This is a genomic window from Azohydromonas australica DSM 1124 (genome assembly GCF_000430725.1).
Taxonomy (GTDB): Bacteria; Pseudomonadota; Gammaproteobacteria; order Burkholderiales; family Burkholderiaceae_C; genus Azohydromonas; species Azohydromonas australica.
Window position 1 is genome coordinate 208,200 of the sequence record NZ_KE387208.1, and the last position, 54,414, is coordinate 262,613.

Genomic DNA, 54,414 nt, shown 5'->3' on the forward strand with positions numbered 1-54,414 from the left:
GCATCGACTGCGTGTCGCTGGGCGTGGTGGTCAACCGCCACGGCGAGCGCTTCTATGACGAGGGCGAGGACTTCTGGCCCAAGCGCTACGCCATCTGGGGCCGCCTGGTGGCGCAGCAGCCGGAGCAGATTGCCTACTCGATCATCGACGCCAAGGCCATCGGCCGCTTCATGCCGCCGGTGTTCCCCGGCGTCACGGCTGCCAGCCTGCCCGAGCTGGCGGGCAAGCTCGGCCTGGACGTGGGCGCCTTCGTACGCACGCTGCAGGACTACAACGCCGCGTGCCGCCCCGGCAGCTTCGACCACACGAAGCTGGACGACTGCCGCACCGAGGGCGTGGCACCTGCCAAGACCCACTGGGCCCGGCCCATCGACACCGCCCCCTTCTATGCCTACGCCGTGCGCCCGGGCGTGACCTTCACGTACCTGGGCCTGCGCACCGACGACACGGCCGCCGTGCGCTTCGGCGGCACGCCCAGCGCCAACCTGTTCGTCGCAGGGGAAATGATGGCCGGCAACGTCCTGGGCAAGGGCTACACGGCCGGCGTGGGCATGTCCATCGGCACGGCCTTCGGCCGCATCGCCGGCACCAACGCGGCGCGCGCCGCCCTGCAGCAAGGAGTGAAAGAACATGCAGTCGCTTGAGGCCCTGACCCGCGACGCCCGGGCGTTGGCCGAGGGTGAGATCGTCATCACCGCTGCCGAGTCCGAGGTGGCGCGGCAGATGACCGTGTGCAACGCCTGCCGCTATTGCGAGGGCTTTTGTGCCGTGTTCCCCGCCATGACGCGGCGGCTGGAGTTCGGCAAGGCTGACATCCACTTCCTGGCCAACCTCTGCCACAACTGCGGCGCCTGCCTGCATGCCTGCCAGTACGCGCCGCCGCACGAGTTCGCCATCAACGTGCCGCAGGCCATGGCCAAGGTGCGCGGCCAGACCTACGCCGACTACGCCTGGCCGCCCGTGCTGGGCGCGCTCTACAAGCGCAACGGGCTGACGCTCTCGGTGGCGCTGGTGCTGGCCTTCTCGCTGTTCCTGGCGCTGATGCTGTCGCTGCGCGGCACGCTGTGGAATGCCGGCGGCAGCTTCCACGAGCTGTTCCAGCACAACCTGCTGGTGAGCTTGTTCGGGCCGGTGTTCAGCTTCGTGGTGCTGGCGCTGGGCATGGGCGCGTGGCGCTTCTGGCGCGACGTGAAGCCCGCCACCAGCGGCCAGCCGGCCAGCGCGCCGGCCATCGCCGAGGCCACGCACGACGTGCTGCGCCTGAAATACCTGGACGGCGGGCACGGGCAGGGCTGCAACAACGAGGACGACGCCTACACGCTGTCGCGCCGCCGCTTCCACCACTTCACCTTCTACGGCTTCATGCTGTGCTTCGCCGCCACCAGCGTGGCGACGGTCTACCACTACTTCTTCGGCTGGGCGGCGCCTTACGACCTGCCCTCGCTGCCCAAGCTGCTGGGCGTGGTCGGCGGGGTGAGCCTGTGCATCGGCACGGCCGGGCTGTGGAGCCTGCGCCAGCGCCGCCATCCGCAGCAGGGCGACGTGGCGCAGAAGCCGATGGACCTCGGCTTCATCGCGCTGCTGTTCCTCACCAGCGCCAGCGGCCTGGGCCTGTGGCTGGGCCGCGGCACCCCCGCGCTGGCGCTGCTGCTGTGCCTGCACCTGGGCGCGGTGATGGCGCTTTTCGTCACGCTGCCCTACGGCAAGTTCGCCCACGCCGTCTACCGCAGCGCCTCGCTGCTGCGCCACGCGGTCGAGAAGCGGCAGCCGAACCCGATCGGCCTCGGCGCCGACTGAAGGCAGGGTGCCGGCGGCGCTCCAGGCTTTCCCAATACCTGGAGCGTCTCATTGATGTGATTCATGCATTTATTGATCAGAACAATGCAATTCACAGATCAATGGCAGCTTCCTAGCATCGCCTCCGTACCCCATCGAACAAGCAACTCACTGCACAGGAGACTCACCATGAACAAGCACGACCTGCTGCGCGTCACCGGCCTTTGCGCCGCTGCCGCCCTTCTGATGCCGGGCTGGGCGCAGGCGCAGGAACTCCCGCCCAAGAAGAACGTCACCATCGTGGTGGGCTTCGCCGCCGGCGGGGCGGCCGACACGGCGGCCCGCATCATCGGCAAGAAGCTGGGCGAGAACCTGGGCGTGCCGGTGGTCATCGACAACAGGCCCGGCGCGGGCGGCAACATCGCGCACCAGTACGCGGCCCAGGGCCCCGGCGACGGCAGCGTGATCCTGTTCGGCTCGGTCGGCCCGCTGACCATCGCGCCGCACCTGATGAAGGTGAGCTACGACCCGGTCAAGGACCTCGCGCCCATCACCATGGGCGTGAACTTCCCCAACGTGCTGGTGGTGCACGCCGGCACGGGCATAAAGACCTTCGCCGACTTCGTGGCCTACGCCAAGAAGAACCCGGGCAAGCTGGACTACGCCTCCACCGGGCCGGGCTCGGCCTCGCACCTGGCCGGCGAGCTGCTGGACGACATGGCCAAGATCGAGACGACGCACATTCCCTACAAGGGCGGTGCGCCGGCGCTGCAGGACCTGCTCGGCGGGCGCGTGGCTTCGTATTACTCCACGCTGTCCACGGCACTGCCGCACATCGAGTCCGGCAAGCTGATCCCGCTGGCCAGCACCGGTCCGAAGCGCCTGCCGGCGCTGCCCAAGGTGCCGACCATCGCCGAGTCCGGCTACCCCGGCTACAGCGCCACCAACTGGTATGCCTTCGTGGCCTCGTCCAAGGTGCCCAAGCCGGTCCTGGACCGCTGGAACACCGAGCTGGTGAAGGTGCTCAAGACGCCGGAGGTGGTGAAGGAGCTGGATAACCATGGGTTGACGCCGCAACCCGGCACGCGTGAAGAGCTGGCCCAGGAGATCGCGCGCGAGTCCGCCACCTGGGGCCGCGTGATCCGCGAGCGCAAGATCACCATCCAATGACCCACCAGCGCGCCGCCTCCAGCCCGCGCACGGTCCTGGAGCTGTTCTGGGCCTTCTCCTGGCTGTCGCTGCAGGGCTTCGGTGGCGTGCTGGCCGTGGTACAGCGGGAGCTGGTCGAAAAGCGCGGCTGGCTCAGCAACGAGGAGTTCGTGGAGGACTGGGCCGTGGCGCAGGTGATGCCCGGCCCGAACGTGTGCAACCTGGCGCTGATGTTCGGTGACCGCCACTTCGGCTGGCGCGGCGCCGCCGCGGCGCTGGCCGGGCTGCTGGCGCTACCGCTGGTGCTGCTGCTGACGGCTGCCACCGTCTACGGCCAGCTCGCCGGCCATGCCGCCGCGGCCGGTGCACTGCGCGGCATGGGCGCGGTGGCGGCGGGGCTGATCGCCGGCACCAGCCTGAAACTGCTGGCGCAATTGCGCCAGCATCCGCTGGGGCTGGCGCTGGTGGTGGCCGTGGCCCTCGGCGCGTTCGGCGGCCTGGTGCTGCTGCACCTGCCCCTGGCGGTCGTCGTGTTCGGACTGGGCGGCGCGGCCTGCGTGCTGACCGGGTGGCGGCTGCGCCGTGGAGCGAGCTCATGAGCCTGCTCGACTGGCTGCACCTGCTGCTCTACCAACTCTCGCTGTCGCTGCTGGCGGTGGGCGGCGCGGTGACACTGGCGCCGGACCTGCACCGCTACCTGGTGAACGGGCAGGGCTGGCTGAGCGAGGCGCAGTTCAACGCCTCCATCACCCTGGCGCAGGCCGCGCCGGGGCCCAACATGCTCTTCGTGGCGCTGCTGGGCTGGAACCTGGGGCTCAACGCCGCCGGCCCGGGCGCCGGCACGGGCTGGAGCCTCACGCTGGCGACGCTGGGCATGGCGGTGTGCACGGTGGGCATCCTGGCGCCCAGCTCGATGCTGACGCTGCTGGCCACGCGCTGGGGCCACCGCAACCGCGAGCGCCTGTCCGTACGCGCCTTTCGCCAGGGCATGGCGCCCATCGTGGTCGGCGTGCTGCTGTCCACCGCCTGGCTGCTCGCCCGGGCCTCGGGCGACTGGACGCGCGACGGCCGGCTCTGGCTGCTGACGGCCGTGGTGATGCTGCTGGTGTGGCGCACGCGCATGCACCTGCTGTGGCTGCTGGCCGGCGGGGCGCTGCTGGGCGGGCTGGGACTGGTGTAGTGCGGCGCGGGCCGTTACCCACCGGCTGCTGCCTGCTGTTCCGTGAAACTCTGACGCACCAGCTGGCACAGCTGGCAGGCGGTGTGCGAGAGCGTGCGTCCGCGGCGCGTGATGAGCCCGACCACGCGGCTCACCACCGGATCGACCAGCGGTATGGCGCGCAACAGCTCATGCCTGGGCGGCACCGACAGCCGCGGCAGCGCGGCCAGGCCCAGCCCGGCCGCCACCAGCCCCAGCGCGCCGGCCACGTGCTCGGTCTCGTAGAACCACAGCGGGCGCCGGGACAGGGCGGCCAGCGCGTGGTCCACCAGCAGCCGGTTGGCGCTCTGGCGCGACACGGCCACCATCTTCTGGTCCGCGAGGTCCGCCCACGCCACGCTGGCACGCCCGGCCAGTGGGTGCCCGTGGGGCAGCACCAGCGCGTAGTCGTCCTGGCCCAGCATCTCGAAGTCCACGTCCGGGTCCTGCGCGCCGGTGAAGTTGAGTCCGAAATCGGCTTCTCCCGACACGACGCTGGCCAGCACGCGGTGCGCGCTGTCGTCGATGACACGCAGCCGCACGTGCGGCTGCTGCTGCGCGAAGGCCTTGGCGATGCCCGGCAGCACGTGCTGCGCGACCGAGGGCACGCAAGCCACGGTCACCTGCCCGCGCCGCGCCTGCGCGTCGTCCGACAGGCGCGTCACCGCGTCTTCCAGGTCCTCCAGCGTCTGGCGCGCCCGCTCCAGGAACTGCCGCCCGCCCGGCGTGAGGTCCACCTGCCGCGTGGTGCGCTCCAGCAAGCGCAGGCCCAGGGCCGACTCCAGCTTGTCGATGCGGCGGCTCAGCGCCGGCTGCGAGATGCACAGGTGCTCGGCCGCCATGCGGAAGCTGCTGCGGTCCGCCACGGCCACGAAGGCCTGCAACTCCTCAAACGCGAAATTGATGCGTGTCATGCATGAAATCTTAAAAACAATGCAATTCACAAATCAATGGGCGATTTCTACGATGACTCCATCGAATCCCAAGTTCACAGGAGACATCTCATGGCTCTGAATTCCCTGACTCGCCGCACTGCGCTGCTCGCCTTCGCCGGCTGTGCCCTCGTTGGCCAGGCCGCGCAGGCCCAGGCCCCGGCCTGGCCCGTGAAGCCCATCAAGTTCGTGGTGCCCTTCGGCCCCGGCGGTGCCAACGACCTCGTCGCCCGCGCCGTGGCCGAGCACGCGGCCAAGCAGCTGGGCCAGCCCATCATCATCGAGAACAAGCCGGGTGCCGGCTCGATGCTGGGCGCCGACCTCGTGGCCAAGTCGGCCCCGGACGGCTACACCTTCCTGGCGCCGGCGGCCGGCGTGATCACCAACGCGATGATCAAGTCGCGCATGCCGTACAAGGAAGAGGACCTGGTGCCCGTCGTGATGATGGCCGTCAGCCCCTCGGTGATCGTGGTGCCGGCGGACTCGCCCATCAAGGACCTCAAGGGCTTGATCGCCGCGTCCAAGAGCGGCCCCGGCCTGAACTTCTCCACCGCGGGCACGGGCAGCACGCCGCACTTCGTGGCCGAGATGCTCAACCTCAAGGCCGGCGCGAAGATGCAGATCGTGCCCTACAAGAGCGGCTCCGAAGGCATGGCCGCCGTGGTCGGCAAGCAGGTGGACGTCACCTCCGAAGCCAGCCCCGTGGTGATGCCGCAGATCAAGGGCAACAAGCTCAAGCCCATCGCCTCGACCTGGAACCGCCGCATCGCCGCGCTGCCGGACCTGCCCACCGCGGAGGAGCAGGGCTTCAAGGACATCGTCATCGGCCACTGGTCGGGCGTGTTCGCGCCCAAGGGCACGCCCGAGGCGATCCTGGACAAGGTGAACGCGGCCGTGAACGTGGCGCTGAAGTCGCCGGAGCTGCGCGCCAAGCTGATTCCCATGGCGATCGACCCCATGGGCGGCAGCCGCGAGGACTTCAAGAAGTTCCTGGCCTCCGAAAAGGCGCGCCTGGCGCCTGTCGCCAAGGCAGCGCACATGCAGGAAGACTGATTCGATTCGAAGTCGGAAGGAGGCCACCGGCCTCCACACAACACCAGATCCCTACGGAGACAAGTTCCATGAGCAACTTCTTCAACTCGACCCGCCGCGCCTTCCTGGTCGCCGGCCTGGCCCTGGGCGCCGTGGCTTCCGCCATGGCTGGCGAGATCCGCGTCGTCAGCTCCGGCGGCTTCACGGCCGCCTACAACGAGCTGGTGCCGCTGTTCGAGGCCGCCACCGGGCACAAGGTCGTCACGTCCTACGGTGCCTCGATGGGTACGGCCAACGACTCCATTCCCAGCCGCCTGGCCCGTGGCGAGCAGTTCGACATCGTGATCCTGGCCGACTCGGCGCTGGAGTCGCTGGTGAAGCAGGGCAAGGTGGTGCCCAACACGCGGGTGGACCTCGGCCGCTCGCTCATCGGCGTGTCGGTGCGCAAGGGCCTGCCCAAGCCCGACATCTCGACGGTCGAAGCCGTGAAGAAGACGGTGCTGGACGCCAAGTCCATCGCCTACTCGGCCAGCGCCAGCGGCACCTACCTGAGCAACGAGCTGTTCCCGAAGCTGGGCGTGTGGGACCAGATCAAGGACAAGTCGCGAAAGATCATGAGCGAGCGCGTGGGCACGGTGCTCACGCGCGGTGATGCCGACCTCGGCTTCCAGCAAGTCAGCGAGCTGCTGCCGTTCAAGGACATCGAGTTCGTCGGCCCGCTGCCCGAGGAGCTGCAGCAGAAGGTGTTCTTCTCGGCCGGCCTGGCCATGGGCAGCAAGGAGCCGGAACTGGCGGCGCAGCTCGTGAAGTTCCTGGCCTCGCCGGCGGCCGCACCCATCGTGCGCGCCTCGGGCCTGGAGCCGGTGGCCAAGGCCGCGAAGGCCGAGGCGAAGTGAGCCAGCGGCACCACGGGGTGCCGCCGACAAGAAAACATCGAGGAGACAAGCCATGAACCAGCCCATGAAGGCGATGCTGGGCATCGCGCTGGCGGCGATCCCCGCCGCCGCTGCCTTGGCGCAGGGCGTCACGCTCGGCGGCGTCGCCGATTCCGCCGTCCGTCACGTCCGCAACGAGGGCCTGGGCGGCTTGAGCTCGCTGGTCAGCGGCTCGAATGCGACCAGCCGCTTCATCCTGCGCGGCACCGAGAACCTGGGCGGGGACCTGTCTGCCGGCTTCCACTTGGAGAGCGGCGTCGCGCTGGACACCGGGGCCAGCACCTCCAGCACCAACTTCTGGGACCGGCGCGCCACGCTGAGCCTGGCGAGCAAGCGCTGGGGCGAGCTGCGCCTCGGCCGGGACTACGTGCCCAGCTACGTCAACTGGGTCCGCTACGACCCCTTCAGCCACGTCGGCGTGGCCGGCTCCAACAACTTCGTCTCGGCCACGCCGGTGGGGCCGATCCGCTCGGCCTTCGGCACGGCGCCGAACACCACCACGCGCTCCAGCAACTCGGTGCAGTGGCTGATGCCCAGCGGCTGGGGCGGACTGGAAGGCGGCGTGATGGTGGCTGCCGGCGAAGGCGGCACGGCGGCCAACGGCCAGCACAAGGTGCTTGGCGCGCGGCTGGGCTATGCCGCCGGGCCGCTGGTGGTTTCCGCCGCCTTCACGCGCACGGAGAACAACCTCACCACCGCCACCGGCCGCTTCGACGACCGCGTGGTGGCCGGCCTCTACGACTTCGGCCCGGTGCGCGTGTCGCTGGCGCTGCGCCGCTTCGACCAGGCCGATGCCACGCAGGACAACCTGATCGTGGGCGCCTGGGTGCCGGTGGGCAACGGCGAGGTCAAGGCTTCGTGGCTGCGGGCGAAGTTCTCCGGCCGGGTCGGCGCCGCGTCGCTGGAAGGCAATCGCGCGGACCAGTACGGGCTGGGCTACGTGCACAACCTGTCCAAGCGCACGGCGCTGTACGGCACCCTGTCGTACATCGACAACCGCAACGTGGCCTACGTGGTGCCCGGCGGCCCCGGCGGCCTTGCGGCGGGCGGCTCGTCTCGCGGTATTGAAATGGGCATGCGCCACAATTTCTGAGTGGTGCCGGACCGGCGAATAAATAACGGGCTCACGCCATGCTCGCCGGTCCGAGAATCGACAGCGCCGCCTGGCGTTCCGTCCTGAATTTTGAATTGCCTGATTATTCCGGTGGCCGGCGTACCCGGCTGCCGGCGCAGCGCTTGGTGATTTACAGCGCCAAGGCTGAAGACTGAGATTTCAAGGATTGGCAGTGCTCCAATCCGGTTTTCGTCTGCGCCGGGTATTCCGGTGAGCTCAAAGATGGTTTAGGGGTTTCCCTAGGCAAGCTGACAGCAGACTGACAGCGCTGCGCCGAATACTGTGCGTTATTGCACTGTCCAGGGCGTCCAAGCGGACCAAGCCAAGAAATTCTGCCTGTTGCGACGACAGGCGGCCGGGCCGGTTTTGTCCCGTCATTTCACTGGCGTCCGCCGGCAGCGACCGTATAGCAAGTTTCGTGTTCTCGGAAATCGGCGAAGCGAATTCAGCTTCACCCCCTGGTTCAACCTGAAGGAGATTCCATGCAACTCACCGGCATGCTTTACGGCGCGCAATTGCTGCGGCACGTCGATTTTCCGACCGCGGAGGTGCTCGGCCCCGACGCGTCGGAAGACGACATCCAGGCGCTGATCCGCCGCCACGGACAGGTGTTCATCAAGCCGCTGTTCAAGGGCGGCGTGGGCAAGAAGGGCAAGTCCGGCCTGATCGGCCGCGCCAAGGACTTGGCGCAAGCGCTGGCGGAGAAGGAGCGGCTGTACTTCGCCGAGCACCGCCACGGCAACGCCACGGCCAAGGCCAACGGCGTGACCTTCGAGGGCGGCGTGCCGGCCGAGCACGAGGTCTACTTCGCCATCACCGACGACACGCGCTACCGCGCCCCGACGATGACGCTCACGCACCGCGGCGGCGTGGACATCGAGGAGTTGGACAAGTCGGAGATCGCCACCGTGCCCTTCGACGCGCTCACGGGCCTCAAGGCCTTCGTGGTGGCCAACGCGCTGACCGACATCGGCGCGCCCAAGGAGATCATCTCGCCGCTGGTGCAGCACCTGCCCAAGCTGTGGGAGCTGATGCACCACTACGGCATGACGACGCTGGAGCTGAATCCGATCCGCATGCGCGTGGACGGCAACGGCAAGCTCACGCCGGTGGCCTGCGACTTCAAGTGCGGCTTCGACCGCGATGACCCGCGCGTGGCGCGGCTGAGCCTGCCGCGGCACCTCTTCGCTGCCGACATCGGCGCCTTCGAGCAGGAGGTCAACGAGCTGCGCACGCACCAGGGGCAGTCGGACGTGTTCGTCATCAACGAGCGCGGCACCATCCTGGCGCCCACCTTTGGCGGCGGCGCCAACTCGCTGGTGACGGAGGTGCTGGGCGAGGCCGCGAGCATCTCCTCGGACTTCGGCGGCAACCCGCCCTACGAAAAGATGAAGCAGGTGGCCAAGATCTGCTACCGGCACTTCCTGGCGCAGTCCAACGTGCTGTTCATCATCGGCGGCAAGTCCAACAACACCGACATCCACGAGACGCTGCGCGCCATGGGCGACGCGCTGCGCGAGCACTTCGCCACGCACGGCCCCACGCCGCTGTACGTGGTGGTGGGCCGCGGCGGCCCGAACCTCGTGCGCGGCTTCGGCGCCTTGGCCGACACCTGCGAGGCGCTGGGGCTGCCTTACCGCTTCTTCGGCTTCGACAGCGCGATCTCCGAGGTCGTCAACTACGCCAAGCGCATCGACGAGTGGATGAAGGCCGGCGGGCGCGCGGCCATCGCTGCGCAGCTCGGCATCAAGAACGCCGCCTGACGACCTGGCTTAGGAGACACGACCATGCATGCACGAGGCATTTCCAGCTTCCCGTACTACCTGGGCATCAACTCGCTGGCCGACGTGGCCACGCGCGGTGACCGGGTGTGCGTCCTCAACATCCTGGGCGGCGAGTCGCGCCAGGTCACGCCCACGAGCCACGCGTTTTCCGGCGGCAACGTGGTGTTCGGCACCTCGCCCGGGCGCGGCGGCCAGGTGCTCAAGACGCCCGCGGGCGACATCCCCGTCTTCAACAACGTGCGCGAGGGCCTCAACGCGGGCCTGGAGTTCAACACCGGCGTGGTGTACCTGCCGCCCTCGGGCGTGCGCGACGGCGTGGCCGAGCTCATCCGCGTGAACCCGGGGCTGCGCAAGATCGTCATCATCACCGAGAAGATCGCGGTGCATGACGCGCGCGAGATCCGCGCCATGGCGCAGAGCGCGGGCATCGACATCATCGGCGGCAACTGCCTGGGCGTGGCCGACTCGTGGAACCGCGTGCGCATCGGCGGCGCGCTGGGCGGGGACCTGCCCGAGGACTCGCTGCTGCAGGGCTCGGTGGCGATCTTCTCCAACTCCGGGGGCTTCACCACCACCATCGCGCAGTACCTCGCCAGCGAGGGCTGGGGCACGACCACGCTGGTGTCCTCGGGCAAGGACGTCTACATCCACTACGCCGCGCGCGACTTCGCGCATGCGTTCCGCAACGACGGCCGCTCGCGCGCCGCGGTGCTGTACGCCGAGCCCGGCGGCTACTACGAGCACGCGCTGGACTTCGGCAAGCCGGTGGTGGCGTGCGTGGTGGGGCGCTGGAAGTCCAAGCTCACGCGCGCGGTGGGCCACGCCGGCGCCATGGCCGGCTCCGGCGACAGCGCGCAGGACAAGGAACGGTGGTTCATGGAGAGCCTGGGCGTGGACGCGCTGTTCACACCCGAGAACCCGGTGGTGTCGAAGAAGGGCGCGGTGGTGACCAACATCGCCCACATCCCGGCGGCGCTCACCGCCGTGATGGCGCTGAGCGGCGCCAAGCCCGACTTCCCGCGACGCGGCAGCCTGAGCCTGAAGCCCTGGCTGGCCAACGACCAGGGGCTGGAGCTGCCGGCCGAGCTGGTGCTGGCGCCGGTGCCCGCGCCCGAGCCCTATGGCGCGCAGATCGCCGCGCTGTCCAAGCAGGTGGGTGCCGTGGTCGCGCGCCAGAACATGAAGGACAAGTCCGGCGCCTCGCAGATGGACCCGGCCACGCAGGTGACCTCGGTGCACGGGCACCCGGTGCTGGACCTGGCGCTGCAGCCGCTGCAGGCGGTGTTCGCGCTGCCGCTGGTGCACGAGGTGGCCGGCCCCAACGACCGCGCGCTGCTGGACATCGCGGTGGCGGCGGAGGTGAACCTCGTGGGCGACCCGGTGCTGGTGGCCGCGCAGGCGGCACGCGACGCGGGCAACGCGCCCAACGCCGTCATGGCCGCGGCGGCGTCCATCGTCGGCCCCAGGCGCGTGGAGCGCGCGCTGGCGTGCACGCGCACGCTGATCGAGCTGTTCCTGGGCTCGGGGCTGAGAGACGGTAGCCAGGAAGGCTTTGACTTCTCTGGCATCACTCTGGACGAGGCCACGCGCGCGCTGTTCACGCAGCGCGAGGACGAGGCCAAGGACTCGCACCCCAAGGCTATGCTGCAGGCCGTGCGCCAGCGCAAGGTGAAGTCGGTGTTCCTGGACTTCCTGCTGGCGCAGGACATCACGCTGTCGCGCGACGCCATCCTGGCGGCCATCGCGACGACCATCGCCTGGGGCCCGCTGCTGCGCAAGCGCATCACGCGGCTGACCGCCGAGACACTGCCCTGGTACCTGCGCCTTTACGGCGTGATGGTGGGCGCCTCCATCCCGGCAGAGAAGCACCAATGGGGATCGCTGGCCGGCATCTCGCAGGCCGAGCGCTACGGCAGCTGGACCATGGCCGACCTGTGTGCCCTGGCCGTCACAGGGCGCAAGCCCACGGCCGAGGAGTCGTTGCCGCTGCAGATGCTCATCGGGCTGCTCGTGTCCAACGGCCCGGGCTCGATCTCCGCGCAGGGCGCCAAGGGTGCGGTGTCGGCCGACGGCCCGCAGACGCCGGGCAGGGTGCAGATCAACAAGGGCATGGTGGGCTTCCTCACGCACACCGGCTACAGCCACGGCGGCAACGGCTTCGAGGGCATGGCCTTCCTGCTGGAGCAGTTCAAGGGCGTGGACCTGCAGGACCCGAGCGACCCCCATCACGGCCTGGACCTCAAGGCCATGGCGACGGCCTTCGCCAAGGCCTACAAGGCCGAGAAGCGCGCGGCCAAGGAGGCGGGGCAGGAGCTGCGCGCGCTGCCCGGCGTGCACCACCCGGTGTTCAAGGGCAAGCCGGTCAACGTCGATCCGCGCGAGCGCTTCATCGCTGAGTTCATGGCGCAACACGGGAAGTACAACGTCTTCCACGCCTTCTACCGGGAGCTGGCGCAGGCGCTGTACGACGTGGGTGCGACGCCTTACGTGTTCTGCGTCAACGTGGACGCCGTAATTGCCGCACTGCTGTTGGGGTTGCTCTGGAAAGACTACAAGGCCGGCCTGCTCGACGTGCGCGACCTGGAGAATGCGGCCTTCACCGTGTTCCTGTATGGCCGGATGATCGGCGCCGCCGCGGAAATCGATGACCACCTCAACCGTGGCCGGAACATGGACACGCGCACGCCGGAAGCCGCCTGCTCGCACGTTCTCTGAAACCCCCTCACGAAGGAACCCAGGCGATGGACCTGCCCGCGCACCAGCTCACCATGACGGTGCTGATGACCCCCGACACCGCCAACTTCTCCGGCAACGTGCATGGCGGCACGATCCTGAAGCTGCTGGACCAGGTGGCCTACGCCTGTGCCAGCCGCTATGCGGGGCGCTACGTGGTGACGCTGTCGGTGGACCAGGTGATGTTCCGGCAGCCGATCCACGTCGGCGAGCTGGTGACCTTCCTGGCCAGCATCAACCACACCGGCACCTCGTCGATGGAGGTGGGCATCAAGGTCATCGCGGAGGACATCCGCAGCCAGGTGGTGCGCCACGTCAACAGCTGCTTCTTCACGATGGTGGCGGTGGACGACGACCGCAAGCCCGCGCCGGTGGCACCGCTGCGGCCCTTCACGCCCGACGAGCGCCGCCGCTACGAGCAGGCCAAGGTGCGGCGGCAACTGCGGCAGGAGCTGGAGGCGCGGTACAAGGGGATGCGGGCGCCTGAAGCGGAGTGAAGGGGCAAGTGCTGGCGCGAAGCCTTCAACCGGCGCGGGCTTGGCGCACGGCCGACGCTGCCGCCCGCAGCGCCAGCAGGTAGCTCTCCACGCCGAAGCCGCAGATCTGGCCGCGCACGATCTCGGCGAACACCGACTGGTGGCGGAAGGCCTCGCGGGCGTGGATGTTGGACATGTGCAGCTCCACGATCGGGCAGCCCAGGATGGCCAGCGCATCCCGGATGCCGTAGCTGTAGTGCGTCCAGGCGCCGGCGTTGATGAGCACCGCGTCCACGCCATCGGCATGGCCCCGGTGGATGCGCTGCACCATCTCGCCCTCGCTGTTGCTCTGGAAGCTCTCGACCTCGGCGCCAAGCTCCTGGCCCAGCGCCTGCAGCCGCTCGTCGATTTGCGCGAGCGTGATGGTCCCGTACTGCTGCGGGTCGCGCTTGCCGAACATGTCGTGGTTGATGCCGTGAAGCATGAGGATCTTCATCGAGGGGTTCCTGCGGAAAATGAAAGGCCGCCTTCGACAGGCGGCCGCTGGTGTCAAAAGGCGCTTACTTGCGCAGCTTGGCCAGCTCGGCTTGCAGCGCGGCAACGGTGTCGGCACCCACGATGGCGGTCTGCTTGTCGATGACAGGCTTGACCTTCTCGCGCAGCTTGGCGATCTCGCCCGGCGGCAGTTCGGTGACTTGCATGCCGGCCTTCTTCAGATCTTCCACCGCGACTTCGGCCTCCTTGCGCGAAACGCCGCGCTGGTAGGTGGTGGCCTGCGCCGCGGCGTCGGTGATCAGCGCCTTTTCGTCAGCGTTGAGCTTGTCCCAGAACTTCTTGCCCACGATCAGCGCCTGCGGGTTGTAGATGTGGCGCGTGAGGGCGAGGTACTTCTGCACCTCGTAGATCTTGTTGGCCTTGATGACGGTGGCCGGGTTTTCATGGCCGTCGATCGCCTTTTGCTCCATCGCCGGGTACACCTCGGGGAAAGGCATCGGCGTGGCATTGGCACCCAGCGCGTTGAAGACGTCCACGTAGATCGGCGACTGGATGACGCGGATCTTCAGTCCAGCGATGTCCTCTGCCTTGTTGATGGGACGCTTGCTGTTGGTCAGGTTGCGAAAGCCCAGGTCCCAGTAGTTCAGGCCCACCAGGCCCTTGGGGTCCAGCTTGGCAAACAGGTTCTTGCCGAAGGCGCCGTCGGCCACGGCGTCGGCTTCCTGCGCGTTGTTGAACAGGAAGGGAAAGTCGTAGACCGCAAATTCCTTGACCTGGGCCTGCAGGATGCCGGCGTTGAGCACCGTCATCTCGATCGTGCCGCCCTGCAGCGCCGACACGGTCTGCACGTCGCCGCCGAGTTGCCCGGACGGGTAGAGCTTCACGGTGATCTTGCCGCCGGACTTCTGCGCCACGAGGTCGGCGAACTTCTGCGCGCCCTGGCCCTGCGGGTGTTCCTTGGGGTTCTGGAACGCGAACTTGATGGTGTGCTCGCGGATGTCGGCGGCGTGCACGGCGAGGGGCAGCACGGCCGCGACGGCGGCGGCCACGAAGGTGCGGCGGACGAGTTTCATGCGCTTGTCTCCTGAGTTGGGCGCTGGCTGGGAATCGTTTTGTCTTGAGATACAGCTGCCCGGGCCCTTGAGAGCCCGGGCGTCAAGCGGCAGTGCGGTCGCTGGCGCGCTGGGTGGGACTTGGCGTCAGGCCAGCGGTACCGTGAGCTGCCGGATCAGCGGCGCCGTGTCCGGGCGCACGCCGCGCCACCACTGGAAGGCCTCGGCGGCCTGCTCCACCAGCATGCCCACGCCGTCGGCCAGGCGCTGCACGCCGGCCCCCTGCGCCAGGCGCAGGAACGGCGTCAGGCCCTTGGCATAGGCCAGCTCATAGGCCAGCTGCGCGCTGCCGAACACGCTGGCGGGCACCGCGGGCAGCTCGCCGGTGAGGCTGGCCGAGGTGGCGTTGAGCACGATGTCGAAGCGCAGGCCTTCAAGGTCTTGCAGGCCGCAGCCGCGGATGGAGCCGGCCCCCTCGCACTGCCGTGCCAGCGCCTGGGCCTTGGCTGCGGTGCGGTTGGCCAGGACAAACTCCGCCGGCTGCTGGGCCAGGAAAGGCAGCAGCGCGCCACGCGCCGCGCCGCCGGCGCCCAGCATCAGCACCCGCTTGCCCTGGAGGCTGAAGCCCAGGTTGCGCTGGATGTCGTTTACCAGCCCGATGCCGTCGAAGTTCTCGGCACGGACCCGGTCGCCCTCGAAGGACAGCGCGTTGGCCGCGCCGGCCAGCCGTGCTGCCTCGGACACGTCGCTGGCGTAGGCGAACGCGTCGAGCTTGAAGGGCGCGGTGATGTTCACGCCCTTGGCGCCGGCGGCACGGAAGGCATCCACCGTCTCCTTGAACCGGCCCAGCGGCGCTTCGAGCCGGGTGTACTCGATGTCCTGCCCGGTCTGGCGGGCGAACTCTGTGTGGATCAGCGGCGACTTGGAAAAGCCTACCGGGTTGCCGACGATGGCGTAGCGATCGGTCATGACGGTTCTCCTTGCAACTGGGCAACGGCTTCCTCGGCGTGGAGCACGCCCTCGGCCACCAGGCGGTCGATGTCTTCGGCGCCATAGCCCAGGCTCTGCGCAATGGCACGGTTGTGCTGGCCCATCAGCGGGGCAGGCACGGTCTGCTTCGTGTCGCAGTCCGAGAAGCGGAACGGCGTGTTGGGCAGCTTCACGGTGCCCAGCACCGGGTGCTCGTGCTCGGTGACGACCTCGCGGGCGATGATCTGCGGGTCCTGCAGCACCTCGTCGATGCGCTGCACCTTGGCGCAGGGCACGTCGATGGCGTCCAGCGCAGCCAGGCACTCGGCCACGCTGCGCGCCTCGGTCCAGGCCCGCACCACGGGCAGGATCTCCAGCCGGTGCTCGTTGCGCCCTGCGGCGGTGTGGAAGCGCGCGTCGGCCGCGAAGGCCTCGCCGCCCACCAGCCGGGCCAGCCGCTTCCACGCGTCGTCCACCTGCGCCGCGATCACCAGGTAGCCGTCGGTGGCGGTGAAGACGCCGTAGAGCGTGCTGGTGGGCAGGTCGTGACCGGTCTGCACCGGCACGTCCTTCCCGCCGGAGAGCGTGTAGCACTGGATGGCGTACTCGTGCATCGACACCAGCGTGTCGTAGAGCGCCATGTCGATGTGCCGACCCTTGCCGCTCTTGACGCGGCCCAGCAGCGCGGCGCAGACCGCGGCCACGCCGTGCGCGCCGGTGTAGAGGTCGCCCAGCGCGATGCGCAGCAGCGGCGGCGCCTCGCCCGGCTGGCCCACCATGGCCATGATCCCGCTCTTGGCCTCGGCGATCAGCCCGAAGCCGGCACGGTGCGAGTCCGGCCCCGTGTGGCCGTAGGCCGAGACCGAGCAATAGACCAGGCCCGGGTTGCGCGCGGAAAGCGCCTCGTAGCCCAGGCCCAGCTTGTCCAGCGCGCCAGGGCGGTAGTTCTCGACGAACACGTCGGCCGTGTCCACCAGCTTGTGCATCAGCTCCAGCCCGCGCGGGTCCTTGAGGTTGATGCACAGGCCCTGCTTGCCCATGTTCTGCTGCAGGTAGTAGCCGCTTTGCCCGTTGATGAAGTAGGCGTGCTGGCGCCCGGCGTCGCCGGTGGTCGGGCGCTCGACCTTGATGACCTCGGCGCCCATGGCGGCCAGGCAGCGGGAGAGGTAGGGGCCGGCCAGGAAGTGGCTGTAGTCGATGACGCGGATGCCGGCCAGCGGCAGCGCTTGCAAGTTGCTCATGGAGTGCTCGTGCTTCGTTGCGGACGTACTCAGGCGCCAGCCGGGCGCAGCGGGATCATCAGCCGGTGCTCGCCCTTCTGGACGACCTCGCCGCGCTGGTTGATCAGCTCCGATGGCAGGATGACGATGCCCCAGCCCGCGCGGCTCTTGCTGCGGCGCGCGGTGCCGACGCGGAACTTCACGCGCACCGTGTCGCCGAGCTTGATGGGCGCCACGAAGTCCCAGCTCCAGCCCATGGACATGCCCGGCTGGAAGCGCAGCGCGCTGCGGGTCTTCAGGCCGTCGGCGATGGACAGGCCGAACAGGCCGTGCGCGACACGGGTGCCGAACGGCGTGGTGCGGGCGTAGTCCTCGTCGGTGTGCACCGGCGTGAAGTCGCCGGTGAGTTCGGCGTAGGCCATCACGCGGGCTTCGGTCACCTCGTACTCGGGACTGGTGCACTCGGCACCTTCCTGGACTTCGTCCCAGTACAGCTCGGGGGTGCCGGGATCGGGGCTGTGGCTCATGTCGCGTTCGTTCCTTCGGGTTGTGTCTGGGGCTCAGGCGCGCGGGTCCACCGCCAGCGCCTCGTCCACCGCGTTGCCGGTGGCCTGCAGGATTTCCACCGCCAGCCCGTCGGGCAGGCGCAGCCAGTTGCGGCCCTGAGGCATCTCTTCCACACCGAAGGGCTTGGCGGCTTCCAGCGCGGCTTCCAGGTCGCTGGTCATCACGCCCAGGTGGGCCAGGCGGCCTTCGGGGCCTTCGAAGCCCGGGTCCTGGATGAACTGCATGCCGCCGATGGTCCAGACCTGGCGCGGCGCCTCGGGGTCGCCGTCGACCATGCGCGTGCTCATGCCCAGCACCTCGCGGAAGAAGCGCAGGTGCCACTGCAGGTCCTTCACGCGCACGGCCACGTGCTCGACGTAGGAACGGGTGTTCGCCGTCATCGGGTGTCTCCTTCGGAGTGGTTCAAGCGGGGTTCAGGCGGCTTGCAGCCGGCGCTCGATGCCCTTGATGCAGGCCACCAGCGTGCGGTTGACGGGCGTGGGCACGCCCAGGCGCTCGCCCTGGCGCACGACGGCGCCGTTGATGAAATCGACCTCGGTGATCGAGCCCTTCTCCAGGCTCTGCAGCATCGAGGTCTTGAACTGCGGCGGCAGTCCGGCGCTGGCCTTGAGCCAGGGCTGGCGCGCATCGGTCATGGAGAGACGGACGCCCTTGGCCTGTGCCACGGCGATGGCCTCGGCCACGGCCGCCAGCGCGGCCTCCTCGATCTCCGGCACGGCGTACAGGTCGCCGTAGCTGAGGCCCGTGATGCCGGCCAGCGCGCCGGTGGCCACGTTGACCAGCAGCTTGTCCCACATCGTCCCGAGGATGTTGTCGCTGACGATGCAGCGCAGGCCGGCCTTCTCGAAGGCCTTGGCCACCGCCTGGGCGCGGAAGCTCACCGTGCCGTCAAGCTCGCCGATGAGCGTTTCCTTGTCCTGGACGCCGATGCGCACCCGGCCCGGCGCCAGCAGCACGCCGCCGACGTAGGTCTTGCCCGCCATCACGCGCTGGCGGCCCGCGACGGCGATGAGCTCGTCCTCGTGGCCCAGGCCGTTCTGCAGCGACATCACCACCGTGTCGGGACCGACGACCGGGCCGGCCGCCTCGATGGCGCGCCGGGTGTCGAAGGACTTCACCAGCACGATGACGAGGTCCACCGGCTCCAGCGCGGCGCAACTGGTGGCGGCGCGGACCTTCACGCCGCGCTCCACGCCGTCCTCGACCAGGCGCAGGCCGTCGCGGTTCATGGCGTCCACGTGCGCGGCGTTGCGCGTCACCAGCGTCACCTCGCAGCCGCCCTCGGCCAGCACGCCGCCGATCGCGCATCCTAGGGCGCCCGCGCCCAGCACACAGATCTTCAAGCTCATTCCTTCGTCATTGGCTGCTGCCGGCCTTGGCAGCGAATGGCCGCGACGATAGGCAGCGACGAAGATGCTGGCAATTCAATGGCGGCAATACACTCCATTGCGATTCGCAATGAAGAAAGCTGCTTTCCCATGAGCACCGACGACACCCTGCTGCCGGACCTGAAGCTGCTGCGCCTGTTCGAGCTGCTCTACGGCACGCGCAGCGTCACGCGCGCGGCCGAGCAGCTGGGGCAGAGCCAGCCCACGGTGAGCATCTGGCTGGGCCGGTTGCGGGAGCTGCTGCACGACCCGCTGTTCGTGCGCACGCCCGCGGGCATGCAGCCCACGCCGCGGGCGGAGGCGCTCATCGGCACCGTGCGGGACGCCCTGGCCTGCATGCGGCGGCTGGCGGAGACGGCGCCGGAGTTCGATCCCGCCCAGGCGCAGCGGCGCTTTCGCATCTGCATGACCGACGCCAGCCACGTCACGCTGCTGCCGCAGATGCTCGCGCACGTGCGCGCGGTGGCGCCAGGCGTGCGGCTGGAGGCCGCGCGCATCGACGCGGACACGGCGCGTGCCCTGGAGGCCGGCGACGCCGACCTGGCCATCGGCCTGGTGCCGGGGCTGGAAGCGGGCTTCTACCAGCAGACCCTTTTCGCGCAGGACTGGGTCTGCCTCGTCAATCGGCGCCATCCGCGCCTGGCCGACGGTCGGCTCACGCTGCGCCGCTACGAGGCCGAGCCGCACGTGGCCATCGCCTCGGGCACCGGCTACCAGCTGCTCGCCGCGACGCTGAAGGAGCGCGGCATCACGCGCGACGTCCACCTGGAGCTGCCGGGCTTCCTGGGCCTGCCCGCCATCGTCTCCACCACCGACCTCGTGGCCACGCTGCCGCGCCACATCGGCGAAACGCTGGCCCGCACGGCGGATCTGCTGGTGCTCAAGTGCCCGCTGCCCATCCCGGGCTTCGAGGTCAAGCAGCACTGGCATGCTCGCTTCCACCACGACGCCGCCAACCGCTGGCTGCGCGGCGTTTGCGCGGCGCTGTTCATGCAGGAGGGTGCGCCGCGCAAGGCCGCGGCACAGCCCGCCGGATGATGATGGCCGCGCCCGCTCTTCAGGACCGGTCCGCGGTCAGCGTCGAAGCCCGTTGAGCGTGGCGGGCCAGGTTGGCGGGGTGCCTGGCTCGACCACGGACCGCAGCGCAGCCGCCGTCACTCACGCAACCTCGGCTGCACCCAGCACCGCCCCCGCCGGCTCCAGCGCCGCCTCCACCGCCTCATCCACCCGTTCCAGCCACACGAAGCGCAGCTTCTCCCGGGCCTCCTGCGGGATGTCCTCCAGGTCGCGCTGGTTGCGCGCGGGCAGCATCACGGTGGTGATGCCTGCGCGCAGCGCGGCGAGCACCTTTTCCTTGATGCCGCCCACGGGCAGCACCAGCCCGCGCAGGCTGATCTCGCCCGTCATCGCCACGTCCGCCCGTACCGGCCGGCCACTGAGCAGCGAGCTGAGCGCGACGTACATCGCCACGCCCGCGCTGGGCCCGTCCTTGGGCGTGGCGCCCGCGGGCACGTGCACGTGGATGTCCGCCTTGTCCAGGCTGTCCGCGGCGATGCCCAGCTCGGCCGTGCGGCCCTTCACCAGCGACAGCGCGGCCTGCACGCTTTCCTTCATCACGTCGCCCAGCTGCCCGGTGAGGATCAGCCGGCCGCTGCCCGGCGTGCGCGCCGCCTCGATGAACAGGATCTCCCCGCCCACCGGCGTCCAGGCCAGCCCGGTGGCCACGCCCGGCACGCCGGTGCGCATCGCCACCTCGGCCTCGAAGCGCTTGGCGCCCAGGATGGCGTGCAGGTCGCCCGCGTCCACGTCCATGCGCTGCACGCTGCCCTCGGCAATGCGCACCGCCACGTGGCGCACCACGCTGCCGATCTCGCGCTCCAGGTTGCGCACGCCGGCCTCGCGCGTGTAGTCCGCGATGACGGCCGCCAGCGCCGCGTCGCTCACCGTGCACTGCTCCGGCGTCAGCCCCGTGGCCGCGAGCTGGCGCGGCAGCAGGTAGCGGCGCGCGATCTGCAGCTTCTCCTGGTTGGTGTAGCCCGGCAGCTGGATCACCTCCATGCGGTCGCGCAGCGGGCCCGGGATGGTGTCCAGCATGTTGGCCGTGCACACGAACATCACCTTGGACAGGTCGTAGGGCACCGCCAGGTAGGTGTCGCGGAACGTGCTGTTCTGCTCCGGGTCCAGCACCTCCAGCAGCGCCGCGTTTGGGTCGCCATGCATGCCGCCCGATCCGAGCTTGTCGATCTCGTCGAGCATCATCACGCAGCGGTTGGTACCGGCCTTGCGAAGCGCCTGGATGATGTTGCCGGGCAGGGCGCCGATGTAGGTGCGCCGGTGGCCGCGGATCTCCGACTCGTCATGCACGCCGCCCAGGCTCACGCGCGAGAAGACGCGCCCCGTGGCCTTGGCGATGCTCTGTCCGAGCGAGGTCTTGCCCACCCCTGGCGGCCCGACGAAGCACAGGATCGGGCTGCGCCCGGACGGGTTCAGCTTGTGCACCGCCAGGTACTCCAGGATGCGGCGCTTGATCTTCTCCAGCCCGAAGTGGTCCTGGTCCAGGATGCGCCGGGCCTCGGCGATGTCGATGGGCGCGGCGTCCTCGGTGCGCCAGGGCAGCTCGGTCAGCCACTCCAGGTACGTTCTCACCATCGAGCTCTCGCCCGCGCCTTCGGGCATGCGCTCCAGCCGCTTGAGCTCCTTGCGCGCGGCCTTCTCCACCTCTTCCGGCATGCCGGCCTGGGTGATGGCCTCTTCCAGCTCGGCGACTTCGGCGGCGTTCTCGTCGTCCTCGCCCAGCTCCTTCTGGATCACGCGCATCTGCTCGCGCAGCAGGTGCTTGCGGTTGACGTCGCCGATGTTCTCGCGGGTGCGGTCCGCCACCTCGCGCGAGACCTTGAGCACTTCCAGCCGGTGCGTGACGGCGCTGATCAGCCGGTCCAGCCGCGACTTCAGGTCGAAGCTCTCCAGCAGCGACTGCTTCTCTGCCACCGGGAGGTCGAGCACGCTGGAGACGGCATCGGCCAGCTGCGAGGGCTGGTTCAGCGCTTCCAGCGCCGTCGTCATCTCCGCCGGCACCTGCGGCAGCAGCTGCAAGGTCTCCATGGCGCGGGCCTTGAGCGTGCGGGCGCGGCCTTCGATCTCCGGATCGTCGCGGTCCGGGTCGTCGATGTACTGCACCTGCGCCACCAGGAAGGGCCAGCCTTCCAGGAACTGCAGCACGCGGAAGCGCCGCAGGCCGCGGCCGACCACGCGGTGCGAGTCGTCCGGACCCGCGAGGTAGCGCAGCACGGACACGCTGGTGCCGACCCAGTGCAGGTCGTCCGGGCGCGGATGCTCGGCCTCGCGGCGGCTTTGCAGCAGCACGCCCACGGGCTTCTCCTGGCGCACGGCTTCCTGCACCGCGGCCTGCGAGTCGGGGCGGGCGATGAGCAGCGGCACCACGGTGTTGGGGAACACCACGGTGTCGTACAGCGGCAGCACGATGAGCGCGTCCTCGGGCAGCGGACGCAGGGGCGGGCGCGGCTCGCGCGGCGCCGTGGCGGGCGCGGCGCCGGCAGCAGCGGCGGGGCTGGTGCCCTCCAGCGCGGAGGACGGGACCAGCGGTGACGAGGCTGAAAAGTTCACGTGGTCTTCCTAGAGTTTGATCAGGTGCAGCACCAGGCAGCCGTCGCGCAGCGTGGGCGGGTTGAGCTCGAAACGGCCCGGCGGCAGCGCGATGCGCCGCTCGAACATGCCGTGCGGAATCTCCAGGCTGCGCACGCGGTGCCCGTGGCCCGGCAGCAGCAGCGGGCGGGAGCCGCGCACCAGCAGCGCGCCGTTCTCGCGGCTCACCTGCACCCGCTCGGCCGGCACGCCCGGCATGGCGACGACGATCACGATCTCGTACTCGTCCTCCACCATGTCCATCGGCGGCTGCCAGATCGCGGCGCCCGCGCCGGGGCCGCCGCTGGGAAAGAACTGCTGGTGCAGCCGGTCGGCCTGGCTCAACGCCTTGCAGGCCTCCATCCACATCCAGGCTTCGAGATCGTTTCTGCTGGGCATCGGGGCTCACCTCGGGACGCAGCGTGGTAGCTGCCGTCCGGTCTTGAAGCAATCAACGCACCCTTCGGCGCCAGGCGCCGGGGGCCAAGTTCTCGGTAGATAGGGGCGAATTCCGGGAGGCCAAGACCCCGCTCGGTCATGGCCCGCCGCGCACTCAGGACTTTCCCGTGCGGGAATGCCCTGATGGGTAGCGCTATCACAGCCGCCTAGGATGCAACCCAACTGGTCAGACCACTTTGCCAGCTAACCAATATGCCCATCCAGGCCATCGAACCCCGCCGCCTCTACCGCCAGATCGCCGATCAGCTGCGGGCGCTGATCGACGGGGGCGAATTCGCTCCCGGCTCGCGGTTGCCGGCCGAGCGGGATCTGGCGCAGCAGCTCGGCGTGTCGCGGCCCTCGGTGCGCGAGGCGCTGATCGCGCTGGAGGTCGAGGGCGTGGTCGAGGTACGCATGGGCTCGGGCGTCTACGTGCGCTCCCGCGCGGCCCGTGCGGTGGCGGTGGCGGTGGCGCCGGCGGTGGAAGGCGAAGGCCCGCTGGAGACGATCCGCGCGCGCCAGGTGCTCGAAGGCGAGCTGGCCGCGATGGCTGCACTGGCGAGCAGCCCGGCGCTGGTGGCCGCGCTCACCGAGGCCGTGGACCAGATGGAGCAGGACATCGACGCCGGGCTGATGCCGCTGCGCGGCGACCGGCTCTTCCACCTGCGCATGGCCGAGGCGGCGGAGAACGCGCCGCTGCTGCGCGTGGTGACGCAGCTCTTCGACGAGCGCAACAACCCGCTGTTCGAGCGCCTTGGGCGGCATTTCGAGAACGCCGACAACTGGCGCGCCGCCGTGGCCGAGCACCGGCGCGTGGTGCAGGCCGTCGCCGTCGGCGACGCTGCGGCCGCGCGCGCGGCGATGCGCGAGCACCTGCAGCGCTCGCACGACCGTTTCACCGTCAACTGGCCCGCCACCGACGCGGCGCCGCTGCTGGCGCCCGAGCGCATCACGCCGTGAGCGTGGTGCCTTGAACCGTTGCGGCCACGGGGGTGGCCGCAGCCCGACCGATTCAACCAAAGGCCTGCCACAAGGGCCGACCACAGGAGACGACATGGACCGACGCCTTGCCTTCAAGACCGCCCTGGCCGCCGTGGCGCTGGCCGCCGCCGGCACCGCCGGCGCGCAGACCAAGCTCAAGTGGGCCCACGTCTACGAGACCTCCGAGCCCTTCCACAAGTGGTCGGTGTGGGCCGCCGACGAGATCAAGAAGCGCAGCGGCGGCAAGTACCAGATCGACGTCTACCCGGCCTCGCAGCTCGGCAAGGAGAACGACATCAACCAGGGCCTGGCGCTGGGCACGGTGGACATGATCATTTCCGGCTCCAGCTTCGCGGCCAAGAGCTTCCCGCGCATCGGCGTCACGTACTACCCCTACACCTTCCGCGACGTCAACCACCTGCTGGCCTACACCAAGAGCGACATCTACAAGGAGCTCACCGCGGGCTACGAGCAGAAGTCGGGCAACCACATCGTGGCCACGACCTACTACGGCGTGCGCCACACGACCAGCAACAAGCCCATCGCCAAGTGCGCGGACATGAAGGGCCTGAAGATCCGCGTGCCCGACGTGCCGGCCTACCTGGCCATGCCGCGTGCCTGCGGCGCCAACACCACGCCCATCGCCTTCGCCGAGGTGTACCTGGCGCTGCAGAACGGCACCGTGGAGGCGCAGGAGAACCCGCTGCCCACCATCGAGGCCAAGAAGTTCTTCGAGGTGCAGAAGCACATCGTGCTCACCGGCCACATCGTGGACCACCTCAACACCGTCGTCTCCGGCGCGCTGTGGAAGAAGCTGCCCGACGCCGACAAGGCCATGTTCACCGCGGTGGCGCAGGAGGCGGCGGAGAAGGCCTCGCAGGAAGTCGCCGCCAAGGAGAAGGAGCTCGTGGCCACCTTCAAGGCCAAGGGCCTGACGGTGACGGAGGTGGACAAGAACGAGTTCCGCGACACCGTGCTCAAGAACGTGCCCTTCGAGCAGTTCGGCTACCAGAAGGCCGACTGGGAGCGCATCCAGGCGCTGGTGAAGTAAGCGCGAGGCAAGCACAGCCATGGCCGTGACGCACGACCACTTGCACCGGCACGCCGCGCCGGGCGAGGACACCGCTGCTCCCAACAGCGCGGAGGCCGAGGCCGAAGCCCAGGCGATTGCCGCGAGCTTCGCCGAGGCCGACGAGCACCACGTGGACCTGTCGTCCTACGCGCTGGAGGACTGGATCTGCCTGGGCTTCTTCTGGCTCATGACGGGGCTGGTGGTGACGCAGTTCTTCACCCGCTACGTGCTCAACGACAGCTTCGCCTGGACGGAGGAGCTGGCGGTGTACTGCCTGATCCCGGTGGTGTTCATCGGCGCGGCAGCCTGCGTGCGGCGCAGCCGCCACATCCAGGTCAACCTGGTGTACCGCTGGCTGCCCGGCGCGCCCGGGCGCGCGCTGGCGACGCTGGTGGACCTGCTGCGCACGGCCTTCTTCGCCTACGCGGCGTGGCTGATCGCGCGCTACGCGCTGGCCGTGGACAACGAGCCCATGACCACCATCGACTGGAACAAGAGCCACGTCTACTGGCTGGCCTTCGCCGGCATGGCGCTGATGGCGCTGCGCTCGGTGCAGGTGAGCGTGGAGCACTGGCGCCAGGGGTTCAGCTCGCTGGAGCGGCCTGAGGCCTACGAGTAAGGGCAGAGCAGCATGCTGATCCTCATTGGTTCCTTCCTCGCGCTGATGCTCATCGGCGTGCCGGTAGCCGTCGCGATGGCCGGCGCCTCGCTGCTGTTCATCGCGGTGTCGGGCTCGGTGCCCGACATCGTGGTGGCGCAGCGCATGATTGCCGGCATCGAGTCCTTCCCGCTGCTGGCGGTGCCCTTCTTCATCCTGGCCGGCAACCTGATGAACATCGCCGGCATCACGGGGCGCATCTACAACTTTGCCGTGGCGCTGGTGGGCTGGATGCGCGGCGGCCTGGGCCAGGTCAACATCATCGGCTCGGTGATCTTCTCGGGCATGTCGGGCACGGCCATCGCCGATGCCGCGGGCCTGGGCTCGATCGAGATCAAGGCCATGAAGGACCATGGCTACGACACCGAGTTCGCCGTGGGCGTCACCGCCGCCTCGGCCACGCTGGGCCCGATCATCCCGCCCTCGCTGCCCTTCGTCATCTACGGGATGATGGCCAACGTCTCCATCGGCGCGCTGTTCCTGGCCGGCGTGCTGCCGGGCATCTTCATGACGCTGCTGATGATGTTCACGGTGGCCTACTTCGCCCGCAAGAACAACTGGGGCGGCGACGTCGCTTTCCACTGGGGACGGCTGGGCGGCGCGGCGCTGGAGATCGCCATCGTGCTGGCCTTCCCGATGGCGGTGTGGCTCATGACCAAGGCCGGCGTCTCGCCCAACCTCGCCGCGGGCATCGGCTTCGCCGTGCTGCTGGCGCTGGACTGGAAGTTCAACTTCTCGGCCGTGATGGCGCTGATGGCGCCGGTGATCCTCATCGGCGGCATGACCATGGGCTGGTTCACGCCCACGGAGGCGGCGGTCGCGGCCGTCATCTGGGCGCTGTTCCTGGGACTGGTGCGCTACCGCAGCATGACGCTGCGCACGCTGGCCAAGGCGAGCTTCGACACGGTGGAGACCACCGCCTCGGTGCTGTTCATCGTCACGGCCGCATCCGTCTTCGCCTGGCTGCTGACCACCACGCAGGCGGCGCAGATGCTCACCGACGCGATCTTGTCCATCACGGACAACAAGTGGGTGTTCCTGCTGCTGGCGAACCTGCTGATCCTGTTCGTGGGCTGCTTCATCGACACCATCGCCGCCATCACGATCCTGGTGCCTATCCTGCTGCCCATCGTGCTCAAGCTCGGCATCGACCCGATCCACTTCGGGCTGATCATCACGCTCAACCTGATGATCGGGCTGCTGCACCCGCCGCTGGGCATGGTGCTGTTCGTGCTCGCGCGCATCTCCCGGCTCTCGGTGGAGCGCACCACCATGGCGATCCTGCCCTGGCTGGTGCCGCTGATCGGCGCGCTGATCGCCATCACCTACATCCCCCAGATCACGCTGTGGCTGCCGCAGCAGCTCGGGATGCTCAAGTGATTTGTGAGCTTTCCTCCCGTTCGCCCTGAGCCTGTCGAAGGGTCAGGGCCCAGCCGGGCAGCAGGGGGCAGCGACAAGCTCAGCCCGAACGGGGTTTATCGGTTGTTTCTCAGTAAGGACTGCTTGATGAGACTGCAGGGCAAGACCGCCTTCGTCACCGCGGCGGGGCAGGGCATCGGCCGCGCCACGGCGCTGGCCTTCGCACGCCAGGGCGCCCAGGTGATCGCCACCGACATCGACGCCGCGCTGCTCGATGCGCTGGCCGGCACCGCCAACTGCCGCGTGATGCGCCTGGACGTGCGCGACGCCGCCGCCATCCAGGCCGCCGCGGCGCAGGCCGGGCCGGTGGACGTGCTGTTCAACGGCGCGGGCTTCGTGCACGCGGGCGACGTGCTGGACAGCACCGACGCGGAGCTGGACTTCGCCTTCGACCTCAACGTGAAGTCGATGGCCCGCACCATCCGCGCGTTCCTGCCAGGCATGCTGGCCCGGGGCGGCGGCTCCATCATCAACATGGCGTCCGTCGCGGGCAGCATCAAGGCGCCCGTCAACCGCTTCGTCTATGCCACGAGCAAGGCGGCGGTGGTGGGGCTGACCAAGTCGGTGGCGGTGGATTTCGTCAGCCGCGGCATTCGCTGCAACGCCATCTGCCCCGGCACGGTGGAGTCGCCCTCGCTGCGCGAGCGCATCGCCGCGCAGGCCTCGGCCAGCGGCAAGACCGAGCAGGAGATCGAGGCACTGTTCGTGGCGCGCCAGCCCATGGGGCGCCTGGGCAGCGCGGAGGAGATCGCCGCGCTGGCGCTGTACCTGGCCAGCGACGAGTCCGGCTTCACCACCGGCACCACGCAGGTCATCGACGGCGGCTGGTCCAACTGAACCCTTTCCACTCCCTGAACAACACCCCATGAAGCTTCTTCGCCATGGCGCCCGCGGCGCCGAACGTCCCGCCCTGATCGACGCCCAGGGCCAGGTCCGCGACCTCTCGGGCGTGATCCCCGACATCACCGCCGACACGCTGCGCCCGGAGAACCTGCGCCGGCTGCAGGAGGTCGATCCGTCCACGCTGCCCGTGCTGTCCGAGCCCGCGCGCATCGGCACGCCCTGGAAGGGGCTCGGAAAATTCATCTGCGTGGGCCTGAACTACGCCGACCACGCGGCCGAGTCGAACCTGCCCGTGCCCAAGGAGCCGGTGCTGTTCATGAAGGCCAACACCGCGCTGACCGGCCCCAACGACCCGGTCGTGCTGCCCCAGGGTTCGGTCAAGACCGACTGGGAGGTGGAGCTGGGCGTGGTGATCGGCCGCCGCGCCCGCTACGTCAGCGAGGACGACGCGCTGGACTACGTCGCCGGCTACTGCGTGGTCAATGACGTGTCCGAGCGCGAGTACCAGCTGGAGCGCGGCGGCACCTGGGACAAGGGCAAGGGCTGCGACACCTTCGGCCCCGTCGGCCCCTGGCTGGTGACGCGCGACGAGGTGGCCGATCCGCAGGACCTCTCGATGTGGCTGGAGGTCAACGGCCGGCGCTGGCAGGACGGCAGCACGCGCACCATGGTGTTCGGCGTGAAGGAGCTCGTGAGCTACATCAGCCGCTTCATGACGCTGGAGCCGGGCGACCTCATCAGCACCGGTACGCCGCCCGGCGTGGGCCTGGGCGCCAAGCCCAACCCGGTCTACCTGAAGGCCGGCGACGTGATGCGGCTGAGCATCCAGGGCCTGGGCGAGCAGCGGCAGGCGGTGCACGCCTGGAGCGCGGCCCTGCTCGAAGACTGAACTGACGAGGAGACCGGCCATGGAGCCCGTGATCCGCATCCATCCCGCCGACGACGTGGTCATCGCGCGGCAGCAGCTCGTCTCCGGCACGCGCATCGCGGGCCTGGGCTTCACCGTGCAGGGCCTGGTGCCGCCGGGGCACAAGGTGGCGGTGCGCGACATCGCCGCCGGGCAACCGGTGCGCCGCTACAACCAGGTCATCGGCAACGCCACGCGCGACATCGCGGCCGGCCAGCACGTGCACGTGCACAACCTGGCTTTCAGCGACTTCGAGCGGGCGCTGGAGGTGGGCGTGGACGCGCGGCCCACGGCCTACGTCACGCCGCCCGCCACCTTCGAGGGCATCGTGCGCGCCGACGGTCGGGTGGCCACGCGCAACTACATCGGCATCCTCAGCTCGGTGAACTGCTCGGCCACGGTGGCGCGCGCGATCGCGGACCACTTCAAGGGCCATCCGCGCCTGCCGGCGGACGCGCAGCCGCTGGCGGCCTTCCCGAACGTGGACGGCGTGGTCGCGCTCACGCACGGCCTGGGCTGCGCCACCGACAGCGAGGGCGAGGCGCTGAAGCTGCTGCGCCGCACGCTGGGCGGCTATGCGCGGCACCCCAACTTCGCAGCGCTGCTGGTGATCGGTCTGGGCTGCGAGACGAACCAGATTGCCGGGCTGATGGCGCAGGAGGGGCTGGAGGCGTCCACGAAGCTTCACGTCTTCAACATCCAGGACAGCGGCGGTACGGCGCAGAGCGTGGCGCACGGCGTGGCGCTGGTGGAAAGCCTGCTGCCGGAGGCCAACCGCGCGCGGCGCCAGCCGGTGCCGGCGAGCCACCTGACGGTGGGGCTGCAGTGCGGCGGATCGGACGGCTACTCGGGCATCAGCGCCAACCCGGCGCTGGGCGCGGCAGTGGACCGGCTGGTGACGCATGGCGGCAGCGCGATCCTGTCGGAGACGCCCGAGATCTACGGCGGCGAGCACCTGCTCACGCGCCGGGCGGTGAGCCCGGAGGTGGCGGGGCGGCTGATCGAGCGCGTGCGCTGGTGGGAGCGCTACACCGCGCGCAACGACATGCAGATGGACAACAACCCCAGCGCCGGCAACAAGGCGGGCGGGCTGACGACCATCCTGGAGAAGTCGCTGGGCGCCATCGCCAAGAGCGGCACCACGGCACTGGTGGACGTGCTGGAGTACGCGCAGCCCGCCACCGCGCGCGGCCTGCTCTACATGGACACGCCGGGCTACGACCCGGTGTCCGCCACGGGCCAGGTGGCCGGCGGGGCGAACCTGATCTGCTTCACCACCGGCCGCGGCTCGGCCTACGGCTGCGCGCCGGCGCCGAGCCTGAAGTTCTCTACCAACACTGCGCTGTGGAACCGCCAGCGCGACGACATCGACCTGAACTGCGGCGGCATCGTGGACGGCGAGGCCACGGTGGACGAGGTGGGCGAGGCCATCTTCAGGCAGATGCTGGCGACCGCCTCGGGGCAGAAGACCAAGAGCGAAGGGCACGGCTACGGGCAGCACGAGTTCGTGCCCTGGTCGCTGGGGGCGGTGATGTAGGGCGGGCGCGCCCGTTCCCGACCTGAGCCATCGTCAACCCGAAAGGACTTCATGAGCGACGACGCACCTGATCTCATCCACTGCCCCGCCGAAACGCTGCGCACGTGGGGCCGCGCCTGCCTGCAGGCCATGGACGTGCCCGAAGCCGACGCCCGCTGCGTGGCCGACGCGCTGGTGCAGACCAGCCTGTGGGGCGTGGACTCGCACGGCATCGCGCGGCTGCCGCATTACCTGAACCGGCTGCAGGCCGGCTCGGTGAAGGCGCGGCCCGCCATCCGCGACGACCTCACCGGGCCGTGCACGGCGCAGGTCCATGGCGACCGGGGGCTGGGCATCGTGGTGGCGGAACACGCCAACCGGCTGGCGATGCGGCTGGCGCGCGAGGCGGGCGTGGGCGCCGTGGGCGTGAGCGACAGCTCGCACTGCGGCGCCATCGGCCTGTACGTGCGCGCGGCGGCGAAGGAAGGGCTGATCGGCATCGCCTTCACGCATGCGGACAGCATTGCCGCGCCGCACGGCGGGCACCGGCCGTTCCTGGGCACCAACCCGATCGCCATGGCCTTCCCGCGCGCCGACGGCGAGCCGGTGTGCCTGGACATGGCGACGACCTCCATTCCCTGGAACCGCGTCATGAACGCGCGCCGCGAGGGCCGCGGCCTGCCCGAAGGGGTGGCGGTGGACGCGCAAGGCCACCCCACCACTGACGCCGACGCCGCGGGCGCGCTGCTGCCGCTGGGCGGCAGCGACTACGGGCACAAGGGCTACGCGCTGGCGCTGGTGATCGAGCTGCTGTGCGGCCCGCTCAACGGCAACCCGTGGGGGCCGCACATCCCGCCGATGTACGCGGACCTGCACCGCCCGCGCGAGCTGGGTGCCTTCTTCCTGGTGCTGGACCCGGCGCGCTTCGCCGGCGGCGCCACGCTGGCGGCCACGGTGGCGCTGATGGCGCAGACGCTGGCCGCCGAGCCGGGCGCGCCGCGCATGCCGGGCGACCCGGAGCTGCAGCGGCAGGCCGAGCGCGAGCTGTCCGGCATCCCGCTGGAGCCGGGGCTGGTGGGGCAGATGCGGGAGTGGAGCGAGCGGCTGGGCGTGCGGGCGCCGGGGTGACGGCGCCGTGACAGGGCGGGGAGGGGCGGCCGGCTCGCCCTCCGCTTCCCGCGCGACCCTTAAGCCACTTCCACCGGCGCGATCAGGATGCGCTTGTAGCGGTCCATCATGGCCGGGTCGCTCAGGCCCAGCCAGCGCGCGACTTCCGCCACCGGCTTGCCCTTGCGCAGCTGGCGCAGCGCGAAGGTGTGGCGTAGCCGGTAGCTGCCGCCTTCCACGTCCTCGATGCCCGCGGCCAGCAGCACGCCGCGCGCGGCCGTGTACTGCGCGACCTTGCCCCAGGGCTTGCCGCTGGATTTCGTCGAGGGAAAGCACATCGGCCCCGGGATGCGCTGCTGCTGCCGCACCTGCAGCCACGAGGCCAGCAGTCGCGCCGCCCACGAGGCCATGGGCGTCTCGCGCGCGGGCGAGTTGCCGTTGCCGGGCAGGCGCAGCTTCCAGGGCAGGCCGGGCACGCGGGCGCCCTCGCTCACCACGCCCTCCAGCGTGAGCGCGCGCACGTCGCCGGGCGTGAGGCCCGCGCCCAGCATCAGCGCCACCGAGGCGCGGTTGCGCAGGTCCTGCCAGTCGCCGGCCGCGCCCGGGCGCGGGCGGCTGTCGGCCAGGAAGCTCACCAGCTGGCGCGCCTCCGCGGCCGTGAGCACATCGGGCAGCGGGTCGCGCCCGTGCGAGCCGGCGAAGCGCACGTCGGCGCGCGAGGCTATCAGCTCCGTGGCGGCGTGGTTCGCGGGCTTGCCGTGCGCCAGGCGCCGGTGCTCCATCACCCGCTCCACCAGCCGCAGCAGCCGCAGCGCGTAGCGCGAGCTGAGCTCGTCGAAGCCGCCGCGCGAGGCGATGTAGGCCTCCAGGTCGGCAGCCGTGATGTCGTCCAGCGCGATGCCGCGCGCCACGCACCACTGCGCCAGCGCGGACCACATGGCCTCGTACACCGAGGCCGAGGAGCGGCGCCGCACGCGGCCGGCTTCGTGGCTGGCCAGCAGCCAGTCGTCGAGTGCGCGCTGGTACGCCAGCGGGCTCGCGCTGTCGGGCGTGTCGGTCTCGAACAGGTCCAGGTTCATTCGGAACTAACCAAAGGCAATTCGGGCGGATTCTAGGCAGCGCCGAAGAGCCTCCCGGCGCTGGCCCTTGGCCGCCCTACCGATGGCAGACTGCGCGACCCCAGCACTTGCGCCCGACGCCATGGACCTGCACTACCTGACTTTCGACTTCAGCGAGGCCGACGACGCCAGCGGCGGCTTCGACGCGATGGCCGCGGTGCCGCCGCGCTTGCTGCCGGCGCTGGAGGCAGAGATCGCGCAGGTGCTGGACTGGGCCTACGCCAGCTTCCCCGACGGCCCGGGCCCGATCGACGAGGGCTTCACGTGGGACGTGGACCTGCAGGCCACCAGCGAGAGCAGCATGCAGCAGCGCGTGCGCTACCTGCCCGGCGCGCGCCGCTTCGAGCGCGAGAGCCTGGGCAGCGAGACGCTGCGCCACACGCTGACGCTCACGCTGGCCGGCAATGCCGACTTCTGCGAGGCCTTCAGGGCCGAGTTCCTGCGGGAAGAAGAGTGACGGCGCCCGGCGGGCGCCGGCTCAAGCGGTTCCGCCGGCCGGCGACTTGAATTGCTGCAGCGCCTGCCGGATCGGCTCCACCCCCTGCGGGCGCACCAGCCGGGCGATCTCCTGCCCGTCCTGCAGCAGCACCAGCGTGGGCCACAGCTTCACCTTGTAGGAGCGCCCCAATGGCTTGCCTGGGCCGTCCTCCACGCGCAGGTGCCGCAGCTCGGGCTGGGCATCCAGCGCCTGCGCGATGTCGGGCGTGGCGGCCTTGCAGATGCCACACCACGTCGCGCCAAACTCCAGCACCGTGGCGCCGGGCAACGCATCGACCTCGGCGCGGGTGGGTTCGACGGCTGCGTAACGGGGATTGAAAGTCATGGTCAAGCGCGTGCAAGCGATGTTCCTGTGGACCCCAAGCGTAGCCGCCCGCGCCGACGGGGCCGGCTGCACCTTGGCGTCGGCTCCCGCTCCTCCTTGCCGTCCCGAGGCATCCGTCCATGAAGACATTGCTGGTCGTCTACGTTTCCTTCACCGGCGGTGCGCGGCAAATGGCTGAAGCCGCGGCCGAAGGCGCTGGCGGCGAGGAAGGCGTGCAGGTGCGGCTGCTGCAGGCGCCGCAGGCCGGCCCGGACGACCTGCTGGGCGCCGACGGCTATGTCTTCGCCGGCCCGGAGATGCTCGGCGCCATGGCCGGGCTGCTGAAGGACCTGTTCGACCGCTGCTACTACCCGCTGCTGGAGCGGCTGCAGGGCCGGCCCTACGCCACGCTGGTGTGCGCCGGCAGCGACGGGCAGGGCGCGGCGCGGCAGATCGAGCGCATCGCCACCGGCTGGCGGCTCAAGGCGGTGGCGCCGCCGCTGGTCGTCTGCACCCATGCCCAGACGCCGCAGGCCATCCAGGCGCCGAAGCAACTGATGCCGGCCGAGCTGGAGGCCTGCCGCGAGCTGGGCGCGGCGATGGGCGCCGGGCTGGCGCTGGGTGTGTTCTAGACAACACCGCCGTCCTGCCCACCGCTATGGCCCTCTCTACCCGGTACGGCTGAAAACTGCAGGCGTTTGTCCTGGACGTCGCGGCGAATGTTCGAATTTATTGCCGATCGCAAGCGCGCCTTTCTGCAAGACAAACCGGCAGCGGGAGCAGGCCATCCATAGGGCTGCCGTGCTGTTCCCGGCCGGTCAGGCTGCCCGGTTCTCCCCTGAACCGGCGGGCGGGCATTGACGCCGAATTGAATCAATGTTTCGAGATCGGGCACGTTCGCTGCACCAGGGCACTCATCGTCACCCTCTCTTGCAGGAGCTTTCTCATGGCCATTACGCATGGAGATCTGCCGTCTTCGGACGTCGCGCACCGGGGCAGCCGGACGCTGGACGTAATCGCCCTCGTGCTGATGATCGTCGGCGGCCTGAACTGGGGCCTGGTGGGCCTGTTCAACTTTGACCTCGTGGCCACGCTGTTCGGCGAGATGACGACGCTGTCACGCATCGTCTACACCCTGGTGGGCCTGGCCGCGCTGTACGGCATCGCGACCGTCTCGCGCATCGCCCGGCACCACACCTAGGCAGGCTCGGCGCAGCGTTTCACCACGCTCGCCAGAATCTGCAACCACAGGGGCCGCATCCGCGGCCCCTTTGTCGTTGGGCCGGCCGACGCCTCAACCGGCCAGCGACTGCAGCGCCGCCATCACCTGTGCCGTGTCGGACTGCGGCGCGTTGGCCTTCAAAGCGTCCAGTGCCAGCAGCGTGAGCTCGTAGAGGTCGCCGGCAGCCACGGGGATGGCGCAGCCGCGGCGGCCTTGTCCGACGCGCACCAGCACCGAGCCGGCCTGGCGCCGGCACTCGAACCACTTGTCGTTGAGCACGCCGTGGCCTTGCGCCTGAATCTGAGGCAGCAGGTTGAGCATCACGGCCGCGAAGCTGGGCAGCTCGCGCGCCGTGAGCTGCAGCGCGATCTTGTGCTCCCAGTCGTAGCGGCGCTCGCCCAGCACGGGCGCCACTTCCAGGCGCAAGGTGTGGCAGCGCACCGGGTCGTCGGTGCGCCAGCGGTCCTCTTCCACCCGCAGCGCGGCCTTGGCGCCGTACACATGGTGGCCGCGCGGCAGCACGCGCGCGGCGGCCGGCGCAGCGGCGGCCGTCGAGTGCGCCGACGCCGTGCGTGCGGGCGTGGCCTCGGCATAGGGCGGCGACGAGAAACCATCCTCGTCGGCCGGTGTCCACGGCGGCGGCGTTCCGTCATCGTCGAAGTCGAGGTCGGACTCGGGCCAGCCGTCGCCCGGGCCGCGAGCAGGGTCGGGCGCCGCCGCCGCCGCCCGCTCGGCGACCGGCTGCAGGTGCGTCCGCAGCGTCTCGACGGCCATCGCTTCGGGCAGGGCACGCAGCGCATCGAACAGCGCCTGGGCGCCCAGCACCTCCAGCGCCGCGAGCAGGTCGCCCACGTCGTCCGACAGCCCGGCCGTCCGCAGCGCGTCGCCGTGCTCGGGACGGCTGAGGCGCACGAAGTCGGCCAGCTGGCTCATCTGCGCCATGCTGTCCGTGCCCGCCTGCAGCGCCATGCAGGCCTGCCGCAGCGCGGTGGCCTGCTCCGGGCGCAGCTGCGCGACGGCCTCGCGCAGCCGCTCCACCGGCAGCAGTGGCAGGCCCCGCGCGCGCAGCACGCTGTGCAGCCAGCCGGGGTTCAGCAGGTTGGCGTTCATGTGGCCCTCCCGCGCGGCAGCCGCCGCCCGCCACGGAACGCCCGCATCAGGCGCCGCCGCCCGCCGGTACCACCGGTGCGTGCGGCACGCCGGCGGCCTCCTGGGCGCGATGGCTGGTGAAGAGGGCGTCGCGGGTGCGGTCGTCGAGCATGGGCGCCAGGCGGTCCAGCGCGTCCAGCCGCTGCAGCCCGGCGCGGCGCAGCACCTCGGCGTGCGGCACGCCCTCGCTGAGCCAGGCCACGATGGCGCTGTTGCGCAGCGCCGCCGGGCCGGTGTCGCCCGGCAGGCGGCGCAGCACGCCGTCCTGCAGCGCATGGTTCAGGAAGGCTTGCACAGCGCGGAAGGAGGGCTGGCGGCTCAGCGGCACGCGCATCTGCGGCAGGGCCGGGATCAGCGGTGTCTCGGGCTTGGGCAGGCGCGGCAGCCACGCCGCCAGCGCGTCGGCCGTGGTCTCGCCGAGCTGCAGCGTGCGCCACTGGCTGCGCCGGGGGCCGCCGATTTCCAGCGACCAGACGCCGTCATCGCCGCGGCTCAGGTGCTCGACGCGGGCCGCCGCCGTCTCGGACAACGTAAAACCTTCGTCCAGGAGCAGCGAGATCAGCAGCCGGTCGCGCTGCGGCTGCACGTCCAGCGGGTGCCAGCTCGCCAGCCGCTGCAGCAGCAGCCGCCGCTCCGGCGGCGTGAAGGCCACCGAGCGCGGCTGCTCGCGCCGCGGCACCTCGTTGCCCAGCTCCTCGAAGGGATTGCCGGGCGGCAGGGCGCCGCAGATCACGCCGCCAGCGTGCACCTGGCCCAGCACGCGGCGGTAGCGCGCCTGCGTGGTCGGGTTCAGGCGCTCGCCGGCGAGGAAGGCCACCGCCTCGATCGGCGAGGCCCGCTCCACCGGCACCTCGCGCCCTGCCAGAAAGCGGCGCCAGGCCAGCCAGTAGGTGGTGTAGAGCTGCCGCGAGCGCGGCGACAGCTTGGGAAGGCTCGTGCCCACCGGGTCGGCTTGCCAGCGCTCGGCATCGGTGGGACGCAGGGAATCGGAAGAGGTGTCGGCGTTCACCCCTGCAACATACAACAAGGCTGGACGGAATTACAGCCCTGCAGCGGATTTCGTAGCGGGAAATTAGGCGCTCGGGCCCTTGGGAGCCTGTGGCCGGCGGCCGGCCACAGGCCGTCGGTGCTCAGGGAATCAGCACGTCCCGCATCGCATGCCCGGCCGCCATGCGGTCCAGGGCGACGTGGATGTCCTGCAGCGGCAGCTGCTCGCCCATGAGCCGGTTCACCGGCAGCTTGCCCTGCTGGTAGAGCGCGATGTAGCGCGGGATGTCGCGCACCGGCACCGCGGAGCCGATGTAGCTGCCGCGCAGGCTGCGCTCCTCGGCCACCAGCTGCACCGGCGGCAGCGACAGGCGGCGGTCCGGGTGCGGCAGCCCGGCGCTGATGGTGCTGCCGCCGCGGCGCGTGATGCGCCAGGCCAGCTCCAGCGCCGGCACCGCGCCGGCCATCTCGAAAGCCACCTCCACGCCGCCCTGCGTGTGCGCGCGCACCTTCTCGGCCGCGTCGGGATCGGCCGCGTTGACGGTGAAGGTGGCGCCCAGCTCGCGGGCCAGCGCGAGCTTGTCCTCGTGCAGGTCGACGGCCACCACCTCGCGTGCGCCCGCGGCCACCGCCGCCAGCAGCGCGCTGAAACCCACGCCGCCCAGCCCCAGCACCGCCGTGCTGCTGCCGGCGGCCAGCCGCGCGGTGTTGAACACCGCTCCCACGCCGGTGAGCACCGCGCAGCCGAACAGCGCCGCTTCCGCGAAGCTGATGTCGGCCTCGACCTTGATGCACGAGCGCCGCGACACCACCGCGTGGTCCGCGAAGCAGGACACGCCCAGGTGGTGGTGCACCGGCTCGCCGTCCATGCGCAGCCGCCGTGCGCCCGACAGCAGCGCGCCCGCGCCGTTGGCTGCCGCGCCGGGCTCGCACAGGGCCGGGCGCCCTTCGGCGCAGGGCAGGCAGCACCCGCAGCTGGGCATGAACACCATCACCACGCGGTCGCCCGGGCGCAGGTCCGTCACGCCGGGACCGCACTCCACCACCTCGCCGGCCGACTCGTGGCCCAGCACCATCGGCACCGGGCGCGGGCGGTCGCCATTGACCACCGACAGGTCCGAATGGCACAGCCCCGCCGCGCGCACCCGCACCAGCAGCTCGCCCGGGCCGGGCGGTTCCAGCTCCACCTCGCGCAGCGCCAGCGGCTGCGATTGCACGTAGGGCGCGGGCGCTCCGATCCGGGTCAGCACGGCGGCGCGAATCTTCATGGGCAGGAACTCCGGGACGGGTTGAAGGATCGGTCCAGTCTAGGCCCCCGTGTCCGCGGGACCATCGGCCCCAGCCCGCTTGACAAATTTGCGCGAACCCAAGCCAAGGCACGCAAGCGGACGGAGGCAGCAAAAGATCTGACATCATCCGGACGCGTCCCTCGACGACCATCCGGCACCCGGGCCCGGCAGAGGAAGCGTGCGGGACTTCTTATAAGAAACTGGTTCTCATCATGGCCAATAACGACGCCGTCGCTCTTTACTGGGATTTCGAAAATGTTCATGCCAGCTTGCTGGACCAGCAGCAGGGCCACGGTACTTACCGCGCCACCTGCTTCCGGCCGCAGGAAGAATTGATCGACGTTTCCGCCATCGTCGAATTTGCGTTGTCGCTGGGACCGGTGGCGATCAACCGCGCCTTTGCCAACTGGGTTTCGTTCACGCGTTACCGCTTCGCGCTGCTGCGCAACGCGGTGGAGCTGATCCAGGTCTTTTCTCCTGGCGCCAATGCCAAGAACGGCGCGGACATCAAGCTGTGCCTGGACGTGATGGACGACATGGCGCGCTTCCCGCACGTGCGCACCGTCATCGTCGTGGGCGGCGACAGCGACTACATGCCGCTGGCCTACAAGGTGAAGGCCGCCGGCCGCACGCTGGTGGGCATCGGCAGCCGCGTCAGCACCAACCAGCACTGGGCGCGCAGCTGCCACGAATTCAAGTATTACGAGTCGCTGCTGTCGGTGAAGGCGCCCGAATCCCAGGTGCCGCTGGCGCCCGGCTACATGGCCACGACCGGGACACCCCAAATTGCCGAACCCGCGGGCGGCGTCGAAAACCCGGGCACCGGAGAAACGGCGCAAGGCGAGGAATTGCGCTTGCTGCTGGACCGTGCTGCCGAGGCCGAAAGGCGCCGCCAGGAAATGGCCGGCCTGGTGTGCCGCGCCATCATGCTGATGTCGGAACGCCGAGGCGACGCCTGGGTCCAAAAGGCCGGACTCCGGCCTTTCATCCAGCGCATGGACCCGACCTTCCACGAATCGAATTTCGGTTTCGACAATTTTTCGGACTTGCTTGAATCGATGGGCGACGTTATCGACACCCGGCGCGGCGAGCACGACCACGAGGTGCGCATCGCGCACCCGCAGCCGACCTCCAGTGAGGCCTGATTGCATACCGGCCTGCGCGCCCGTGCCGCGGCCCTCGCCGCCGCGGTGGCGCTGCTGGCCGGCGCCGCGCCGGCGTGGGCCGCGCCGGCGGAGGAGGTGGTCGACCGGATCAATGCGCTGCGTGCCGGGCCGCAACGCTGCGGCGGGCGCACGCTGCCGGCGGCGCCGCCGCTGGTGCCGCGTCCGGAGCTGGCCCGTGCCGAAGGCGACAGCGCGGCGGCGCTGCAGCGCTCGGTGGCGGCCCTGAGCTTCGTGAGCGCGCGGGTGCAGCTGTTCAACGTGAGCGGCGCGCGCGACGCTGACGAAGCCCTGGAACTGCTGCGGCGCGACCCGGCCGCGTGCGAGGCGCTGGCGCAGCCGGCGTTCAGCGCGGTGGGCGTGCGCGAGGAGGGCCGGCGCTGGCGCATCGTGCTGGCGCAGCCGCTGCTGGCGCCCGACCTGGGTGACTGGCGCGAGGCCGGACTGCAGGTGCTGAAGCTGGCCAACGAGGCGCGCTCGCGTCCGCAGCGCTGCGGCCCGCAGGCCTTCGGCGCCGCCCCGCCGCTGCGCTGGAGCGACACCCTGGGCGCCGCGGCGCAGGCGCACAGCGCGGACATGGCGCGGCGCAATTACTTCGCGCACCGCAGTCCTGAGGGCGCACAGGTGAACGAGCGGGCGCAGCGCGCGGGCTACGACTGGCAAAGCATCGGCGAGAACATCACCTTCGGTGCCGGGTCGGCGCGGCAGGTGGTGCAGGGCTGGCTGGACAGCCCCGGCCACTGCCGCAACCTGATGGACCGCGGCTTCGCCGACATGGGCGCTGCCTACGCGCTCAATCCGGGCAGCGACGGCGCCATCTACTGGACGCAGGTACTGGGCCGGCGGCGCTGAGCCTGCTGCGGGCCCCGCGGCCCCGCGCTCACACCGGCACGGCGGTGGTGGACTTCACCTTGTTGAGCACGAAGGTGGTGCGGCAGTCCTGCACGCTGGGGTGGCGCAGCAGCGTCTCCATCACGAAGCGCGAGTAGTCCGCCATGTCGGCCACGACCACGCGCAGCAGGTAATCCATCTCGCCGGTGAGCGACGCGCACTCCGCCACCTCCGGCCAGGTCTGCACCGCGGCGGCGAACACGTCCATGGGACTGCGCTTGTCGCTGCCGCTCTGCTTTTCCATGCGCACGTTGATGTAGGCCGTGAGCCCCAGGCCGATGCGCTCCGGGCGCACCAGCGCGACGTAGCCGCTGATCACGCCCGATTCCTCCAGCCGCTTGACCCGCCGCAGCACGGCCGACGGCGACAGGCCGACCTGCTCGGCCAGGTCGTCGTAGGTCATGCGGCCGTTGCCCTGCAGCGCCTTCAGGATGCGCCGGTCCAGCGTATCGAGCTTCGTTGGTTCGTCCATGAGGCTAGTTTTGCAGGAATCATGCGTACTGCACTGCGTCGAGGCTGAAATTCGCAGAAATCGTGCGCACCGTCGTCCCTACAGTCCTGCCTTGACCCAACGCAAACCGAAGCCGCCACCCGGTCAGCCGGACCCGGTCCGGACCGCGGCTTCATCAAGGAGACAAGCGCATGAGAAAGCTCGACGACAAGGAGACCCGCGCCCTGGGCGATGAACTGCCCGGCTGGCGCTTCAGCGCGGAGCGCGGCGGCACGATTACCCGCGAATTCCGCTTTGCCGGCTTCGCGCAGGCCTTCGGCTTCATGACCCAGGTGGCGCTGCAAGCCGAGAAGCGCAACCACCATCCGGAGTGGTTCAACGTCTACGATCGCGTGGCCATCACGCTCACGACGCACGACGCACCCGGGCTGTCGACCAACGACGTCGAGCTGGCACGCGTCATCGACCTGGCTTTCACGGCCTTCCAGGCACGGTCTTGAGCATGGGAGGCATGGACATGCAAGCCCAACTGCAGGCGCTGAACACCAAGCACGGCCTGGCGGCCGGCGAGTCCGGCAAGCCCGAGCGCCCGGACTGGACCATCGACCAGGGCTGGGAGCGCTACACCGCGCAGGAACACGGCGTGTGGAAGACGCTGTTCGAGCGCCAGTCGAAGCTGCTGCCCGGGCGGGCCTGCGACGAGTTCGTGCAGGGCATGCGCGAGCTGCCGATCGGGCCGGACGAGATTCCCGACTTCCGCCGCCTGTCGGAGGTGCTGATGAAGCGCACCGGCTGGCAGGTGGTGGCGGTGCCGGGCCTGGTGCCGGACGACGTCTTCTTCGAGCACCTGGCCCACCGGCGTTTCCCCTCGGGCCACTTCATCCGCAAGCCGCACGAGCTGGACTACCTGGAGGAGCCTGACGTCTTCCACGACGTCTTCGGCCACGTGCCGATGCTGATGAACCCGGTCATCGCCGACTACATCCAGGCCTACGGCGAGGGCGGCCTGCGCGCGCAGCGCCTGGGTCGCCTGACGCAGCTGGCGCGGGTGTACTGGTACACGGTGGAGTTCGGCCTGCTGCGGCAAAAGGAAGGGCTGCGCATCTACGGCGCGGGCATCGCCTCCTCCAGCACCGAGAGCGTGTTCTCGCTGGAGAGCCCATCGCCCAACCGGATCCGCTTCGACCTGGAGCGCGTGATGCGCACGCACTACCGCATCGACGACTTTCAGGAGAGCTACTTCGTCATCGACGACCTGGAGCAGCTGCTGGAGCTTTCGCGCATCGACTTCGCGCCGCTGTACGAGCGCGTGGACGATGGCGGCCCGGCGTACCGGCCGGGCGAGGTGCTGCCCGGCGATCAGGTCATTCATCGGGGCACGGGTGCGTACCACGCCGGCCGTCTCAAGGGAGCGCTGAAATGAGCCAGGAGCAACAACGGGTGGTGGTGGTCACGGGCGCCGCGGGCAACCTGGGCCGGGCCGTGGCGCGGGTGTTCTCGGACGGCGGCGACCGGCTGGTGCTGGTGGACCGCTCCCGCGACGCGCTGACTGCGGTCTTCGGCGCCGACGGCGAATCGCGGATGCTGGCGGGCGTCGACCTGCTGGACCAGGACGCGGTGAACGGCCTGGGCCGCGCCGCCCTGGAGCGCTTCGGACGCATCGACGTGCTGTGCAACCTGGCCGGCGGCTTCCGCATGGGCGAGGCGGTGCACGAGACCAGCGACGGCACCTGGGACGCGCTGTTCGACCTCAATGCCCGGAGCGTGCTGCACGCCGTGCGGGCGGTGGTGCCGCACATGCTGGCGCGCGGCGGTGGCAAGGTCGTCAACGTGGGGGCGTTCAGCGCGCAGAAGGGCGTTGCGCAGATGGGCGCCTACACCGCGTCCAAGGCCGTGGTGGCCCGGCTGACCGAAGCGATGGCCGCGGAGCTGCGCACGCGGGGCATCAACGTCAACTGCGTGCTGCCTTCCATCATCGACACCCCGGAGAACCGGCAGGCCATGCCCGAGGCCGACCCGGCGTCGTGGGTGGCGCCGGCCGACTTGGCGCAGGTCATTCACTTCCTGGCTTCCGCAGGCGCGAGGGCGATCCACGGCGCGTCCATCCCGGTGACGGGACTGTCGTGACGGGCTGAACCCCGCGCGGCGCTGCCCGGAGCCCGCAGGCGGATTGCAAAGGTGTGGAAAACGGCGACGGAGCTTGATCTGGCTCAGGTCTGGACGGGCCTGTGTGCAAGTGGGATGACACGGGCAGCAAATTGTTGCTTCAGAATGTTACCGTTTCCGCATTCCTGCCCCGCGGCGCCGGCCGGCGCGCGGCCAGGGATGCAGTGCCCCCACCATGGAATACAGCCCCCTCCTACAAAGCCGCCTGTCGGCCCACGCGTCCTCGCCCGCCATCCTGATCGTCGAGGACGACGCGGTCATCGCGCTCGACCTGCAGCTGCAGCTGGAGGACATGGGCTACCGGGTGGTCGGTCCGGCCGACAGCGCCGCGTTGGCCCTGTCGCTGGTGCTGGATCACCGGCCGGACCTGGTGCTGATGGACATCAACATCCGCGGTCCGGTCAACGGCGTGCAGGCGGCCGAGCAGCTGCGGCGCGCGGGCTCGTCGCAGCCGGTCATCTTCCTGACCTCGCACACCGACGTCGGCACGGTGACGCAGGCCGTGGGCGCCACGCCCTACGGCTACCTCAGCAAGCCGTTCCAGTCCGATGAGCTGCGCGCGAGCATCGAGGTGGCGCTGGCTCGGGCGCAGATGGAGCGGCGGCTGCTGGACAGCGAGCAGCGCTGGCGCCACGTCTTCGACGATGCGCCGCTGGGCATGGCGCTGGTGTCGCTGCAGGGCGACGTTCTGCAGGCCAATGCCACGCTGGCGCGGCTGCTGGGGCTGGAGGCGGCGCAGCTGCAGGGCCGCCAGCACGCGGCGCTGCTGCATCCCGAGGACGTCGCGATGCAGGCGCAGCAGCTGCAGGCGCTGCGCGAGGGCGGCAGCCGCAGCGTGCAGTTCGAGCAGCGCTACCTGCGCAGCGACGGCGGGGAGCTGTGGACGCAGGTCAGCGTGTCGCTGCTGGAGCCGCACGACGCCATGCCGCGCCTGCTCTACCAGGTGCAGGACCTCAGCGCGCAGAAGGACGCGCAGCGCCGCAGCGCCGAGCTGGAGGAGCAGCGCCGGGCACTGGAGCGGCGCCAAGCGCAGCAGCAGGCGCAGGCGCAGCTGCTGTCGCGCGTGAGCCACGAGATGCGCACGCCGCTCAACGCGGTGCTGGGCTTCACGCAGCTGCAGCGGCTGATGCCCGCGGACGGCTCCAGCCCGCAGGCGGGCGAGTACCTGGGCCACATCGAGTCCGCGGGCCGCCACCTGCTGGCGATGGTGGACGACCTGCTGGTGCTGCAGCGCGCGCACGAGGGGCAGCTGCAGCTGGCACTGGCCTCGGTGCCGCTGGCGCGCTGCGTGCGGCACGCGCTGTCGCTGCTCATGCCGCAGGCGCAGGCACAGCAGGTCGAGCTGGTGGGCGAGGTGCCGGCGCAGCTGGCTGTGGTCGCCGACGAGACGCGGCTGCACCAGATCCTCTCCAACCTGGCGAGCAACGCCATCAAGTACAACCGCCCGGGCGGCGAGCTGCGCGTGACGGCGCACTGCGAGCTTGGGCGGGTGCGTATCGAGTTCAGCGACAACGGCATCGGCATGACGGCCGAGCAGCTGCAGCAGGTGTTCCAGCCCTTCGCGCGCGCCGGGCGCGAGCGCTCGGCCATCCCCGGCACCGGGCTGGGCCTGGTGATCTCGCGCCGCTTGGCCGAAGCCATGGGCGGCAGCCTGGGCATTGATGCGCGCAGCGGGGGCGGCACGGTCGCCACGCTGGAGCTGGACGCGGGCTGAGCTGCCGCGCCCTTGGCTGGCCAGCTGCCGGCGCTCTCCCGGACCTGATGGGCGCGCAACCTGCTCCGTAGGCCATGGAGCTCCGGAGGCGGAGCCCGTGACGGGGAGACGGGTTCATGGATCGAGCGAGGGTTTTCAAGGCTGCCTGGCGGCTGGGCTGCGCCGTGGCGGCGCTGGGCGGTGGCGTGGTGCATGCGCAGGGCGGCGACCACGTGACGCTCACCAGCGACGGCAGCGCGCCAATCGCACCAGTCGCGTCGGCGCTGGCCGCTGGCGCGGGTGAGGCCTTCGCGGGCGCGCTGCGTGCGGGCATGGCGCCGGATGCTGCGGCGGAGCGGCCCGCCATGAAGCTCGGCGGCGCCGAGCTGGAAGCCTTCAACCGCCGCTACCCCCCGAAAGTGCCGCCCTATGCGCGGCGCGGGACGGACGTGCGGCCGGAGAGCGTGGTGGGTGCGGACCGGCGCTTCAGGGTGTACCCGCGCGAGTCGGGCTTTCCGTACCGCGCCATCGGGCTGTTGACCTACACCCAGGGCAGCAGCAGCTACAGCTGCACAGGCTTCCTCATCAGCAAGGACACGGTGGCGACGGCCGGACACTGCGTCTACGACGGTGACTGGAGCACCCACGTGCGCTTCTATCCGGCCTACAACGCTGGCGCGGCGCCCTTCGGCTCCTGCGGCGCACGGCGGCTGTTCGCCGTGGCCCGCTGGGTCCAGAGCAGCTTCGACAACGGCAGCGAAGACTTCGACTACGGCGCCGTGAAGCTCAACTGCGAGATCGGCAGGACCACCGGCTGGCTCGGCTACTACGCGACGCCGGATTCGCTGGTGGGCCTGCCGGTGCTGCTGATGGGCTACGCCGGGGACAAGTCGCCGCCGAAGTCGCTGTGGGGAGCCAGCGGCGGCATCGCCATCAGCGAGCCGCGCAAGCTGCGCTACCAGCTCGACACCGCCAGCGGCGAGAGCGGCTCGCCCGTGATCGAGGCCGACCGCGGTGCCAGCCGGGCCAAGTGCTTCGGCACCTGCGCGGTGGGCATCCACACCTATGCCGCCGAAGGCGGCAACAACAGCGCCACGCGCATCAACCGGGCGGTGGCTGACAACCTCACCACCTGGAAGAACGCGCCCTGAGGCGACGGCACGCGCTCAGCGCGCCTTGTTGCAACCCTCGGCGCACACGAGCTGGTTCTTGCCCAGCAGGCGCTTGGTGGTGAGCTCGGCGCGCGGGCGGTGCGTGCCGCACTTGAAGCACGACATGGTGGTCTGGTGCATGCCGGTGCTGCCGCCGGAGCTGAAGGGCGAGCCGGCGGCCTTGCGCTTGTAGCGAAGACCGTCGTCCTGGATGACGGTGGAGGGCGGCTGCTGGTCTTGGGGTTTCATCGTGGGGTCCTGCTGATCAGTTCTTCCTGGGCCATGGGTTCACGCTCCCATTGCGGTGGATTGGAAAAGCGCGCGGGCTGCAAGGGGCAGCAGCGAACGCACGCCGGCATTCGGGCCGCGGGCCCTGAAAATTCTCGGTGGCGAAGGTTTCTGTGAAAGTCATCCAATAAACCGGCACCCGCGGGCCACGGCCGCAGGGCCTTGGTCACGCGGGATGCTGCGAGGGTGGTCAAAACAGGGCCCGGCCGCACCGACCGGGAGCCGGGACCGGTGTTCGCGCCGCGCGGGCAGCGACTTCACCGGTGGAAGCGACCGAGCAGTGGACCGTGGCGCCGGCCCGCGACGGTCGGGCGCGGGCCATGAGGCCTGGACCGCCGAATGCGGACCGTCGCAAAAATGGTATCAGTTACAGGCGGCTGACCCGGTCCCCGTGAAAAGCGACCTTGCCACTGGCGCGTTTTTCGCTTGCTTGCGTTTCACACTGCTGCTTGGCCGGGGTGCAAACACCGCCAGCATCCCGTTAGGGAAGTCAGGCGTGGTTTTTCGAACAAAAAGTTCAATACTTGAATACCACCTGATTTTCGTGAAACTGTAATATTGTCCTACAAGGCGAGCCGCTTGCTCCTGTCGTTGTACAGGGTGCCTCCACCGGGCTTGGCTTCAATCCTGCCGATCGATGACCGACGACCTCGACAACGCAAGCAAGGCGCGGCGCATCGCGCTGCACCAGATTCGGCAACTGATGGAGTTCTGGAACATCGGTCCGGACGAGCTCGGCGATCCGAAAGTGGTCCCGGTGCTGCCGCGAAATTCGCCGCCGCTGGGCTATGTGAAATACCGCCATCCCCTTACCGGAGAAACCTGGAACGGCGACGGCGAGCATCCGGAATGGCTGCGCAAGGCGCTGCTCAAGGAGGGCTACCGCGTGGTGGAACTCAAGCCGGAATACCAGCAGGAGCAGCAGGCGCTGCAGCAGCAGGGCGCCGGTCCGGGCTGAGTTTCCCGCCGTCGACGCGCGGCCCGAGACGCCTGGGGTGCGGCTGGCGGCGCGGCTGGATTTGATGTTCGTTTCCGGAGTGCCGGTCGCGGTGCACGCACCTACAGTCGCGCCACCGCAGTGATTTCCGGACCCCCACCCGCCATGAACAGCGCCGACCTCTCCCATGCCGTCCCTGCCAGCGCCCGCGGCGCCGACCCCCGCTGGGCCGCCGTGCAGGCGCGCGATGCCCAGGCTTCCTTCATCTACGCCGTGCGCAGCACCGGCATCTACTGCCGGCCCGACTGTCCGTCGCGGCACGCCCGGCTGGACAACGTGCTGTTCTTCGACGACGCCGAAACGGCGCGCGCGGCGGGCTTTCGCGCCTGCAGGCGCTGCGATCCGGACGGCCCCGGCGCGGCGGAGCGGCGCGCCCAGGCCGTGGCGGCGCTGTGCCGGCGCATCGAGACCAGCGAGACGCCGCCGCCGCTGGAGGCGCTGGCGCGCGAGGCCGGCCTCGGCGCCGCGCAACTGCGCCGCGTGTTCAAGGCCGCCACGGGCCTGACACCGCGCGCCTACGCGCAAGCTGTGCGCACGCGCCGCGTGCAGGCCGGTCTGCAGGCCGAGGACAGCGTGACGCAGGCGCTGTACGGCGCCGGCTTCAGTTCCAGCGGGCGCTTCTACGCCCAGTCCGACGCGGTGCTGGGCATGGCGCCCGGCCGCTACCGGGCGGGCGGCGCCGGGGCGCAAGTCCGCTTTGCCGTGGGGCAGTGCGCGCTCGGGGCAATCCTGGTGGCCTGCAGCGAGCGCGGCGTGTGCGCGATCTCGCTGGGCGACGATCCCGAGGCGCTGGTGCGCGAGCTGCAGGACCGCTTCCCGCTGGCGGCGCTGCACGGCGGCGATCCGGACTTTGAGGCGCTGATGGCGCGCGTGATCGGGCTGGTGGACGACCCGCGGCAGCCGGTGGCGCTGCCGCTGGACATCCGCGGCACCGCCTTCCAGCAGCGCGTGTGGCAGGCGCTGCAGCAGATTCCTCCCGGGCAGACGCTGAGCTATGCCGAGCTCGCGGCGCGCATCGGCGCCAGCGCCGCGGTGCGGGCCGTGGCCGGCGCCTGTGCGGCCAACGTGCTGGCGGTGGCCGTTCCGTGCCACCGCATCGTGCGCCGGGACGGCAGCCTCTCGGGCTACCGCTGGGGCGTGGAGCGCAAGCGCGCGCTGCTGGCGTGCGAGTCGGCCGCGCCGCTGGAGGAGGGCACCGGCGCTCCGGCGTCGAGCCCCGCGCCGGCCTGAGCCGGGCGGCGCCTGGGGTGCCGGATCGATCAGGTCATTGCGGCTGGCGCAGCAGCTTGTCCATGCGCGCCTGGGCGAAGCGGTCGATCACCATGCGCTGCCAGCCCGGGGCGCTCTCGATCATGGTGTTGGCGCGGGCACCGCACTGGCTGCGCAGCGCCTGGGCCTGCGGCGCCGGCAGGGCGCGCACGCTGGCCTCGGCCTGCGCCAGCTCCGCCTTGGCTTCGTCCTCGTTGCCCAGCGCATGCTGCAGGTACGCCTCGCCAATGAAGGCGCCGCCCTGGCGCAGCACCTGCAGCAGTTCGGAGCGGCGCGCCGCGTCGCCCTCCTTCACCTGCTGCGCCAGGTCGTTGGAATGCAGCTTGAGCGCTGCGACGCAGCGCAGCTTGTCGGATTCGGCCGCGGCGTGCGCGGAGACGGCGAAGGCCAGCAGCAGGGCGCCGGCCGCGAGAAGAGGCTTTGCAACCATGCGTCGATTGTCGCCATGGTTGCCGTGCCTGGGGCTAACGGGGGACTTCGGCCCCTGTGCGGGCCGCGCATCACGACAGCTGCCGGGCGTGCCAGGAACCCGGGAGCGCCACATGCTGCATCCGCACAAACCCCAAGTGGCCGCTGCGGGCAGCTTGCAGTGGCCGGCGGGGTTGTGTTGCAGGCCAAGGCCGGCGTTGCTGGCGGCGGTCCCTGACTTTGTTGACGACCTCAGGAGCCTCACTCCATGTCCACCGACTTGATGCAGCCCTTCATGGCCCCGTTCACCAAGCTGGCGCAATCCAATCTCGAGCTTTTCACCAAGTTCTCGCTCTCGCCCGAGGCTGTGGCGCAGGCGATGGCCCAGGCGCAGCGCATCTTCATGCAGCAGTCGCCTGCCAGCCTGGCGCCGATGCAGGTTTCGCCCAATGCGATTGCCGACCTGATGATGGGCTTGATGAAGAACTACATGGAGTTCCTCATGGAGCTTGGCCAAGGCAGCGCCGCGCTGATGCAGCAGGCGCCGACCACGCTGGCCAAGGCGACGCAGCAGGCCACCCGCCAGGCCACTGCGGCGGCCATGCCGCCAACGGCCTGAAACTCTCCGCGCCCACCGCACCGGCCGCCTCGCGCGGCCGGTTTTTTTTGGGCACCGGCTTTCCAAGGATGAGCACGCAGCCGTTGAAAAGGTTGATAGACCCTTCATTACAACATACACGAGGCACCCTAAAACCCGACCAACGGAAATCTCGTGAGACCCCGGAAAACCCAACGTCTCCAACCTCCTTATTGCCGAGCCTGTATTTCCCTTGATTTCCCTCACACAGCCGGCCCACCACCAGCAAGCGCGAGGCGTTCGGAGCGGCATGGGCGGAATTACCGAACCCCGGCCATCGAAAAAACGAGTCCTCAATTCCAGTGAGGCAGGGGAGAGCAGGGGAAAGGAAGGATCTGGGCGGATTAGCATTCAACGGAATCCGCAGGAGAGCAGGGTTTGAGAGCGCTTCGTGTATGTTGTATTTCAGTTCACGCCGACCGGGTGGCGCCCCTGCCCCGCGATCCGCTCAGGCCTCGATCAGTGCCTGCACCAGGCGCCGGATCTGCGTCACCAGCTGCGGCTTGTCCATGGCCGGGTCGCGCACGCTGCGCACCATGAGGCCGTCGAACAGCGCTGCCAGCACCGAGGCGCGGGCGCGCAGCGTGGCCGCGTCCAGGGACAGCCCGCGCTGGCCCAGCGCCGCGCTCAGCAGCGCCTGGCAGCGCTCGCGGCTGGCGGCGTCGGCCGCCTGCACCACGGCAGCGAGCTTCGGATTGCGTCCCGCCTCCGCCGCCACCTCCAGCCGCAGCGCGGCATCGGGCAGGGCGGTGCAGTCGCTCACGCCGTGGCATACCCCGTCGAGCATGGCCTGCGCCACGTCGGGGCCGCGCAGCATGGCCTCGGCCTTGGCCAGCCACAGCGCCTGGTCGCGCGCCACGATGGCGGCGATCAGCTCTTCCTTGTTTTCGAACAGGTTGTAGATGTGGCCCGGGCTCATGCCGGCCGTGCGCGCGATCTCCGCCATGCTCGCGCCGTGGAAGCCGTGCGCGCGGAAGCACTGCGCCGCGGCGTCGAGCACCTGCTGGCGGCGCTGCTCCGCGCGCTCGGTATCGGTCAGCGGGGCCATCAGCGTGCGGCGGCGGCCGGCGTGTCCCCGGCCTCCGCGGTGCGCGTGGCCGCTTCCCAGCCACCGCCCAGGGCCTTGTACAGCGTCACCGCGTTGAGCTGCTGCGCCAGCGCGGTGGAGAGGCGCCCCTGCTGCGCCGCGTACAGCGAGCGCTGCGCGTCCAGCACGCTCAGGAAATCGTCCACCCCGCGCTCGAAGCGCGCCTGCGACAGGAACTGCGCCCGCGACGCCGCGTCCTCCAGCGCCTGCTGCGCCGCGAGCTGCTCCACCAGGCTCTGGCGCTGCGACAGCCCGTCGGCCACCTCGCGGAAGGCGGCCTGGATGCTGCGCTCGTAGGCCGCGACGCGGATGTCGCGGTCGGCCTGCGCCACCTGCAGGTTGGATCGGTTGCGGCCCTGGTCGAAGATCGGCAGTGCCAGCTGCGGCACGAAGCTCCAGATGCCCGAGCCCGCGCCGAACAGCCCCGACAGTGAGGAGCTGGCCGTGCCCACCGAGGCCGTGAGCGAGATGCGCGGGAAGAAGGCCGCGCGCGCCGCGCCGATGGTGGCGTTGGCCGCCTGCAGGTCGCGCTCGGCCTGCATCACGTCCGGGCGCTGCAGCAGCACTTCGGAGGTGAGCCCCGCGGGCAGCGGCGCGAAGCCCAGCGCCGTGGCCTCCGAGCCCGGCATCAGCGCCGGCGGCAGCGGCGTGCCCAGCAGCAGCTGCAGCGCCTGCAGGTCGGCCTGCACCTGGCCGGCGTAGCGCGCGGCGTCGGCCCGGGCCGTCTCCACCGTGGTGCGCGCGCGCTGCACGTCCAGGTCGGAGGACACGCCCAGCTCGTGGCGCCGCTCGGTCAGCCGCAGCGTGTCGCCCTGGCTCTTGAGCGTGGCCTGCGCCAGCTCTAGCCGCGCACGGTCCGCGGCCAGCGTCAGCCAGCTGCCGGCCACCTGCGACACCAGGCCGATGTGCGTGGTGCGCCGCGCCGCCTCGGTGGAGAACACCTGCTGCAGCGAGGCCTCGCGCAGGCTGCGCACGCGGCCGAACAGGTCCAGCTCGTAGGCGCTGAAGCCCAGCGTCGCGCTGTACTGGCGCGTCACCCGGCCCTGGCCGGTGGTGCTGAGGTCGCCGGGCACGCGCTGCGCGGTCTCGCCGGCGGCCACGCCCACCGCGGGCAGTGCGTCGGCCGACTGCACGCCGTAGAGGCCGCGGGCGCGCTCGATGTTGAGCGCGGCAATGCGCAGGTCGCGGTTGTTCTGCAGCGCCAGCGCGATCGCCTGCTGCAGCCGCGCGTCGGTGAAGAAGGCCTGCCAGCCCAGGTCGGCCACCGGCACCGCCGGCGCCTCGGCCGCAGCCTCGCCCAGCTGCTCGGGCACCGGCGCGGCCGGGCGCTCGTACTTCGGCGCCAGGCTGGCACAGCCGCCCAGGAAGGTGAGGGAAGCCAGCGCCAGCGCGGCCAGGCGGGGACGGAAGGAGCTCGTCATGGTCTCGTGGTACTCAGGCATGGTCACCCACCGGGCCGGCGTTGGACACGTTGGCCGAATCGGCGGCCGAAGGCGCGCGCTTGCCCTTGAAGCGGCTGCGCACGACGACGAAGAACAGCGGCACGAAGAAGATGCCCAGCACCGTGGCGGCGAGCATGCCGCCCAGCACGCCGGTGCCGATGGCGTTCTGGCTGCCGGAGCCCGCGCCGGAGGCCAGCGCCAGCGGCATCACGCCCAGGCCGAAGGCCAGCGAGGTCATCAGGATCGGGCGCAGCCGCAGCCGCACCGCCTCCAGCGTGGCGTCCACGATGCTGTGGCCCTGCTCGACGAGGTCCTTGGCGAACTCCACGATCAGGATCGCGTTCTTCGCCGACAGGCCCACCGTCACCAGCAGGCCGACCTGGAAGTACACGTCGTTGCTCAGCCCGCGGCCGAAGGCGGCCAGCACCGCGCCCAGCACGCCCAGCGGCACCACCAGCATCACCGCGAAGGGGATGGACCAGCTCTCGTACAGCGCGGCCAGGCACAGGAACACGACCAGGATCGAGATCGCGTACAGCGCCGGCGCCTGCGAGCCGGAGAGGCGCTCCTGGTACGACAGGCCGCTGAAGGCGACGTTGAAACCCGGCGGCAGCTGCGAGGCCAGCCGCTCCACGGTCTTGAGCGCATCGCCCGAGCTGGTGCCCGGTGCGGCTTGGCCCTGGATCTGCACCGCGCCCACGCCGTTGAAGCGCTCCAGGCGCGGCGAGCCCAGCTCCCAGTGCGCGTTGGCAAAGGCACTGAACGGCACCATCTGCCCCTGCGCGTTGCGCACCTTCCAGTCGTTGAGGTCCTCGGGCTGCATGCGGAAGGGCGCGTCGGACTGCAGGTACACGCGCTTGACGCGGCCGCGGTCGATGAAGTCGTCCACGTAGGAGCCGCCCCAGGCGGTGGCCAGCAGCTCGTTGATCGAGGCCACCGTCACGCCCAGCGCACCGGCCTTGGCCTGGTCCACGTCGATGCGCAGCTGCGGCGAGTCGTCCAGCCCGTTGGGGCGCACGCCGGCGAGCGTGGGCTCCTTGGCCGCCATGCCCAGGAACTGGTTGCGCGCCTGCATCAGCGCGTCGTGGCCCAGGCCGGCCTGGTCCTGCAGGTAGAACTCGAAGCCCGTGGCGTTGCCCAGCTCGATCACCGCCGGCGGCGCGAAGGCAAAGGCCATCGCGTCGCGCCACTGCATGAAGGTGCCCATGGCGCGCCCGGCAATGGCGCGCACGCCGTTCTCGGCACCCTTGCGCTCGCTCCAGTCCTTCATGCGCACGAAGCCGATGCCCATGTTCTCGCCGCGGCCGGCGAAGCTGAAGCCCGCCACGGTGAAGATGGACTGCACGCGCGAGGCTTCCTTTTCCAGGAAGTGCTTCTCCACGCGCTCGATGACCTCCAGCGTGCGCTGCTGCGTCGCGCCGGCGGGCAGCTGGATCTGCGTGAACAGGATGCCCTGGTCCTCATCGGGCAGGAAGGACTGCGGCAGCCGCGCGAACAGCACGCCCAGGCCCACCACGATCAGCCCGTACACCAGCAGCCAGCGCTTGCGCCGGGAAAGGATGCCGCGCACCGCGCCCTGCGTGCCTTGCGTGCCGCGGTCGAAGTTGCGGTTGAACCAGGTGAAGAAGCGACCGTGCGCATGGTGCTCGCCCTTCTTCACCGGCTTGAGGATGGTGGCGCACAGCGCCGGCGTGAGGATCAGCGCCACCAGCACCGACAGCGCCATGGCCGAGACGATGGTGATGGAGAACTGGCGGTAGATCACGCCGGTGGAGCCGCCGAAGAAGGCCATGGGCACCAGCACCGCGCACAGCACCAGCGCGATGCCGATCAGCGCGCCGGTGATCTGGTTCATCGACTTGCGCGTGGCCTCGCGCGGCGAGAGACCCTCCTCGGTCATCACGCGCTCGACGTTCTCCACCACCACGATGGCGTCGTCCACCAGCAGGCCGATGGCCAGCACCAGGCCGAACATGGTCAGCGTGTTGATGGAAAAGCCTGCCACCGACATCACGCCGAAGGTGCCCAGCAGCACCACCGGCACGGCGATCGTGGGGATCAGCGTGGCGCGGAAGTTCTGCAGGAACAGGAACATCACCAGGAACACCAGCACCACGGCCTCGATCAGCGTCTTGACCACCTCCTCGATGGACAGGCGCACGAAGGGCGTGGTGTCGTAGGCGACCACCGCCTTCAGGCCGGCGGGGAAGTTCTTCTCCAGCCGCGTGAGCTCGGCACGGGCGGCGTCTGCCGTGTCCAGCGCGTTGGCACCGGTGGCCAGGCGCAGCGCCACGCCCGCGGCGGGCTTGCCGTTGTAGCGGGACTCCAGCGAGTAGGTCTCGGCGCCGATCTCCACCCGCGCCACGTCGCGCAGGTGCACCTGCGCACCGTCGGCGGTGGTCTTGAGCAGGATGGCCTCGAACTGCTGCGGCGTCTGCAGGCGCGTCTGCGCCGTCACGGTGGCGTTGAGCTGCTGCCCGGACTGCGCGGGCGCGGCGCCGATCTGGCCGGCGGACACCTGCGCGTTCTGCGCGCGGATGGCCGCGGCGACGTCGGCGGGCGTGAGCTTGTACTGGTCGAGCTTGGTCGGGTCCAGCCAGACGCGCATCGCGTACTGCGCGCCGAACAGCGTGACCTCGCCCACGCCGGGAACGCGGCTGAGCGGGTCCACCACCTGCGAGGACACGAAGTCCGAGATGTCGTTGCGGTCCATGCGGCCGTCTTCCGACACGAAGCCCAGCACCATCAGGAAGTTGATGCGGCTCTTGACCACCTGCACGCCCTGGCGCTGAACCTCCTGC

55 protein-coding genes (2 of these 55 running past the window's edge) are annotated in these 54,414 nt (G+C 70.1%); 34 read left to right on the forward strand and 21 right to left on the reverse strand.

Features of this window, described 5'->3' with window-relative positions:
• The 5 genes from tcuA to H537_RS0129970 form a co-directional block, all read left to right on the forward strand.
• Positions 1-644, forward strand: partial view of an FAD-dependent tricarballylate dehydrogenase TcuA gene (tcuA, locus tag H537_RS0129950; RefSeq protein WP_029000816.1) — the 3' portion only. It extends 775 nt beyond the left edge of the window; the window shows 644 of its 1,419 coding nt (coding positions 776-1,419); the start codon falls outside the window, past its left edge; its stop codon occupies positions 642-644.
• A complete protein-coding gene (gene tcuB, locus H537_RS0129955; protein ID WP_029000817.1) occupies positions 631-1,797 on the forward strand; it encodes a tricarballylate utilization 4Fe-4S protein TcuB in 1,167 nt (388 codons plus the stop codon). The genes tcuA and tcuB overlap by 14 nt, the downstream gene beginning before the upstream one ends.
• A 168-nt stretch (positions 1,798-1,965) precedes the next feature.
• Positions 1,966-2,946, forward strand: a complete 981-nt coding sequence (locus tag H537_RS0129960; protein WP_029000818.1) for a Bug family tripartite tricarboxylate transporter substrate binding protein — start codon at positions 1,966-1,968, stop codon at positions 2,944-2,946.
• On the forward strand, positions 2,943-3,524 hold the full coding sequence (locus H537_RS0129965; protein WP_029000819.1) for a chromate transporter: 582 nt from the start codon (positions 2,943-2,945) through the stop codon (positions 3,522-3,524). The genes H537_RS0129960 and H537_RS0129965 overlap by 4 nt, the downstream gene beginning before the upstream one ends.
• Positions 3,521-4,105 carry a chromate transporter gene (locus tag H537_RS0129970; protein WP_029000820.1) on the forward strand — a complete coding sequence of 195 codons (585 nt, stop codon included), beginning with the start codon at positions 3,521-3,523 and terminating at the stop codon, positions 4,103-4,105. Before H537_RS0129965 ends, H537_RS0129970 begins: the two co-directional genes overlap by 4 nt.
• A gap of 14 nt (positions 4,106-4,119) precedes the next feature.
• On the opposite strand, the gene H537_RS0129975 is transcribed toward H537_RS0129970, so the two are convergent.
• Positions 4,120-5,037 (reverse strand): LysR family transcriptional regulator, encoded by a 918-nt coding sequence (locus tag H537_RS0129975; protein WP_029000821.1) that lies wholly within the window; start codon positions 5,035-5,037, stop codon positions 4,120-4,122.
• Between the two features lie 90 nt (positions 5,038-5,127).
• Here H537_RS0129975 and H537_RS0129980 point away from each other — a divergent pair, with 90 nt between their 5' ends.
• From H537_RS0129980 to H537_RS0130005, 7 genes are all read left to right on the forward strand, one after another.
• Complete coding sequence (locus H537_RS0129980; RefSeq protein WP_029000822.1) at positions 5,128-6,108, forward strand: Bug family tripartite tricarboxylate transporter substrate binding protein; 981 nt, start codon at positions 5,128-5,130, stop codon at positions 6,106-6,108.
• 68 nt (positions 6,109-6,176) lie between these two features.
• The gene (gene modA / locus H537_RS0129985) at positions 6,177-6,983 is read left to right on the forward strand and encodes a molybdate ABC transporter substrate-binding protein (RefSeq protein WP_043460610.1); all 807 of its coding nucleotides are present in this window, start codon (positions 6,177-6,179) and stop codon (positions 6,981-6,983) included.
• 52 nt (positions 6,984-7,035) lie between these two features.
• A complete protein-coding gene (locus H537_RS0129990) occupies positions 7,036-8,115 on the forward strand; it encodes a porin (RefSeq protein ID WP_051243615.1) in 1,080 nt (359 codons plus the stop codon).
• A 38-nt stretch (positions 8,116-8,153) separates the two neighbouring features.
• Positions 8,154-8,291, forward strand: coding sequence for a hypothetical protein (locus tag H537_RS53540; RefSeq protein WP_156902009.1), 138 nt, complete (start codon positions 8,154-8,156; stop codon positions 8,289-8,291).
• 327 nt (positions 8,292-8,618) lie between these two features.
• On the forward strand, positions 8,619-9,899 hold the full coding sequence (locus tag H537_RS0129995) for an ATP-grasp domain-containing protein (RefSeq protein ID WP_029000825.1): 1,281 nt from the start codon (positions 8,619-8,621) through the stop codon (positions 9,897-9,899).
• Between the two features lie 24 nt (positions 9,900-9,923).
• Positions 9,924-12,635, forward strand: a complete 2,712-nt coding sequence (locus tag H537_RS0130000) for a CoA-binding protein (RefSeq protein ID WP_029000826.1) — start codon at positions 9,924-9,926, stop codon at positions 12,633-12,635.
• 26 nt (positions 12,636-12,661) lie between these two features.
• Entirely contained in the window at positions 12,662-13,150 is a 489-nt protein-coding gene (locus H537_RS0130005) for an acyl-CoA thioesterase (RefSeq protein ID WP_029000827.1), read from the forward strand.
• A 25-nt stretch (positions 13,151-13,175) separates the two neighbouring features.
• On the opposite strand, the gene aroQ is transcribed toward H537_RS0130005, so the two are convergent.
• The 7 genes from aroQ to H537_RS0130040 all read right to left on the reverse strand — a co-directional run bounded on the left by aroQ (position 13,176) and on the right by H537_RS0130040 (position 18,775).
• Positions 13,176-13,625, reverse strand: a complete 450-nt coding sequence (aroQ, locus tag H537_RS0130010) for a type II 3-dehydroquinate dehydratase (RefSeq protein ID WP_029000828.1) — start codon at positions 13,623-13,625, stop codon at positions 13,176-13,178.
• 64 nt (positions 13,626-13,689) lie between these two features.
• Positions 13,690-14,697 (reverse strand): TRAP transporter substrate-binding protein, encoded by a 1,008-nt coding sequence (locus H537_RS0130015; protein WP_029000829.1) that lies wholly within the window; start codon positions 14,695-14,697, stop codon positions 13,690-13,692.
• Between the two features lie 126 nt (positions 14,698-14,823).
• Positions 14,824-15,645, reverse strand: a complete 822-nt coding sequence (gene aroE, locus H537_RS0130020) for a shikimate dehydrogenase (protein ID WP_029000830.1) — start codon at positions 15,643-15,645, stop codon at positions 14,824-14,826.
• Positions 15,642-16,877: a CaiB/BaiF CoA transferase family protein gene (locus tag H537_RS0130025; RefSeq protein ID WP_051243665.1), complete on the reverse strand. Its 1,236-nt coding sequence runs from the start codon at positions 16,875-16,877 to the stop codon at positions 15,642-15,644. The genes aroE and H537_RS0130025 overlap by 4 nt, the downstream gene beginning before the upstream one ends.
• Before the next feature lie 38 nt (positions 16,878-16,915).
• Complete coding sequence (locus tag H537_RS0130030; RefSeq protein ID WP_029000832.1) at positions 16,916-17,392, reverse strand: MaoC family dehydratase; 477 nt, start codon at positions 17,390-17,392, stop codon at positions 16,916-16,918.
• Positions 17,393-17,425: 33 nt separating this feature from the next.
• Complete coding sequence (locus tag H537_RS0130035; protein ID WP_029000833.1) at positions 17,426-17,812, reverse strand: VOC family protein; 387 nt, start codon at positions 17,810-17,812, stop codon at positions 17,426-17,428.
• Between the two features lie 33 nt (positions 17,813-17,845).
• Positions 17,846-18,775 (reverse strand): ketopantoate reductase family protein, encoded by a 930-nt coding sequence (locus H537_RS0130040; protein ID WP_029000834.1) that lies wholly within the window; start codon positions 18,773-18,775, stop codon positions 17,846-17,848.
• A 135-nt stretch (positions 18,776-18,910) separates the two neighbouring features.
• Here H537_RS0130040 and H537_RS0130045 point away from each other — a divergent pair, with 135 nt between their 5' ends.
• On the forward strand, positions 18,911-19,858 hold the full coding sequence (locus H537_RS0130045; protein WP_029000835.1) for a LysR family transcriptional regulator: 948 nt from the start codon (positions 18,911-18,913) through the stop codon (positions 19,856-19,858).
• 120 nt (positions 19,859-19,978) lie between these two features.
• Here H537_RS0130045 and lon read toward each other — a convergent pair whose 3' ends face one another.
• On the reverse strand, positions 19,979-22,330 hold the full coding sequence (lon, locus tag H537_RS46320; protein ID WP_211235110.1) for an endopeptidase La: 2,352 nt from the start codon (positions 22,328-22,330) through the stop codon (positions 19,979-19,981).
• A gap of 123 nt (positions 22,331-22,453) precedes the next feature.
• The gene (locus H537_RS0130055) at positions 22,454-22,861 is read right to left on the reverse strand and encodes an Hsp20/alpha crystallin family protein (RefSeq protein ID WP_029000836.1); all 408 of its coding nucleotides are present in this window, start codon (positions 22,859-22,861) and stop codon (positions 22,454-22,456) included.
• A 252-nt stretch (positions 22,862-23,113) separates the two neighbouring features.
• On the opposite strand from H537_RS0130055, the gene H537_RS0130060 reads away from it, so the two are divergent.
• The 8 genes from H537_RS0130060 to H537_RS0130095 all read left to right on the forward strand — a co-directional run bounded on the left by H537_RS0130060 (position 23,114) and on the right by H537_RS0130095 (position 31,424).
• On the forward strand, positions 23,114-23,860 hold the full coding sequence (locus H537_RS0130060; RefSeq protein WP_029000837.1) for a FadR/GntR family transcriptional regulator: 747 nt from the start codon (positions 23,114-23,116) through the stop codon (positions 23,858-23,860).
• Positions 23,861-23,954: 94 nt separating this feature from the next.
• A complete protein-coding gene (locus tag H537_RS0130065; protein ID WP_029000838.1) occupies positions 23,955-24,932 on the forward strand; it encodes a sialic acid TRAP transporter substrate-binding protein SiaP in 978 nt (325 codons plus the stop codon).
• Positions 24,933-24,951: 19 nt separating this feature from the next.
• The gene (locus tag H537_RS0130070; protein ID WP_029000839.1) at positions 24,952-25,572 is read left to right on the forward strand and encodes a TRAP transporter small permease; all 621 of its coding nucleotides are present in this window, start codon (positions 24,952-24,954) and stop codon (positions 25,570-25,572) included.
• 12 nt (positions 25,573-25,584) lie between these two features.
• Complete coding sequence (locus H537_RS0130075; RefSeq protein WP_029000840.1) at positions 25,585-26,991, forward strand: TRAP transporter large permease; 1,407 nt, start codon at positions 25,585-25,587, stop codon at positions 26,989-26,991.
• 126 nt (positions 26,992-27,117) lie between these two features.
• A complete protein-coding gene (locus H537_RS0130080) occupies positions 27,118-27,867 on the forward strand; it encodes an SDR family oxidoreductase (protein ID WP_043460613.1) in 750 nt (249 codons plus the stop codon).
• 28 nt (positions 27,868-27,895) lie between these two features.
• Positions 27,896-28,762, forward strand: a complete 867-nt coding sequence (locus tag H537_RS0130085; RefSeq protein WP_029000842.1) for a fumarylacetoacetate hydrolase family protein — start codon at positions 27,896-27,898, stop codon at positions 28,760-28,762.
• Between the two features lie 19 nt (positions 28,763-28,781).
• Positions 28,782-30,317: a UxaA family hydrolase gene (locus H537_RS0130090; RefSeq protein WP_043460616.1), complete on the forward strand. Its 1,536-nt coding sequence runs from the start codon at positions 28,782-28,784 to the stop codon at positions 30,315-30,317.
• 51 nt (positions 30,318-30,368) lie between these two features.
• Complete coding sequence (locus H537_RS0130095; protein ID WP_043460618.1) at positions 30,369-31,424, forward strand: Ldh family oxidoreductase; 1,056 nt, start codon at positions 30,369-30,371, stop codon at positions 31,422-31,424.
• A 59-nt stretch (positions 31,425-31,483) separates the two neighbouring features.
• On the opposite strand, the gene H537_RS0130100 is transcribed toward H537_RS0130095, so the two are convergent.
• Positions 31,484-32,482 (reverse strand): tyrosine-type recombinase/integrase, encoded by a 999-nt coding sequence (locus tag H537_RS0130100; RefSeq protein ID WP_029000845.1) that lies wholly within the window; start codon positions 32,480-32,482, stop codon positions 31,484-31,486.
• Positions 32,483-32,603: 121 nt separating this feature from the next.
• On the opposite strand from H537_RS0130100, the gene H537_RS0130105 reads away from it, so the two are divergent.
• Positions 32,604-32,978 carry a hypothetical protein gene (locus H537_RS0130105; RefSeq protein ID WP_029000846.1) on the forward strand — a complete coding sequence of 125 codons (375 nt, stop codon included), beginning with the start codon at positions 32,604-32,606 and terminating at the stop codon, positions 32,976-32,978.
• Positions 32,979-32,999: 21 nt separating this feature from the next.
• Here H537_RS0130105 and H537_RS0130110 read toward each other — a convergent pair whose 3' ends face one another.
• Positions 33,000-33,344, reverse strand: a complete 345-nt coding sequence (locus H537_RS0130110; RefSeq protein WP_029000847.1) for a thioredoxin family protein — start codon at positions 33,342-33,344, stop codon at positions 33,000-33,002.
• A gap of 119 nt (positions 33,345-33,463) precedes the next feature.
• Here H537_RS0130110 and H537_RS0130115 point away from each other — a divergent pair, with 119 nt between their 5' ends.
• Together H537_RS0130115 and H537_RS0130120 are read left to right on the forward strand one after the other, a co-directional pair.
• Positions 33,464-33,955 (forward strand): flavodoxin family protein, encoded by a 492-nt coding sequence (locus H537_RS0130115; RefSeq protein ID WP_029000848.1) that lies wholly within the window; start codon positions 33,464-33,466, stop codon positions 33,953-33,955.
• A gap of 314 nt (positions 33,956-34,269) precedes the next feature.
• The gene (locus H537_RS0130120; protein ID WP_051243621.1) at positions 34,270-34,524 is read left to right on the forward strand and encodes a DUF378 domain-containing protein; all 255 of its coding nucleotides are present in this window, start codon (positions 34,270-34,272) and stop codon (positions 34,522-34,524) included.
• A 93-nt stretch (positions 34,525-34,617) separates the two neighbouring features.
• Here the strand turns inward: H537_RS0130120 and H537_RS0130125 are convergent, their stop codons facing one another.
• From H537_RS0130125 to H537_RS0130135, 3 genes are all read right to left on the reverse strand, one after another.
• Positions 34,618-35,655 (reverse strand): hypothetical protein, encoded by a 1,038-nt coding sequence (locus tag H537_RS0130125; RefSeq protein WP_029000850.1) that lies wholly within the window; start codon positions 35,653-35,655, stop codon positions 34,618-34,620.
• 46 nt (positions 35,656-35,701) lie between these two features.
• The gene (locus H537_RS0130130; protein ID WP_029000851.1) at positions 35,702-36,703 is read right to left on the reverse strand and encodes a tyrosine-type recombinase/integrase; all 1,002 of its coding nucleotides are present in this window, start codon (positions 36,701-36,703) and stop codon (positions 35,702-35,704) included.
• 121 nt (positions 36,704-36,824) lie between these two features.
• Positions 36,825-37,949: a zinc-dependent alcohol dehydrogenase family protein gene (locus tag H537_RS0130135; protein ID WP_029000852.1), complete on the reverse strand. Its 1,125-nt coding sequence runs from the start codon at positions 37,947-37,949 to the stop codon at positions 36,825-36,827.
• A 233-nt stretch (positions 37,950-38,182) separates the two neighbouring features.
• Between H537_RS0130135 and H537_RS0130140 the strand changes: the two genes are divergently transcribed.
• Together H537_RS0130140 and H537_RS0130145 are read left to right on the forward strand one after the other, a co-directional pair.
• Positions 38,183-39,115, forward strand: a complete 933-nt coding sequence (locus H537_RS0130140; protein WP_029000853.1) for an NYN domain-containing protein — start codon at positions 38,183-38,185, stop codon at positions 39,113-39,115.
• Positions 39,116-39,985 (forward strand): CAP domain-containing protein, encoded by an 870-nt coding sequence (locus H537_RS0130145; protein WP_029000854.1) that lies wholly within the window; start codon positions 39,116-39,118, stop codon positions 39,983-39,985. It abuts the gene before it with no gap.
• 28 nt (positions 39,986-40,013) lie between these two features.
• Here the strand turns inward: H537_RS0130145 and H537_RS0130150 are convergent, their stop codons facing one another.
• Entirely contained in the window at positions 40,014-40,496 is a 483-nt protein-coding gene (locus H537_RS0130150; protein ID WP_029000855.1) for an Lrp/AsnC family transcriptional regulator, read from the reverse strand.
• A gap of 170 nt (positions 40,497-40,666) precedes the next feature.
• Between H537_RS0130150 and H537_RS0130155 the strand changes: the two genes are divergently transcribed.
• From H537_RS0130155 to H537_RS46330, 5 genes are all read left to right on the forward strand, one after another.
• Complete coding sequence (locus H537_RS0130155) at positions 40,667-40,975, forward strand: 4a-hydroxytetrahydrobiopterin dehydratase (RefSeq protein ID WP_029000856.1); 309 nt, start codon at positions 40,667-40,669, stop codon at positions 40,973-40,975.
• An 11-nt stretch (positions 40,976-40,986) separates the two neighbouring features.
• Positions 40,987-41,898, forward strand: a complete 912-nt coding sequence (gene phhA / locus H537_RS0130160; RefSeq protein ID WP_375136342.1) for a phenylalanine 4-monooxygenase — start codon at positions 40,987-40,989, stop codon at positions 41,896-41,898.
• On the forward strand, positions 41,895-42,602 hold the full coding sequence (locus H537_RS0130165) for an SDR family NAD(P)-dependent oxidoreductase (protein ID WP_029000858.1): 708 nt from the start codon (positions 41,895-41,897) through the stop codon (positions 42,600-42,602). The genes phhA and H537_RS0130165 overlap by 4 nt, the downstream gene beginning before the upstream one ends.
• A gap of 214 nt (positions 42,603-42,816) precedes the next feature.
• On the forward strand, positions 42,817-44,355 hold the full coding sequence (locus H537_RS49855) for a hybrid sensor histidine kinase/response regulator (RefSeq protein WP_029000859.1): 1,539 nt from the start codon (positions 42,817-42,819) through the stop codon (positions 44,353-44,355).
• 116 nt (positions 44,356-44,471) lie between these two features.
• Positions 44,472-45,485 carry a trypsin-like serine peptidase gene (locus H537_RS46330; protein WP_051243627.1) on the forward strand — a complete coding sequence of 338 codons (1,014 nt, stop codon included), beginning with the start codon at positions 44,472-44,474 and terminating at the stop codon, positions 45,483-45,485.
• A 15-nt stretch (positions 45,486-45,500) separates the two neighbouring features.
• On the opposite strand, the gene H537_RS0130180 is transcribed toward H537_RS46330, so the two are convergent.
• Positions 45,501-45,734 carry a hypothetical protein gene (locus H537_RS0130180; protein WP_043460622.1) on the reverse strand — a complete coding sequence of 78 codons (234 nt, stop codon included), beginning with the start codon at positions 45,732-45,734 and terminating at the stop codon, positions 45,501-45,503.
• A 676-nt stretch (positions 45,735-46,410) separates the two neighbouring features.
• On the opposite strand from H537_RS0130180, the gene H537_RS0130185 reads away from it, so the two are divergent.
• Together H537_RS0130185 and ada are read left to right on the forward strand one after the other, a co-directional pair.
• Positions 46,411-46,731: an H-NS histone family protein gene (locus H537_RS0130185; protein ID WP_029000861.1), complete on the forward strand. Its 321-nt coding sequence runs from the start codon at positions 46,411-46,413 to the stop codon at positions 46,729-46,731.
• A gap of 144 nt (positions 46,732-46,875) precedes the next feature.
• On the forward strand, positions 46,876-48,000 hold the full coding sequence (gene ada, locus H537_RS46335) for a bifunctional DNA-binding transcriptional regulator/O6-methylguanine-DNA methyltransferase Ada (RefSeq protein WP_051243630.1): 1,125 nt from the start codon (positions 46,876-46,878) through the stop codon (positions 47,998-48,000).
• A gap of 34 nt (positions 48,001-48,034) precedes the next feature.
• Here ada and H537_RS0130195 read toward each other — a convergent pair whose 3' ends face one another.
• A complete protein-coding gene (locus H537_RS0130195) occupies positions 48,035-48,469 on the reverse strand; it encodes a hypothetical protein (protein WP_029000862.1) in 435 nt (144 codons plus the stop codon).
• 246 nt (positions 48,470-48,715) lie between these two features.
• Between H537_RS0130195 and H537_RS0130200 the strand changes: the two genes are divergently transcribed.
• Complete coding sequence (locus tag H537_RS0130200) at positions 48,716-49,066, forward strand: hypothetical protein (RefSeq protein WP_029000863.1); 351 nt, start codon at positions 48,716-48,718, stop codon at positions 49,064-49,066.
• 466 nt (positions 49,067-49,532) lie between these two features.
• Here the strand turns inward: H537_RS0130200 and H537_RS0130205 are convergent, their stop codons facing one another.
• The 3 genes in view from H537_RS0130205 to H537_RS0130215 are tightly spaced (each overlapping or abutting the next) and all read right to left on the reverse strand, a layout consistent with a single transcriptional unit that may run on beyond the window.
• The gene (locus tag H537_RS0130205) at positions 49,533-50,132 is read right to left on the reverse strand and encodes a TetR/AcrR family transcriptional regulator (RefSeq protein ID WP_029000864.1); all 600 of its coding nucleotides are present in this window, start codon (positions 50,130-50,132) and stop codon (positions 49,533-49,535) included.
• Positions 50,132-51,613 (reverse strand): efflux transporter outer membrane subunit, encoded by a 1,482-nt coding sequence (locus H537_RS0130210; RefSeq protein WP_310733035.1) that lies wholly within the window; start codon positions 51,611-51,613, stop codon positions 50,132-50,134. Before H537_RS0130210 ends, H537_RS0130205 begins: the two co-directional genes overlap by 1 nt.
• Positions 51,606-54,414, reverse strand: the 3' portion of a protein-coding gene (locus H537_RS0130215; protein ID WP_029000866.1) for an efflux RND transporter permease subunit. 356 nt of this gene lie beyond the right edge of the window; the window shows 2,809 of its 3,165 coding nt (coding positions 357-3,165); its start codon lies beyond the right edge, outside the window; it ends in the stop codon at positions 51,606-51,608. The genes H537_RS0130210 and H537_RS0130215 overlap by 8 nt, the downstream gene beginning before the upstream one ends.

What these genes read in the sequence shown, in the direction of transcription:
- tcuB (WP_029000817.1), top strand. Translation starts at nt 631, where the DNA reads ATGCAGTCGCTTGAGGCCCTGACCCGCGACGCCCGGGCGTTGGCCGAG.
- H537_RS0129960 (WP_029000818.1), top strand. Translation starts at nt 1,966, where the DNA reads ATGAACAAGCACGACCTGCTGCGCGTCACCGGCCTTTGCGCCGCTGCC.
- H537_RS0129965 (WP_029000819.1), top strand. Translation starts at nt 2,943, where the DNA reads ATGACCCACCAGCGCGCCGCCTCCAGCCCGCGCACGGTCCTGGAGCTG.
- H537_RS0129970 (WP_029000820.1), top strand. Translation starts at nt 3,521, where the DNA reads ATGAGCCTGCTCGACTGGCTGCACCTGCTGCTCTACCAACTCTCGCTG.
- H537_RS0129975 (WP_029000821.1), bottom strand. Translation starts at nt 5,037, where the DNA reads ATGACACGCATCAATTTCGCGTTTGAGGAGTTGCAGGCCTTCGTGGCC.
- H537_RS0129980 (WP_029000822.1), top strand. Translation starts at nt 5,128, where the DNA reads ATGGCTCTGAATTCCCTGACTCGCCGCACTGCGCTGCTCGCCTTCGCC.
- modA (WP_043460610.1), top strand. Translation starts at nt 6,177, where the DNA reads ATGAGCAACTTCTTCAACTCGACCCGCCGCGCCTTCCTGGTCGCCGGC.
- H537_RS0129990 (WP_051243615.1), top strand. Translation starts at nt 7,036, where the DNA reads ATGAACCAGCCCATGAAGGCGATGCTGGGCATCGCGCTGGCGGCGATC.
- H537_RS53540 (WP_156902009.1), top strand. Translation starts at nt 8,154, where the DNA reads ATGCTCGCCGGTCCGAGAATCGACAGCGCCGCCTGGCGTTCCGTCCTG.
- H537_RS0129995 (WP_029000825.1), top strand. Translation starts at nt 8,619, where the DNA reads ATGCAACTCACCGGCATGCTTTACGGCGCGCAATTGCTGCGGCACGTC.
- H537_RS0130000 (WP_029000826.1), top strand. Translation starts at nt 9,924, where the DNA reads ATGCATGCACGAGGCATTTCCAGCTTCCCGTACTACCTGGGCATCAAC.
- H537_RS0130005 (WP_029000827.1), top strand. Translation starts at nt 12,662, where the DNA reads ATGGACCTGCCCGCGCACCAGCTCACCATGACGGTGCTGATGACCCCC.
- aroQ (WP_029000828.1), bottom strand. Translation starts at nt 13,625, where the DNA reads ATGAAGATCCTCATGCTTCACGGCATCAACCACGACATGTTCGGCAAG.
- H537_RS0130015 (WP_029000829.1), bottom strand. Translation starts at nt 14,697, where the DNA reads ATGAAACTCGTCCGCCGCACCTTCGTGGCCGCCGCCGTCGCGGCCGTG.
- aroE (WP_029000830.1), bottom strand. Translation starts at nt 15,645, where the DNA reads ATGACCGATCGCTACGCCATCGTCGGCAACCCGGTAGGCTTTTCCAAG.
- H537_RS0130030 (WP_029000832.1), bottom strand. Translation starts at nt 17,392, where the DNA reads ATGAGCCACAGCCCCGATCCCGGCACCCCCGAGCTGTACTGGGACGAA.
- H537_RS0130035 (WP_029000833.1), bottom strand. Translation starts at nt 17,812, where the DNA reads ATGACGGCGAACACCCGTTCCTACGTCGAGCACGTGGCCGTGCGCGTG.
- H537_RS0130045 (WP_029000835.1), top strand. Translation starts at nt 18,911, where the DNA reads ATGAGCACCGACGACACCCTGCTGCCGGACCTGAAGCTGCTGCGCCTG.
- H537_RS0130055 (WP_029000836.1), bottom strand. Translation starts at nt 22,861, where the DNA reads ATGCCCAGCAGAAACGATCTCGAAGCCTGGATGTGGATGGAGGCCTGC.
- H537_RS0130060 (WP_029000837.1), top strand. Translation starts at nt 23,114, where the DNA reads ATGCCCATCCAGGCCATCGAACCCCGCCGCCTCTACCGCCAGATCGCC.
- H537_RS0130065 (WP_029000838.1), top strand. Translation starts at nt 23,955, where the DNA reads ATGGACCGACGCCTTGCCTTCAAGACCGCCCTGGCCGCCGTGGCGCTG.
- H537_RS0130070 (WP_029000839.1), top strand. Translation starts at nt 24,952, where the DNA reads ATGGCCGTGACGCACGACCACTTGCACCGGCACGCCGCGCCGGGCGAG.
- H537_RS0130075 (WP_029000840.1), top strand. Translation starts at nt 25,585, where the DNA reads ATGCTGATCCTCATTGGTTCCTTCCTCGCGCTGATGCTCATCGGCGTG.
- H537_RS0130080 (WP_043460613.1), top strand. Translation starts at nt 27,118, where the DNA reads ATGAGACTGCAGGGCAAGACCGCCTTCGTCACCGCGGCGGGGCAGGGC.
- H537_RS0130085 (WP_029000842.1), top strand. Translation starts at nt 27,896, where the DNA reads ATGAAGCTTCTTCGCCATGGCGCCCGCGGCGCCGAACGTCCCGCCCTG.
- H537_RS0130090 (WP_043460616.1), top strand. Translation starts at nt 28,782, where the DNA reads ATGGAGCCCGTGATCCGCATCCATCCCGCCGACGACGTGGTCATCGCG.
- H537_RS0130095 (WP_043460618.1), top strand. Translation starts at nt 30,369, where the DNA reads ATGAGCGACGACGCACCTGATCTCATCCACTGCCCCGCCGAAACGCTG.
- H537_RS0130100 (WP_029000845.1), bottom strand. Translation starts at nt 32,482, where the DNA reads ATGAACCTGGACCTGTTCGAGACCGACACGCCCGACAGCGCGAGCCCG.
- H537_RS0130105 (WP_029000846.1), top strand. Translation starts at nt 32,604, where the DNA reads ATGGACCTGCACTACCTGACTTTCGACTTCAGCGAGGCCGACGACGCC.
- H537_RS0130110 (WP_029000847.1), bottom strand. Translation starts at nt 33,344, where the DNA reads ATGACTTTCAATCCCCGTTACGCAGCCGTCGAACCCACCCGCGCCGAG.
- H537_RS0130115 (WP_029000848.1), top strand. Translation starts at nt 33,464, where the DNA reads ATGAAGACATTGCTGGTCGTCTACGTTTCCTTCACCGGCGGTGCGCGG.
- H537_RS0130120 (WP_051243621.1), top strand. Translation starts at nt 34,270, where the DNA reads ATGGCCATTACGCATGGAGATCTGCCGTCTTCGGACGTCGCGCACCGG.
- H537_RS0130125 (WP_029000850.1), bottom strand. Translation starts at nt 35,655, where the DNA reads ATGAACGCCAACCTGCTGAACCCCGGCTGGCTGCACAGCGTGCTGCGC.
- H537_RS0130135 (WP_029000852.1), bottom strand. Translation starts at nt 37,949, where the DNA reads ATGAAGATTCGCGCCGCCGTGCTGACCCGGATCGGAGCGCCCGCGCCC.
- H537_RS0130140 (WP_029000853.1), top strand. Translation starts at nt 38,183, where the DNA reads ATGGCCAATAACGACGCCGTCGCTCTTTACTGGGATTTCGAAAATGTT.
- H537_RS0130150 (WP_029000855.1), bottom strand. Translation starts at nt 40,496, where the DNA reads ATGGACGAACCAACGAAGCTCGATACGCTGGACCGGCGCATCCTGAAG.
- H537_RS0130155 (WP_029000856.1), top strand. Translation starts at nt 40,667, where the DNA reads ATGAGAAAGCTCGACGACAAGGAGACCCGCGCCCTGGGCGATGAACTG.
- phhA (WP_375136342.1), top strand. Translation starts at nt 40,987, where the DNA reads ATGGACATGCAAGCCCAACTGCAGGCGCTGAACACCAAGCACGGCCTG.
- H537_RS0130165 (WP_029000858.1), top strand. Translation starts at nt 41,895, where the DNA reads ATGAGCCAGGAGCAACAACGGGTGGTGGTGGTCACGGGCGCCGCGGGC.
- H537_RS49855 (WP_029000859.1), top strand. Translation starts at nt 42,817, where the DNA reads ATGGAATACAGCCCCCTCCTACAAAGCCGCCTGTCGGCCCACGCGTCC.
- H537_RS46330 (WP_051243627.1), top strand. Translation starts at nt 44,472, where the DNA reads ATGGATCGAGCGAGGGTTTTCAAGGCTGCCTGGCGGCTGGGCTGCGCC.
- H537_RS0130180 (WP_043460622.1), bottom strand. Translation starts at nt 45,734, where the DNA reads ATGAAACCCCAAGACCAGCAGCCGCCCTCCACCGTCATCCAGGACGAC.
- H537_RS0130185 (WP_029000861.1), top strand. Translation starts at nt 46,411, where the DNA reads ATGACCGACGACCTCGACAACGCAAGCAAGGCGCGGCGCATCGCGCTG.
- ada (WP_051243630.1), top strand. Translation starts at nt 46,876, where the DNA reads ATGAACAGCGCCGACCTCTCCCATGCCGTCCCTGCCAGCGCCCGCGGC.
- H537_RS0130195 (WP_029000862.1), bottom strand. Translation starts at nt 48,469, where the DNA reads ATGGTTGCAAAGCCTCTTCTCGCGGCCGGCGCCCTGCTGCTGGCCTTC.
- H537_RS0130200 (WP_029000863.1), top strand. Translation starts at nt 48,716, where the DNA reads ATGTCCACCGACTTGATGCAGCCCTTCATGGCCCCGTTCACCAAGCTG.
- H537_RS0130205 (WP_029000864.1), bottom strand. Translation starts at nt 50,132, where the DNA reads ATGGCCCCGCTGACCGATACCGAGCGCGCGGAGCAGCGCCGCCAGCAG.
- H537_RS0130210 (WP_310733035.1), bottom strand. Translation starts at nt 51,613, where the DNA reads ATGCCTGAGTACCACGAGACCATGACGAGCTCCTTCCGTCCCCGCCTG.